This is a genomic window from Halomonas sp. I1 (assembly GCF_032334135.1).
GTDB lineage: Bacteria > Pseudomonadota > Gammaproteobacteria > Pseudomonadales > Halomonadaceae > Halomonas.
Window position 1 is genome coordinate 57,672 of the sequence record NZ_JAVXUS010000001.1, and the last position, 57,671, is coordinate 115,342.

A 57,671-nucleotide genomic window follows, 5' to 3' on the forward strand; every position below is an offset into this window, starting at 1 on the left:
CTCGATGGTGTTCTGCTGCAGGGAGGTAAAGACCTCGCTGAAGGCCATGGGCGTGGGGCGGGCCCCCAGCGCCTCCCAGGTATCCACGAACAGCGGCACGTTGGGTACCCGCAGGCGAAGGCCGTCGAGATCCTCGGGCTTCTCGATCGGACGATTGGAGGTCAGGTGCCGCGGACCGCGCTCGAACCAGGCCAGGGGCACCAGGTTGGCACGCTCGGTGATCTGGGCCTCGATCTCCTCGCCGATCTCGCCCTCGACCGCCTGCTCCAGGTGTTCGGAGTCGCGGAAGGCATAGGGCACCGCCATCATCGCCGCCTTGGGTGCCCAGTTCTGCAAGCTCTCGCCGGTGATGGTCATGTCCGCGGTGCCCAGCTGGATGCTGTTGATGACATCCATCTCGGCCCCGAGCTGCTCATTGGGGTAGAGCTGCACCTCGATGCGACCGTCGGAATTGGCTTCCACTTCTTCCTTGAATTTCACGGCGGCCTGGTGCCAGATATTTTCTTCATTGGCCAAATGGCCGAATTTCAGCGTGAAGTCAGCGGCCAGGCCGGCCTGGCTGCCGAGAATGGCGGCGCCCAGAACGGCGCTGGTCACGAGTCGTTTGATCATGGCGTTGTCTCCTGGCACTTGCGTTGTGTGTTGTTGGCTTGCTTGCGTGCACGTCCGTCAGGCACCGATCTGAATCAGTACCTTGCGGGCCCTTTCGGGATGCTGATCGATCATCTGGATGGCATCGGGCATGTCGTCGAAGGGCAGGCGATGGCTGACCAGCGCCAGCGGATCGAGCCGCCCGGATGCCATCAGGTCGATCACTTCCGGAAACTTGCGGTTGTTGAGACGCGAACCGACCAGGGTCAGCTCCTTCTTGATCACCTCCAGCTGCACCAGGTCGCTGGGGGTGGGGTTGAAGCCGAGCAGGCCGATGCGCCCCGCCGGCGAGGCCATGCGCAGCATCTGCGGCAGCAGAGCCGGCACGCAGGCAGCATCGGCGATCAACGGCATGCCCTCCCCGCCGGTCAACGCCGCGACCTCGGCCTCGACGTCCTGCTCCGCCCCGTTGAGCGTGCGGGTGGCCCCCAGCTCCCGGGCAGTGTCCAGACGGGCATCGATGACGTCGCTGACGGTGATGTCCTCGATGCCCTGGGCACGAGCCATCTGCAGGATGGTCAGGCCGATCACCCCGGCGCCGAGGATCAACAGGCGATCGCCCGGGTGGGGCTGCATGCGGTCGAGAACATTGCAGGCAATGGTGTAGGGCTCGACCAGTGCCGCGGCATCCAGGCTCAGCCCTTCGGGCAGCCGGTGCACATTGCCGGCCGGCACATTGACCCGCTCCTCGAAACCGCCGTTGCGATGCACACCGATCACCTCCAGCGCCGTGCAGACGTTGGGGCGGCCGATGCGGCAGGGATAGCAGTGGCCGCAGTTGATCACCGGGTCGATGCAGACCTGGTCCCCGACGCTCACCTCCTCGACGCCCTCGCCCACGGCCTCGACCAGGCCGGCAAACTCGTGGCCGGTAATGCGGGGAAAGCGCACGAAGGCATTGTCGCCGTGGATGATATGCATGTCGGAGCCACAGATCCCGGCGAAGGCTACCTTCACCAGCACCTCGCCGGGTGCGGCCTCGGGAGCCACGGTGTCGACCAGGCGATAGTCCTGGGGCGCGTTTACCTGAAAGGCTTTCATCGGCTTACCTCGTTACCAGTGCCACAGGGTGCCGTCCTCGAGCCGGTTGACCGGCAGGCTGGCACGGCGATAGGGATACTTGGCGGCCGCCTGCTCGTCGATGTCGACGCCGTGCCCCGGCGTCTCGCCGACCAGGAAGTGGCCATCCTCGAAGCGGTAATCGTGGGGGAAGACCTCATTGGTGACATCTTCGTGGGGCATGTACTCCTGGATGCCGAAATTGGGCACCCAGGTATCGAAGTGGATCGCCGCCCCCAGGCACACCGGCGACAGGTCGGTGGGACCATGGAAGCCGGTGCGCACGTGATAGAGCCCGGCCAGGTCGGCCAGTCGCCGCATGTGGGTGATGCCGCCGGCATGGGTGAGGGTCGCGCGGATGTAGTCGATCCACTGGTTCTCGATCAACGTCTTGGCGTCGTACAGGCTGTTGAAGACCTCGCCCACCGCCAGCGGCGTGGTGGTGTGCTGGCGGATCAGCCGGAAGCTCTCCTGGTTCTCCGCCGGCACGCAGTCCTCCAGCCAGAACAGGTGGAAAGGCTCGACCTCCTTGCCCAGCCGCGCCGCCTCGATGGGCGTCAACCGGTGGTGGACGTCGTGCAGCACATGCAGGTCGTCGCCGAAGCGCTCGCGCACGGCGGCGAACAGCTTGGGCGCATGGTTGAGGTACTTGGCGGTGTTCCAGACATGCTCGGCCGGCAGGTCGGCATCGGCGGGCTCGTAGCGCTCACCGGGCTTCTTGGCCACGCCATAGATGCTGGCGATGCCCGGCACCCCGGCCTGCACCCGCACCGCGCGGTAGCCTTCCTCGACATGCCGGGCGACCTCGTCGAGGCAGGCCTCGATGTCCTTGCCGGTGGCATGGCCATAGACCATCACCCGCTCGCGACTCTTGCCACCCAACAACTGGTACAGCGGCATGCCGGCGGCCTTGGCCTTGATGTCCCACAGTGCCATGTCCACGGCACCGATGGCGCTCATGGTCACCGGCCCCCGCCGCCAGTAGGCACCGCGATAGAGGTAGTGCCAGATATCCTCGATGCGCTGAGGGTCGCGGCCGATCAGGGCGGGAATCACGTGTTCCTCGAGATAGGCGACCACCGCCTGCTCGCGACCGTTGAGGGTGGCATCGCCGATGCCGTAGACGCCTTCGTCGGTCACGATCTTGAGGGTGACGAAGTTGCGTCCAGGCGCGGTGACAATCGTATAGGCCCGTTCGATCTTCATGCCTGGGTCTCCTCGGCGAGCGCTGGTGTCTGGGCGGACTGGAACATCTCGGGAAAGCGGCGCACCAGATCAGGAAGCGACTCCTGGATCTCGCTCTGGTGAACACGCATCGCCTCGGCCGCGGCTTCGCTATCGTGCCGCTCGATGGCGTCGACAATGGCCTCGTGCTGAGCGATCAGCTTGTCGAGGGGCGTACTCTCGGGAACGCTCAGGTAACGCACGCGATCGAGCTGCGCCTTGACCTCCTCGGTCACCTTCCAGGCGGCCTGCTGGCCGATACCCAGCGACAAGGCGCGATGGAAATCCTCGTCGAGCAGGAAGAAGCGGTCATGATCGTCCGGCTCGATGCAGCGCCGCTGGCGCTCGATCAACTCGCGCAGCTCGGCGAGCACCGGCCGGCCCAGTCCGCGAGTCGCGGCCTCGCGCGCCACGGCCACCTCCACCGCCTCACGCACGAAGCGAGCCTCGAGCACCGCCTGCTGCGAGATCTTGACCACGAAGGTACCCCGCTGCGGACGCACCTCGACCAGCCCCGCCTCGGACAGCCGGATGAAGGCCTCGCGGACCGGCTGGCGGCTCACCGAAAAGGTGTCGGCGAGCTCCTTCTCCGACAGTGCCTGCCCCGGCGCCAGCACCATGCGAATGATCGACTGGCGAAGCACCTGATAGAGCCGCTGGCGAACCGAGTCGCCATCCCGCGTTTCCTGCCATAACGCTTGCAGTGTCTTGTTCATGCATTTCCCCCGATGCGACGGCGCGATCCCGGTCGTCGCCTTTCTGATATGACTAGTATGGTAGTATGGCAATAAAACAAAAAGTGCTCTCACCTTAGACTTTGGTGGAGTGGGCTTTAAATCGCGCCGCTTCGCTTGTGCTAGCCTCCCGACTCCTGCCCCTTTCCTCTCATCATTGGCAATAGCCACTCGGTGCGCCATACTCGGAATGACTGTCAACCTTTCATACAATCAAACAATGATGCCGAGAAGTGCCATGACAGCAACCGGAACCGCTATGCGACTCAGAGACAAGACGGCCCTGGTCACCGCTGCAGCCCAGGGAATTGGCCGCGCCACCGCTCTGCGCTTCGCAGCCGAAGGGGCCCGAGTAATTGCTACCGACCTCGACACCGACAAGCTGGAGGAACTGGCCGCGACCGACAACGTCGAGACTCGGTGCCTGGACGTCAGGGACACAGCCGCCATCAAGGCGTTGTCCGCCGATCTACCGACGCTGGACGTACTGTTCAACTGTGCCGGCTATGTGCACACCGGTTCACTGCTGGAGTGTGACGAAGCCGACTGGGAAAGGTCGCTGTCATTGAACGTCACCGCCATGTACCACATGATCCGAGCCTTCCTGCCCGGGATGCTGGAAGCTGGCAACGGCAGTATCGTCAACATGGCTTCCGTCGCCTCCAGCCTGAAAGGCGTCCCCGATCGTTTCGCCTACGGCACCACCAAGGCCGCGGTCATCGGCCTGACCCGCTCGGTGGCCGTCGACTACGTTGGCCGGGGCATCCGCTGCAACGCGATCTGTCCTGGTACCGTGGATTCACCGTCACTACGCGAGCGCATCCGCGACCAGGCACGACAGCAAGGACGCGACGAAGCCGATGTCCATCGCGATTTCCTCGCTCGACAGCCACAAGGGAGATTGGGTACCCCGGAAGAAATTGCTGCCCTGGCGGCTTTTCTGGCCGCCGATGAATCCGCCTATACCACAGGCACTGCCCAGATCATCGACGGTGGCTGGCTCGCCTGACCCCATCATCTCGCTCCTCGACTACTCAAACAGGAGGAACCAACGTCCATGAAGCTGCTTCGATTCGGCCCCGCCGGTCACGAGAGGCCCGGCCTGCTGGATGCAGACGGCGTGATACGCGATCTCTCGGCGCATGTCTCCGACCTCTCCGGCCATCATTTGAGCCGTGACGCCGTGTCGGCATTGGCCAAGCTCGATCCGACGACCTTGCCCGCGGTGCATGCCGACACCCGACTCGGTCCCTGTGTGGGTCGCGTCGGCAAGTTCATCTGCATCGGTCTCAACTATTCCGACCATGCCGCCGAAACGGGTGCTGATGTGCCCTCCGAACCGGTGATCTTCAACAAGTGGACCAGTGCCATCTGCGGCCCCGACGACGACGTCATCATTCCCCGCGGCTCGCACAAGACCGACTGGGAAGTCGAGCTAGGCGTGGTGATCGGCAAGGACGGCCGTTATATCGACGAGGCCGACGCCATGTCACACGTCGCGGGCTTCTGCGTGGTCAATGATGTCTCGGAGCGAGAGTTCCAACTGGAGCGTTGCGGCAGCTGGGACAAGGGCAAGGGATGCGACACCTTCGGCCCGCTAGGTCCCTGGCTGGTAACGCCCGATGAAGTCGGCGACCCACACGATCTGGCGATGTGGCTTGAGGTCGATGGTCGGTGCTATCAGAACGGCAGTACCCGCACCATGGTCTATCGCGTGCCCTACTTGATCAGCTATCTCAGCCGTTTCATGAGTCTGCAGCCGGGTGACGTCATCTCCACCGGCACCCCGCCAGGGGTAGGGATGGGGCAGCAGCCACCGATTTACCTCAAGCCCGGCCAGCGCATGCACCTGGGGATCGAAGGGCTCGGCGAACAATGCCAGTCCGTGGTAGCCGAACCCGACAGCTGAGGAGGCCTCCATGCGAGTCGTCACGTGTACCAGCCCGGGCCAAATGGCAGTCAGCGATATCCCGCGCCCAGAATGCGGGCCAGGCGATGCGCTGGTCAGAATCCGGCGTGTCGGCGTCTGTGGGACCGATATCCATGCATTCGGCGGCCAACAGCCCTACTTCACTTACCCTCGAGTACTTGGCCATGAACTAGCCGGCGAGGTCGCCACCGTCGGCGAGGGCGGCGACCCTGCCCTTATCGGCCAGAACGCTTACGTGATTCCTTACCTTCACTGTGGCGAGTGCCATGCTTGCCGCCGTGGCCACACCAACTGCTGCCAGAGTATGGAAGTAGTCGGTGTACATCGAGACGGGGGCATGGCCGATTTCCTGGTGGTGCCCATAGAGCACCTGGTCACCTCATCACGCCTGTCATCAGAACAACTGGCTTTGATCGAATGTCTGGCCATCGGAGCCCATGCGGTGCGACGTAGCGAAATCGACCGCGACAAGCTGGCAGTGATCGCCGGGGCTGGACCAATCGGCATGGGCATCCTGCAGATTGCACGCAGCCGCGGCGCGCGGACAGTGGTAACCGATACCAACCCCGAACGCTTGGCCTTCTGTCGCAACGTGCTGGGGGCCGAGCGTACTCTCCGACCTGGCGAGGATGATGTCGAAGGCGAGCTCGAGGCCATGACCGGCGGCGCCCTCGCCGATGTGGTCTTCGATGCCACCGGTAACCCGCACGCCATGGAGGCAGGCTTTAACTTCGTTGGCCACGGCGGCCGCTACGTGCTGGTCAGCATCGTCAAGGCCGACATTCGCTTCCACGACCCCGACTTCCACAAGAAGGAACTCACCCTGCTGGGCAGCCGTAATGCCACCCGCGAGGACTTTGCAACGGTCACACGGTTGATGGAGAACGGCGAACTGCGGAGCGACGCCATGATCACCCACCGCGGACGCCTCGAAGAAGTGCCGCAGTTGATGCCGAAGTGGTGCGAACCAGCCAGTGGTGTCATCAAGGCCATGATCATTCTCGACTGACCCTTTTCCCATCCTCTGCGCCACCGAACAGGAGCCAGCCTCATGAACCGAACCATCGTCAGCGATAGTGGTCAGCGGGCCAGCCTGCGGGTGCATGCCGCCGACAACGTGCGCGTGGCACTCAAGGACCTGCCCGTCGGCAGCGAGATCGACGACGACGGGCGACGCATCCGCTTGGCAGCCCCCGTCCGGCACAAACACAAGTTCAGCCTTCGGGCACTGGCCGCAGGCGACCCCGTGGTTATGTACGGCGTCACCGTGGGCCGTGCCACCCGGGCAATCGCGGAAGGGGAATCCCTCACTACTGACAACCTCGAACACTCGACTAACACCACCCCACCCTCGGGCCACCGTGATCATTGGGATGCCCCTGATGTCGACGCCTTCCAGGGCCAGACCTTCGAGGGCTACCATCGCCCCGACGGCCGAGTCGGCACGGCCAATATCTGGCTGGTGGTGCCACTAGTGTTCTGCGAGAACCGCAACATCGAGGTGCTGCGCCAGAGCGTCGCCGATGCCCTCGGCGATGACCCTTATCGCGACTACAAACGCATGGCTCGGGAGCTTCTGCATGGCAGAATGGAGTCAAACGATGAGGCAACCGCCACCACAGCGCCTCCCTTTCCCAATGTCGATGGCGTTCGTTTCCTGACCCACAGCCTGGGCTGCGGGGGCACAGACGATGACGCCCAGGCGCTGTGCCAGCTGCTGGCCGGCTATATCTGCCACCCCAACGTGGCAGGGGCCACGGTGCTCAGCCTGGGTTGCCAGAAGGCCCAGATCGAGCTGCTGCAGACCGCCATCGCCGAGCGTGCCCCCCAGGGGCTGCGCCCGGTGCATTATCTCGAGCAGCAGGCCAGCGCCAGCGAGGAAGCCCTGATACGCGAAGCGCTGTCCACCATCTTCGACGGCCTGACCGAGGCTAACCGCATCACAAGAGCCCCCGCCCCACTCTCGGAGCTGACCATAGGTGTCGAGTGCGGAGGCTCCGACGGCTTCTCCGGCCTGTCGGCCAACCCGCTGGTCGGCGCCGTCATCGACCGCCTGGTGGCGCTGGGTGGCAGCGGCATCCTCAGTGAATTCCCCGAGCTGTGCGGCGTGGAACACGAGCTGCTGGCACGCTGCCGTGACGAACGGGTGGCCGAACGCTTCACCACCCTGATGGACGCCTACCAGCACCATGCCGCAGCGGTGGGGGCGAATTTCTCCATGAACCCTTCGCCGGGCAACATACGTGACGGCCTGATCACCGATGCCATGAAGTCCGCCGGCGCCGCCAAGAAGGGAGGCGACAGTCCCGTAGTAGATGTCCTCGACTACACCCAGCCATTGCATCGCAAGGGACTCAACCTATTGTGCACCCCAGGCAATGACGTGGAATCGACCACCGCCCTGGTGGGCACCGGCGCCAACCTGGTCATGTTCACCACCGGTCTGGGAACGCCGACCGGCAACCCCATTGCCCCGGTGCTGAAGATCTCCAGCAACAGCGAGCTGGCGAGTCGCATGCCGGACGTCATCGATTTCGATGCCGGCCCCATCATTCGTGGCGACGCCGAGATCGGCGAGCTGGCCAACGACCTGCTCAGACTGTGCATCGACACCGCCTCCGGCCGCTACCGAGCCCGGGCGGTGCGTCTCGCCCAGCATGATTTCATCCCCTGGAAGCGCGGCGTCTCGCTGTAGGGAAGCCGGCCCATGACGATCATTCGTGTACCCGAGTCAGGCGCTCCTTCAACTGCCGATAGGTGCCATAGTGGCGGTCGAGATGGCGCCGCATCGCCGCTTCAGCGGCATCAGGATCTCCAGACTCTATGGCTTCGACGATCTCGACATGTGCCTGTAATGCCGCCTGATCCTCGCCTTCACGCTGCAGAGCGAGAGCACGACGATCATCGAGCCACTCGGACAGTGCATCATGGATGGCATCGAAAATAGGATTACGCCCGATGCTGGCCAACACGCCATGGAAGTCATTGTCCGAACGCTTGAAGCCAGCCTCGTCCCCCAAGGCTTCACGATTGACCTCGAGCGCGTCACGCAACCTGGCCCGGTCGTCTTCGGTCGCATGGAGAGCGGCATGGCGAGCCAGCGAAATCTCGAACATGGCCCGCGCCTCCTGAAAATATTGTTGCCCCTCAGGCCTGGCTAGCAGTTGCCGAGTAACGCCCGATAGCCGTGCCATGACCGCCTCAGCCGTGGGTCGTATCACCCGAGCCCGGGTTCCACTATTGATAGCCACCAGGCCCAGTTGCTGAAGATAGAACAACGCCTCCCTCACCGCCGGGCGCCCGACACCGAATTGCTCCATCAGCTCGCGCTCCGAGGGCAACTGGTCATTCTCCTGGAGCCGCCCTTCCAGAATCTCCGTCTCCAATTGCTCGGCCACCTGCTCAGACAAGGTTTTGCGCTCAACCCGATATCTGCTCATCGACGTCTCTCTTCACTGAACCTGGTTCGGCACACCTCAGGAAACCCTGCACAAATGTCTGTACGGCCTTGCTCCATCCGCCGACTTGTTCAGCGCTTCCTTCAGGGATGTGCCATCTTGCCTCTATCTTACTGCATCAGGTCCGTGCTCTGCTGCTGGTGAATATTCATCCAAGGCATCAATACCGAGCACCTCTGCCAGGTGCCGGAAGTCAGCCTGGTTGGCCTCATCCAGCGGGATGCCATCACGATCACGATGTTGCCAACAACGCCACTCACGGTCGCCCGGCGCCAGCACCTCCCGTCCGTCAGCAGCCGGCCGGGCACGCAGGTCCTCCAGATATTCATGAAGACAACGCTGGAAGACGCTGCTGTCGATGAAGGCATCGGGGTTCATGACCAGGAAGAAATGGCCAACCCCCCGAGGCGTAGCCAGGTCGTTTCCCCCCATGGGCAGGAGACGGAAGCCGTTGAGCATTCCGGACAACGTTGAACTGAGAATCTCGACGACTCCCGCCAGCCCCGCACCCTTGAAGCCAAACTCGGCCCCCCCCAACGGCAACAAGGCACTGACCTCCTGTGGGCGTAAGGTCATTCGGCCCAGCTCGTCAGCCGCCACATCGGAAGGTAAATCACGACCGATGGCACCGTATTGCTGGACCCGATTCCAGGGAATCGAACTGGTGGCCATGTCCAGTAGATAGGGGGCATGCCCGTCCACGGGTGCAGCAAAGGCGATAGGGTTGGTGCCATGGAATGGCGACCGACTGCCGTGCAACAGCACAAAGGGGTCGGAGTTGCACACCACCAGACCAATCATGCCCTGCTCAGCGGCCGCCAGGGCGTAACAGCCGGCGGCACCAAAGTGCGAAGAATTGCCCACTGCAACGGCACCGATCCCGACCTCCCACGCCATTGCCACGCCATGCTCGATCGCCGTGTAGCCGGCCAAGTGGCCGAAGCCATCATCGGCATCCAGATAACCGGTAGCAGGCAGGCGACGGGAAAAGCGCATGTCCGGTCGGGCGTTGACCCTGCCCCCTGCGAGAACCTTGAGATAGTGGGGCAACAGGCGCAGTCCATGGCTGTCGGTACCCATCCGTGAGGCGGTAACCAGGGCCTGAGTCACGGCAGAGGCGGAGACATCGTCAGCCCCGCGGGTCGTAAGGGCCTGGTGGATGAAGCGTTCGAGGTCGCTGACCGCAACGCAGCAGCCCCCATGTCGTGGGTTCGTCATCGATCGGGTCTCACTTCATGTGCTGGACAGGGGGAAACAAGACTCACCACCCTTCCAATGATGGGCGACGGGACACCCGTCGGGCCGGGAAAATTATCTGAGCCGACTCACCGATATACGAGGGTGGGAAGCCACAGCGAGATCGCCGGGATGAACGTCACCAGCAGCAAGGCGATCACCAACGGCACCAGAAACGGCAAGGTGCCACGCATGCACTTCTCGAAGGAAATACCCGAGACCCGAGACAGTACATAGAGCACCATGCCCACCGGTGGGGTCAGCAGGCCGATCATCAGGTTAAGTACCATGATCACCCCGAAATGCACAGGATCCACACCGGCCGACACCGCCACCGGTAAAAGCACCGGCACCAGGATAGTGATGGCGGCAATGGTTTCCATGAAACAGCCAACCACGATCAGCACCAGATTGATGATCAACAGCATGGCGACAGGATTGTCAGCGAACGGGCCCAGCAGGGTCACCACATGCTGCGTCACCTGGTTGCTCGTCAGGATCCAGGCAAAGATCGACGCACCGGCCACGATCAACAGGATCACGGCAGTCGTCTCGATGGTTTCCATGCTGACCCGCAGCAGACGCCGCCAGGTCAGGGTGCGATAGACCACGACGCCAAGAAAGAGTGCATAGACCACCGCCGCGATCGCCGCTTCGGTAGGCGTGAAAGCCCCCGTGATGATACCTCCGACGATGATCACCGGCGTCAGCAACGAGAGAAAGGCACGGACGAAGGTAATACCTAGCACTCGCAATGCGAAGGTCGTATCACGCGGATACCCTCGCCGTCGGGACAACAGGGTAATCATCACCATCAGCACAACACCCATCAGCAGTCCCGGAATCAGGCCAGCAGCAAAAAGCTGTCCGACCGATACCGAAGCCATGACACCATAGATCACCATGGGAAGGCTGGGAGGAATGATCGGGCCAATGGTCGAAGAGGCCGCGGTAATCCCTACCGCGAACTCCTGATCATAACCGGCGTCGCGCATCGCCTTTATCTCAATGGTTCCCAACCCCCCGGCATCGGCCACCGCAGCACCTGACATGCCCGAAAAGACAATGCTGGCCCCGACGTTGACATGGCCAAGCCCTCCCCGCATCCACCCCATAAGGGCTTTTGCAAAATCAAATATCCGTGTCGTGATCCCCCCATTGTTCATCAGGTTGCCGGCCAGAATAAAAAAAGGAATCGCCAGTAAGGGAAAGCTGTCGATGCCATTGACCATGCGATGCACCACGACCACATCAGGTACACGGCCGGTAAGGAAAACATACAACAGACAAGCACCCGCCAGGCTCATGGCGATGGGGACGCCAAGTACCAGCATGGTGAACAGCACGGCGAACAGGAAAATCAGGTGCTGGCCGAACACGGCCAGGGCGATACAGCCGGAAACCGCCAAGACGGCAATCAGAGGAGGAATCAGGCGACCTCTCCGGCGAGTGACCAGAGCATCGGGCATGGGCGTGTCTCCAGACATCGTTATCAGGCCTCATCGTCGTAGAAGATCAACTCGCTGGTTCCTTCACGCCAGTGACGGATGGCCACTTGAATGGAACGAAGCAACATCATCAGGAAACCGACCATGACCAGGTAATAAATCACGCTCTTTGGCACATCCACCGACACCATCATCGAGGTAGTACGATCAGCAAGCCGATAAGTGATCCAGGAGCCGATACCAAAGAACGCTATACGCACAAGATCGACCAGGATCGACGTTAGGCGCGCCATGGCCTCCGGCATGTACCGATAAAAGAACTCCACGGCGATATGAGAGCACTTCCTGACCGCCATGGCTCCCCCGAGAAACCCCACCACGATCAATAGGTAACGAGCCATCTCTTCGGTCCAGGCAAGGGAGTTGCCCAGTACATAGCGACTGAAGAACTGCAGGAAGACATCCAGGGCTAGCACCCAGAATACCGCCAGAGTTACATAATCCTCGACGGCATAGCTCCTGAAGTCGAAGCTGTCTTCTTCGATGATATGAAAATCATCATTGTCGGGCGAATGCGATTGATCAGACATGACCGCCTCCTCGAGGCGCCACCGACACACGGCATGAACGGTGGCGCATTTGCAGAGCGTGACGTTAGGAACCGAGAGCCTGCAGGCGGTCATAAGTCTCTTGAGTCCAAGTCGCATTCTCGCCGTTATGGAAGGGCACGACAGCCTCGCGGAAGGGAGTCGCATCTACCTCATTGACGGTCACGCCCTGATCCTCGAACCAAGCCACCAGGTCTTCCTCGGATTGCAGAATATCCTGGGTGATTTTCTCTCCGGCTTCCTGATAGACGTCTCGGAAAATTTCTCGGTCCTCTTTGGACAAGCGATTCCAGAGTGGTCCACCGGCAATAGTGATCAAGGAGTCAGTGATATGTCCTGTCAGGTTGATAGTGTCCTGAACCTCATAGAAAGCCTTGGCCTTGATCGTCGGCAGCGGATTCTCCTGGGCGTCCACCACTCCCTGTTGTAGCGCGAGATAAACCTCGGAGAAGGCAATAGGCGTTGGATTGGCACCGACAGCTTCCGGGAACATCATGTAGAGGGGGGCATTGGGAGTTCGGATCTTGAGATCCTGCATATCTGCCGGTTTCTCGATCGGCTCGTTCGAGGTCACATGCCGTTTCCCATAGTAGTTCATGGCCAGCGGAACATTGCCGGTAGCATCCTGATACCCTTGGGCAATCTCCTTGAACAGCTCACTGTGGGCATAAGCCTGCCAATGATCGAAATCGCGGAACATGTACGGCGCGCCGGCGATGCCGATGGGGCCGTATGAACGAGCCGCAAACTGATTGCCGGTATAGATCAGGTCCACCGTACCCAGGCTCAGCCCTTCGTTGATATCCGCTTCCTTGCCCAGCGATGATGCCGGATGCACTTCGACCTGATAGCGCCCATCCGTACGTTTCTCGATTTCATCGGCCGCCCATAGTGCCCATTCATGATAGGGCTCGGATGTCTCGTAAACGTGGGCGAAATTGAGAGTCTCGGTCGCGTTGGCCAGTCCGGCAACACCGATACCGGCCAACAATAGAGACCTGGAAACCCAACGCTGGAACTTGTTGTGGCGATTGCTGGCGTTCTGCATGTAATTGTTCTCCTGGCTTCACATTGGGATAGAGGTCAAGTGAATGCCGATGGGTTTATTGCATACCTGTCATACCATCATAAAGAAACCTAGGCACTTCACCACAGAGACGCAACCTCAGGAAGCGACGACTTTCGTATGAGACCCTAAGGTCTTGTACAATCGGACCAGTAGCTCATCATCACCGAATCCCCCGGCCTTGGTGACAAAAGGCCACTCCCCCCGTCCCTCCGGGTGTCCCAGCACCACGCCCGGCTCCCACTCACCTGTCACGGTGATGACCCCGGCATCGAGCCTTTGCAGGACGGCCATGGCAATATCGCCGCCGGTCAGGACTCCGAGATGGCGGCTACCTTTCGAGACTTGCAGGCCAGCGACAAATGCATCGCCTAAACGATGCGCCACGCATTCCGCCGAATACGCCCCCTTGGCACCGGGAATGAGCAAACGGCTACGACTCGATGGCGGCACTCCAGCATCCTTCAAAACGTCCGTCACCGGCATGTCAGGCGCCATCTCGCGGAGACGCTCCAGCTGTCGTTGCGTCTGGCGACTACGCGACCCCACCACCAGCCATATTCCCGAGGTACGACAAGGCTCCAGCCCCATGCACACACCACCGTGGAGGCCACGCGCCAGTGCCGCCGCCAGACCCGATGCACCTACTGCCAACCAGTGGCCCGGAGCCGCCCATAACTCCCCGGACAGACGATCAAGGTCATCATCCACCTCAGCATCGACAATAGCCGGACCATCGGGTAATGGCAGGTCAGGCGACAAGCGCTTCGGCCGGTGCCCCAACTCGGCAAACAAAGTATCCAGAGCGCCAAGCGGAGGTCTCGAACGGGCATCCCGGGCAAAGTCGGTGGTTTCCAGGGGGGCACCATGCACATGGACGCGCCCATGCCGCGTGATCCGTCCCTGGGACGGTACTGCCGGCGCCACCACTATCGGCCGCTCGATCCAATGCGACATCGCCAGGCTCTCGGGGACCGCGTGACCCCGCAGCGTCGAGTCGATCTTCTTGAACCACAAGGTCGGCGAGAGCCTGGCCAGCAGCGCCACGGCCCGCTCGACGCGGGCGACCGCCTGCCATGCTGGCAGATGGCGCGATTCAGTATTCACCGCCACCACCCCGGGCGGTTTCCTACCCCAGCGCCGTAAGGCCATGGGCAAGCCCTCAAGGGTCACCACCACCCGGGGCGTGGTCCCCCGGGCGGCAAAGGGGGCCGCGGCATCCAGCGCGCCGGTCAGGTCGTCGGCTACGATGGCGACGCGACAGCCCTTCATGTCCCGCCTCCCTCGGCCAGGCGCCGACCATAGGCGATGGCCGCCCCCATGTTGGTGGCATCGGCACGCCCCTGCCAAGCGATGTCGAAGGCGGTGCCGTGATCCACCGAGGTCCGCTGGATCGGCAGGCCGAGACTGACATTGACAGTACTGTCGAAGGCGATCAGCTTGACCGGAATGTGGCCCTGATCGTGGTAGTGCGCCACTACCAGGTCGAACTCACCCTGCCGGGCGCGATAGAAGACGGTATCCGCCGGTACAGGCCCACTCACATCCAGGCCTCTGTCCCGGAGGGCGCGCACCGCCGGGGCGATGACCCGATCATCCTCGTCGCCAAAGATCCCTCCTTCGCCGCAATGCGGGTTGAGACCGGCCACGGCAATCCGTGGCACTGACATCCCAAGCGCCACCAGATGCGCATGACCTGTCTCGACCGTGGCCATGATGCGCGCCTCCGTGACACGCTCGATGGCCTCGCGAAGCGAGACATGGGTCGACACATGAATGGTCGACAGGGGCCCGGAAGCCAGCAGCATGAACGAGGACGAGGCCTCCGTCAGCGCGGCCAGCATGCCGGTATGACCATCGTAATAGTGGCCCGCCGCATGCAGGGCGGCCTTGTTGAGTGGCGCCGTGACGATGACGCGGGCCTGCCCCGCCTGCACGAGCTCGACGGCCAGCGCCACGCTGCGATAGGCCATGTCCCCGGCTGCGGCGGAGATCCTGCCATCCGTCACGGGATCGTCTGTCGCGAGCTCGATCTGGGCCACGGCGATCTCGCCCCTTGCGGGGGAAGAGGTACCTGGCCGCCAGGCAACCAGCGGCTGGTCGATGTCCAGCATCACCGCCGCTCGCCGGAAGGTCGCCAGGTCGCCCACCAGCAAAGTGGCAGTCCGCTCGGTCGGCGACATGCCCAACAGCGCCCGGCAGACGATTTCGGGACCAATGCCCGCCGGATCGCCCATGGTGATGGCCAGGGAAAAGGGAACGCGATCGCTCATGGCGTCAGCTGACCTCCATTGACCTCGATGACCTGGCCCGTCACATAGGCACTCAGGGCCTCCGTCGCCAGGAACAGGTAAGCGCCGACGCAGTCGTCGGCGGTACCCAGCCTGCCCATGGGAATGGTGGCGCGGGCCGCCTCGAGCTGGGCGTCGCTGGAATAGCGGCCATGGAAGTCGGTGGCGATGGTGCCCGGCGCCACAGCGTTGACGCGAATGCCATCCGCCGCCAGTTCCTTGGCCATATTACGCGTCAAGGTGCTAACGAAGCCCTTAGCCGAGGCGTACAGGCCGGCGCCAGCCCCTCCGCCGTTGCGTGCGGCGATCGAGCTAGTATGGATAATGTTGCCGCCCCCCTGGCGACGAAAGATCGACAATGCCGCCCGGCTCGCGGCCACCACCGACCGCGCGTTGAGGTCCATCACGCGGTCATATTGCGCATCGTCCATGTCCTCCAGCCTCACGCGGCCGAGCATGTCGCCAGCGTTGTTGATCAACACATCCAGCCCACCCAACTGCTCGGCGGCCCGCTCGACGACAGCGACGGCATCAGGGCCGAGGCTGACGTCGCCCCGCACTAGCACCGCCTGGCCCCCTGTACCGACAATGTCATCAGCCACCTCTCGGGCCGCTGCCTCGCTGGCATGGTAATGCACCGCGACTGCCACCCCATACCGTCCCAGGCATCTGGCGATTGCCGCCCCGATGCCACGGCTGGCCCCAGTGATCAATACTCGCTTGCCTACCAGTTCCTCGAACATCCTCACTGGCCTCCCGTCCGGACCATGAACACCTGACCGATCATAGCCATTGATTTGACAGCATACCTATCATACAAGGATACAATAGGCATGACCGACACAAGGTGCCAACCCTGCGTCCGCATTTTCGACGAGCGTCATGACCCGATAGCCTTACCAGGAGAGCAACCCATGAGCCATTTGCTCAGCAAGCAACTCATCGGCCAGCAGGCCGTGACCAGCGACGGCCCCGCGATCCACGCCGTCGACCCCGCCACCGGCGAGACCCTGTCCCCGGCCTACCCCGCCGGCGGTCAGGCCGAGGTCGCGCAGGCCTGCGAACTGGCCTGGACGGCCTTCGATGCCTACCGCGAGACCGGCCTCGAGGCTCGCGCCACCTTCCTCGAGACCGTGGCCGAGGAGATCGAGGCCATCGGCGATGACCTGATCGAGCGCGCCATGGCCGAGTCCGGTCTGCCTCGCGCGCGTCTCGAGGGCGAGCGCGGCCGTACCTGCGGCCAGCTGCGCCTGTTCGCCAACGTCGTGCGCGCCGGCGAGTGGCTCGACGTGCGCCTCGATCCGGCCCTGCCGGAGCGGGCGCCGATGCCGCGCGTCGACCTGCGCCAGCGCCATATCGCCCTGGGCCCGGTGGCCGTGTTCGGCGCCTCCAACTTCCCGCTGGCGTTCTCGGTGGCCGGTGGCGACACCGCCTCCGCGCTGGCCGCCGGCTGCCCGGTGGTGGTCAAGGCCCACGCCGCCCACCCCGGTACCTCCGAGCTGGTCGGCCGCGCCGTGCAGCGCGCCGTGGCCCGCTGCGAGCTGCCCGAGGGCGTGTTCTCGCTGCTCTACGGTTCCGGCCGCGAACTCGGCCAGGCGCTGGTGCGCGATGCGCGCATCAAGGCGGTGGGCTTCACCGGCTCGCGCGGCGGCGGCACCGCCCTGGTACAGGCGGCCCAGGCGCGTCCCGAGCCGATCCCGGTCTACGCCGAGATGAGTTCGATCAACCCGGTGTTCGTGCTGCCGGAAGCGCTCAAGGCCCGCGGCCAGGCGCTGGGCGAGGCCTTCGTCGGCTCGCTGAACATGGGCGCCGGCCAGTTCTGCACCAATCCCGGCCTGGTCATCGCCGTCAAAGGCGAGGCGCTCGATACCTTCGTGGCGTCCGCCGGCGAGGCGGTGAAGGCCTCCGCGGCCCAGACCATGCTGACTCCGGGCATCCATGACGCCTACGTGCAGGGGGTCGACGGTCTGATGGCCAGCAGCCAGGCCCGCGAGGTCGCCCGCGGCGCGGCCGGCGATGGCCCCAATGCCTGCCAGACCGGGCTGTTCGTGGCCTCGGCCGAGGACTTCCTACGTGAGGAGGCGCTGCAGGCCGAGGTCTTCGGCGCCACCTCGCTGGTGGTCGAATGCGCCGACCTCGACGAGGTCAAGCGCGTGGCCAAGGCCCTGGAAGGCCAGCTCACCGCGACCCTGCAGATGGACGACGGTGACCTGGCGGCCGCCCGCGCGCTGCTGCCGATCCTCGAGCGTCGCGCCGGGCGGGTGATGGCCAACGGCTGGCCGACCGGCGTCGAAGTGTGCCACGCCATGGTCCACGGCGGGCCCTATCCGGCCACCTCGGACAGCCGCACCACCTCGGTGGGCAGCGCGGCGATCCATCGTTTCCTGCGCCCGGTGTGCTACCAGAACCTGCCCCAAGGGCTGCTGCCCGAGGCGCTCCAGGACGGAAACCCGGCCGGCGTCAGCCGCTTGGTCGACGGCCGGCGCGAGGCGTAAGCATCGACGTTCCAGCTGCCTGACGACGGGGTCGATGGCCAGATACCATTGATCCTGTCCTGATGACCGGAAGCAACACCGAGCGGCACAGCATAACGCTGCTGTGGAAAGACACCTCATTTCTCGACCTTTTCCAACAGGCTTTCCCCCGGCACCTCGCCCGCTACTCACCAGAATTTATCGGCACCATGGACACTCATACCTGGCGCCTATTCCGCTATTTCGACGCGCAAATCATTGAAAATCTGACATCTAACCACCTTATCTTACCACCACTTTTCCGCACCTATTCAGCCACCAACGCTTCAATCTCATAGCCCTATATCCCTAACTCATACCTCGTCAAACAGCTAGCTTTTTTCTCCCACAAGGGTAGCGACTAGCTCCGTCAACATCATCGGCCATGGCTCTTCCTTTCGCGTCAAAACACCGTAGTAACCCAGAGGTTCGCCGATGGTCAGCGGCAGTACCGCGAAGCGGCCCTGGGAAAAGGCCGTCTTGACCACGGAACTGGGCAGTACCGACAGGGTGTCGGAGGTTGCCACCAGCTGCAGCGACGCCTGGGTGGAGGTGGTCTCGATGACGTTACGCGGTGACGCTACACCAGCCTCGGCTAGTGCTGCCTCAAACAGCCCCCGCATGGGACTGGTCATGGGATGCAGGACCCAAGGCCAGCGCACTACCTCTGCAAGCTCTAAGGGGCCTTGGCACAGCGGGTGTCCTGGACGCGCCACCACCGACACCGGCTCTTCCTTTAACGGCAAAAAATCGAACAGGTGACGCTGGGAAGGTTCGGTGTAGCGTCCGATGACTGCGTCGAGCAACTTGTACTCCAGATCAGCCAGCAATCGGTCACTGGAGTTCTCGATCAACGAAATGGCAAGCCTTGGCCGACGTGCCTTCAACGCCGCCATGGCCTTTGGCAACATCACCGGCGCGGCGCCGGGGACCGAGCCCAGTGCCAGTCTCCCGTGCCCACCCTCGCGCAGGGAAGAGAGCTCCTCCACCAGACGATCGGTGTCATTGAGCAGACGCCGCGCATAGCGCAGCACCGTCTCCCCGGCGGCAGTGGTTTCCATTCGCCCAGGCTCCCGGAGGAAGAGTGCGATACCAAGGAAGCCCTCAATATCCTTGAGCATCTTGCTGGCCGCGGGCTGGCTGATATTGAGCTGCCGTGCCGCCGCATGCATATTGCGACTTTCATCCAAGGCAACCAGCAACACCATATGCTTCAGCCTGAGCCAAGCCTTGACATGAGTCCCACTGTCATGGGGCATCCAGACCACCATTATCGTTCGTAAAAAAGACACAATAACCTGAAGTTATCAGGTGGACAAAATATTCCATTGGCCGCCTTTTTATAGCTCTGCTTAGACTGTCCTCAGTGACGAAAGAGACCACTCTATCGTCGAGAGACAACGCGAATGCACAGGAGACACTATCTCCTCTTCGCTCAACCACTCGACAACCGACAACACCCACAACAAGGCCGTCAGTATGACCACCATCACCCGCGTGGAAGCCCGCGATATTCGCTTCCCCACCTCTCGTCATCTCGATGGATCCGATGCCATGAACGAGGCACCGGACTACTCTGCCACTTACGTCATACTGCACACTGACCAAGAGCAGGAAGGCCACGGCCTGAGCTTCACCATCGGCCGCGGCAATGACCTCTGCGTGGCCGCCGTGAACGCATTGGCACCGGCACTGAAGGGCAGAAAACTAGAAGACATCACAGCCGACATGGGCAAATTCTGGCGGGAGCTGACCAGCGGGGATAGTCAACTGCGCTGGCTGGGACCGGAGAAGGGCGTGATGCACCTAGCCAGCGCCGCTCTGGTGAACGCGCTTTGGGACCTGTGGGCCAAGCGTGAGGGCAAGCCTATCTGGAAGCTGCTGGTGGATATGACACCGGAACATTTGGTGCGCTGCCTGGACTTCCGCTTCGTAACCGATGCCATCACACCGGAAGAAGCCATCGCTTTGCTGCGTCGCCAGGCGGCTACCAAGACCAGCCGCGAGGCGGAGATGAAGGCCGACGGCTACCCAGGTTATACCACCTCCGCCGGTTGGCTCGGCTACTCCGAGGAGAAGATGCGCCGCCTGTGCCGCGAGGCACTGGCCGAGGGGTGGCAGCACTTCAAGCAGAAGGTCGGCGGCGATATCGAGGAGGACCGGCGGCGTGCCGCCATCCTGCGCGAGGAAATCGGGGAAAGCCGCACCCTGATGATGGACGCCAACCAGATGTGGGACGTGGACGAGGCCATCGTCAACATGCGTAGCCTGGCCGAGTTCACCCCTCACTGGATCGAGGAACCCACCAGCCCCGACGATATTCTCGGCCACGCCGAGATTCGTCGCCGGCTCAACGGCGGCCGCCCGGGCGGCATCGGTGTGGCCACCGGCGAGCACTGTCATAACCGGGTGATGTTCAAGCAACTACTTCAGGCTGGGGCGATCGACTACTGCCAGCTGGACGCCGCCCGCTTGGGCGGGCTCAACGAGGTCATCATCGTGGTGCTATTGGCCGCCAAGTACGGCGTGCCGATCTGCCCCCATGGCGGCGGCGTGGGCTTGTGCGAATACACCCAGCACATCTCACTGTTCGACTACATCGCCGTCTCCGGCTCGCTGGAAGGACGCCTGCTCGAGTACGTCGACCACCTACACGAGCACTTCGTCGACCCGGTCCGAATTCGCCAAGGGCGCTACCTGATTCCGGAGGCCCCCGGCTACAGCATTACCATGAAACCCGAATCCCTGGACATGCACCGCTATCCCGCAGGAGCGGCCTGGCAAGAATCCTGAGCCGCCTATCCGACCGCCTCACCGAAAACGGCGCCAAGCCGAGGCGGCCACAGCACGCCACCCAAGGAGAAAACCATGACAACAACCACAATGATGCCCAGCACCTACCCACTTCACCGTCTCAAGGTCGCAATCTCCGCGCTGGCCCTGGGCGGCCTTGCCGTCACGGCCCAGGCCTCCACCGATATGCCGACGATTCCTAGCGTCGACGGCACCGTCGTCGAGGGTGACGGCAACGACTACACTCTCAAGTTCAGCATCGGTACCACCCAGTCCGGCGCCCAGTATCGTGGCCTGGAGTACTTCGAGGATATCGTCGAGGCACGCAGCAAGGGCCATATCCAGGTGGAACTGTTTCACAGTGCCCAGCTTGGCGATGACCTCCAGGCGGTCAGCGCACTTCAGTCCGGGACCCTGGAGATGACCGCACCCTCGACCTCACCGCTGGTCAACATGTTCCCGGAATTCGCAGTGTTCGACCTGCCCTTCCTGTTCCCGACGCCGGAGGTGGCTGATGAGGTGCTCGATGGCGAGATCGGCGATCACATGCTGGAGACCGCCAGCACCAATGGCCTCAAGGCCATTGGCTGGGCCGAGAATGGCTATCGTCAGTTGACCAACAGCCAGATCGCGGTGACCCCCCCCGAGGACCTGGACGGCCTCAAGGTGCGGACCATGCAGAACCCGATCCACCTGGACATCTGGAAGACCCTGGGCGCCAACCCGACCCCGATGTCCTTTGCCGAGCTATTCACCGCGCTCGAGCAGGGCGTGGTCGACGGTCAGGAAAACCCCTGGATCACCATCCAGTCTTCCAAGTTCAACGAAGTGCAGGACTATGCCACCGAGTCGAACCACGTCTACACGCCCTTCATCACCCTGGTGTCCGAGCGCTTCTGGAACGAACTCCCGGCAGGCTACCAGCAGCTGCTGGTAGACGCTGCTGAAAAGATGGGCAGCTACCAGCGCCATGTCAGCCGTACCCTCAACGACCAGATCAAGCAGGAATTGATGGACGAAGGCATGAACATCACCGAGCTGACGCCGAAACAGGTCGCCACCTTCCAGGAGACCCTGTCCCCGGTCTATGACGAGTGGAGAGATGAAGTCGGCGGTGAGCTGATCGACAAAATACGCGCCACTTCCCGGCAAGGGAGCGCGGAATAACCGCCACATGCGACGAGCGGCTGGCTGCCGTCGGAGCGTAGAGGCTGGCGTTTCCAAAGGAGTCAACGCGGCCCTCGGACACTGCCGGTAGCCAGAATCTCGAGCGCAGTCATTCATGCAGCGTTTCCCAGCACGGTACCGCCGCCCCTGGCGGCGGACTCGTCGTCGCCATGGAGGTGACCCATGATCCCTCTTTCCTCCACAACCACCCCGGCACTCCTGGGGTGGCTCATCACCACGCTGCGCATCGCCGTTGGTCTGCTGGTGCTCGGTGTAGTGTTCTGCGTCACCGCCAACGTATTTGGCCGGTTTGTGCTCAACACCTCCTACGCCTGGGCCGAGGAAATGTCCCGGGTACTGTTCATATGGTTGGTACTGCTAGGCGCCGGTCTCGGCAGCCTGGAGAAAGAGCACGTGGCAGTGACCTACTTCAAGGATCTGGCCCCGGCCAGGCTTCGCCGCATGCTCGGGCTGGCCGCCGTGGCGGTGATCTACATCGTGTGCCTCTGCATCCTGCTGGGCTTCAAGGAGCTGATCTCCGGCTATATCAGCGCCACCCCCATGCTCGGCATCTCCAAGACCTGGCTATACAGCGCCATGCCGGTGATGGCCGGCCTGACCCTGGTCGCCAATACCCTGACTCTCATCGCCCTGCTCAGGAGGTCCGCACCATGATCCTGTGGAGCATCCTCATCGGTCTGGCCATCTGCATCGTGATCGGCATGCCGATCTCCTTCGGGCTGGGCGCCATCAGCCTGTTCATCTTCTTCTACTCGGACTATGCGCTGTCACCCATCGTGGCCCAGGCGGTCAATGGACTCGACTCCTTTCCCTTGCTGGCCATACCTCTGTTCATCCTGGTCGGCGAAGTCATGAGCGAGGGCGGCATCGCCACCCGTCTGGTACGCCTGGCCAGCGCCCTGGTTGGGTTCGTCGCTGGCGGCCTCGGCCAGGTAGCGGTGATGACCTCGATGTTCTTCGGCGGCATTAGCGGCTCCGCTGTAGCGGACGCCTCGGCGGTGGGCAGCATGATGATCGAGCCGATGAAGCAGCATCGCTACAGTGCTCCCATGGCCACGGCCATCGTGGTGGCGGCCTCAGTGGTAGGCATCATCATTCCCCCTTCCATTCCGATGATCCTGTTCGGCGTGGTCACCAATACCTCGATCTCTCAGCTGTTCCTGGCCGGCATCGTGCCGGGCATCCTGATCACCCTGGGTTTGGCCGCCACCACCTACGTCCAGTCGCGCAAGAACGGCAAGGGGCAGACCTTCTCTTTCCCAGAACTCGCCAGCGCCCTGAAGGACGCCATCCTGGCACTGCTGCTGCCGGTGATCATCGTGGCCGGCATCCTCACCGGCATTTTCACCCCCACCGAGAGTGCTGCCATCGCCCTGGTCTACGCCTTCGCGGTGTCCTTCTTCGTCTATCGCAGCCTCTCGCTGAGACGCTTCTTCGAGCTATGCGTGAGTACCGGGCGCTTGACCGGCGTCGTGATGCTGCTACTGGCCTTCGCCAGCGTGCTTGCCTGGCTGTTGACCGCCAACATGATCCCCCAGCAGTTGGTGGTGAGCCTGTCGGCGATCACCGACAACAAGCTGCTCCTCCTGCTGCTCCTGTCGGCCTTCCTGCTGATCATCGGCTTCTTCATGGATTTGACCCCGGCCATGGTCATCCTGGCCCCTCTGATGACGCCGGTGGTGGTCAAGCTCGGCATCGACCCCGTGTACTTCGGGGTACTGATGTCTTTCATCCTGGGGATTGGCCTGGTCACCCCACCGGTGGGTACCGTGCTCTACGTGGGCTGTGGTGTCGGCAAGGTCGGCATGGAAAGCCTGGTTAAGAGCCTCTTGCCCTTCTACTTCACCCTAATCGCACTGCTGGTGCTGTTCCTGTTGTTCCCGGGAGTGGTCCTGTGGTTTCGATGAATACCGGCGGTCAACGGCCGCCCGCTGAGCGGAGACGCCCCTAATGAGCCCTCATGACAGCCTTCTGGACTTCCTCGGACAGACTCTGGGCGACAACGGCGTGTTAACGGCGAACAGCGACGTGGAACGCTACCTGAACGACTGGGCCGGTGCCCGCGGCGGCCAGCCGCTGGCGGTGGCTCGACCCGCAACTCCCGAACAAGTGGCCGAGGTGCTCGGCTACTGTCATCGCCACGATATCCCGGTGGTGCCCCAGGGCGGCGGCAGTGGCCTGGTAGAGGGCGCCCTGCCCGATAGCCAAACCCCTGAACTCGTAATCAGTCTCGAGCGCCTCAACCGTGTGCGTTCGATCGACCCCATCAACTTCAGCATGAGCGTCGACGCGGGCTGCGTGCTGCAATCAGTCAAGGAAGCCGCCGAGGTCGAGGACCTGAGCTTCCCGCTGTCCCTCGGCGCCCAAGGCAGCTGCCAGATCGGCGGAAATATCGCGACCAACGCCGGCGGCCTGAATGTGCTGCGCTACGGTATGATGCGACAGCTGGTACTGGGCATCGAGGTGGCACTGCCGGACGGGCGACTGCTCAGCGACATGAAATCGTTGCACAAGAACAATGCCGGCTACGACCTCAAGCAACTGTTCATCGGCGCCGAGGGGACCCTGGGCATCGTCACCGGCGCAGTGCTCAAGCTCTCCCCCCGTCCCCAGGTGACGCGAACCGCCCTGATCGGCTGCCCTGATGTCGACTCGGTGCTCGACCTTTACGCTCAGGCTCGGCGCAGCTGCTGTGACCTGCTGACGGCGTTCGAGCTGATCCCACGTGCCTGCCTGGAGCTGGCTTTCGAAGCTGATCCTTCGCTCCCCGATCCACTGGACGAGCCCCATCCGGTGTACCTGCTGATGGAAGTGGCGGCCAGCGGCCCGGCCGATCTTGACAGTATGATCGAGGCCCTGTTCGAACGCGGTCTCGAGGACGGTCTGCTCCAGAACGGAGTACTGGCTTCCAGCGACATCCAGGCCCGTCAACTGTGGCAAGTGCGTGAGGCCATGCTAGAAGGCCAGCAGCGTCGCGGCGAGCACCTGCGCACCGACATCTCGCTGCCGATCTCCCGTCTGCCTGCCTTCTATGAGCAGGCAGAGGCGGCAATCACTGAAGCCTCTCCCGAATCACAGGTGATCGCCTATGGCCACGTGGGAGACGGCAACCTGCACTTCAACGTCCTGCCGCCGGAGCACCTCGACGATGAGTCCAAGCGTAGTCTGCTGCACGATCTTGAGGAGCGATTGTTCACCATCGTCGCCGCGTTCGACGGAAGCATCAGCGCAGAGCACGGCATCGGCCGGGTCAAGCAGCCGCCTTTCCTCGAACGCCTGTCGGCTCCGGAGCACGACATCATGCGCGGCCTCAAGCGCCTGCTCGATCCCCGGGGGCTGATGAGCCCAGGGCGCATCCTGCCGCGCCCCCAGCGTTGAGCCAGGCAATTTTCCCCACATCGAGACCACAAGGACCCTTCTATGCCCCCCCACATCATCGCCCATGAGCTCCTGCCCGACGATGCCGACCATGCGCTACTGGTCGGCCGGGTCTGGCGCGATGCCCCCCACCAGGGCCCGGCCCTGGTGGTGATCCGCGACGGCCGGGTGGTCGACATCAGCGCGAGTATCGCCTGTATGGCCGACCTGCTCGAGCGCGACGATGCCATCGACGTCGTGACCACGGCCGAGGGCGAGGATCTCGGCCCGGTCGAGGCCCTGCTGGAACGCTCGCTGACGGCAACGCCCGAGGCGCCCTATCTGCTCGCGCCCTGCGACGTCCAGGCGATCAAGGCCTGCGGCGTGACCTTCGCGGTCAGCCTGATGGAGCGAGTGATCGAGGAGCAGGCCGGCGGCGATCCGGCCCGCGCCGGCGAGCTGCGCGAAGAGCTCAGGCAGGTGATCGGCGGCGACCTGTCGAAGATCGTGCCCGGCTCCGAGGCCGCCATGGCGCTCAAGGCCGAGCTCCAGGCTCGCGGCGCCTGGTCCCAGTACATGGAGGTCGGCATCGGGCCGGACGCCGAGGTGTTCACCAAGGCCCAGCCGCTGTCGTCGGTGGGCTTCGGCCACGGTGTGGGCCTGCATCCGGTCTCCGAGTGGAACAACCCGGAGCCGGAGATCGTGCTGGCGGTGGACGCCGCCGGCCGGGCCCGCGGGGCGACGCTCGGCAACGACGTCAACCTGCGCGACGTGGAAGGGCGCAGCGCCCTGCTGCTGGGCAAGGCCAAGGACAACAACGCGTCCTGCGCCATCGGCCCCTTCATCCGCCTGTTCGATGACACCTTTACGCTCGATACCGTGCGACAGGCCCGTGTCTCGCTGCACATCAAGGGCCAGGATGCTGATTTCGAGCTCCACGACAGCAGCGACATGCGCCAGATCAGCCGCGACCCGCTGGAGCTGGTCCAGCAGACCCTCGGCGCGCATCACCAGTATCCGGACGGCTTCATGCTGTTCCTGGGCACCATGTTCTCGCCGATCCAGGACCGCGACGGCGCCGGCCAGGGCTTCACCCACCATCGGGGCGACGTGGTGACCATCGCCACGCCCTCGCTCGGCGCCCTGGTCAACCGCGTCGACCGCTCGGACCGGCTGCCGCCCTGGACCTACGGCATCCGTCAGTGGCAGGCCGATATGGCCAGGCGGCGGTAAAGGGTCGACGCGCCACCGAAAAGGGGTGGCCTTTCCAGGCCGCCCCTCTCGTTCCCTGATATGTCGGCGGCGCCAAGCCTCAGCCCGGCATCGCCGGTTCCGCGACGGGCCGACGGCGACGCTTCTGCCGACGGCCGAGGCCAATCATGACCTCACCGATCGCCAGGGCCAGAAACACGCCGGCGAGGATCTTGCCCGCGTAGTCCCAGTCCATCGGCTCGCCGGGGGTCACCACGAAGAACACGATGCCGGCGACCACGTGCAGCCCGACCACGGCGGCCCACAGGCAGGCCAGGCGATTGCCCAGCGGCAGGCGGAAGGGGCGCGGGGCGTCGTTGCTCAGCCTCAGCTTGATGAAGGCCAGGCACATCAGCACATAGGGCATCATGAAGATCATCGCGAAGATCGACAGCAGGGTCCAGAACAGGCCCTCGGCGGTGTCGGCCACCAGGCCGTAGACCAGCATCACCAGGATGCTCACCGTGGAGGCGAGCAGCGCCGAGCCCACCGGGGTGTCGTGGCGCGGGTGCACGATGCCGAACACCCGGGGGAACTCGCCGGCATGGGCGGCCTCCACCGCGGCGCGGTTGGTGCCCATGCTCCAGGTCACCATGTTGGTGAAGAAGGTGAAGAGCACGAAGCCGCCCACCAGGTTGGCCAGCAGGCCGCCCCAGCCATCGTGGCCGTACATGTTGAACAGCGACTCGGCGAAGATGGTGGTCACGTCGGTCTGGTCGGTGGGCACCGCGGCCAGCACCCCGATGGTGCCCAGCACGTTGAAGGCGGCGATCAGCAGCCCCGAGGCCAGCACCGCCCGGGGGATGTCGCGGCGCGGCGCGACCATCTCGGCGGCGCTGCAGCAGGCCAGCTCGGTGCCCATGATGCCGTACACCATCACCCCCAGGGCGGCGATGGACGCCGGCGAGGACGGCACGATCCCCTCCAGGGTGAAGGGGTTGGCGAAGCCCTCGTTGAAGCCGTAGCGCAGGCCGCCCACCACCAGCACCAGCACCGAGATCAACTTCAATACCGCGCCCAGGTTGGGCAGCCACTTGCCGAAGCGCAGGCTCGCGCTGGTGCACAGCGAGGTCACCAATGCCAGGCTGCAACCGATGAAGATCTGCAGCCACAGGCTCATGTCGGGGAAGTAGAAGGCGCTGAGCATGCTGGCGAACAGGATATAGACCGAGGGCATCCACAGGGCGTTGTTGACCCAGTACATCCAGGACACCCGGGCGCCCCAGCGAAAGCCGAAGGCCAGGCGTACCCAGTGATAGACGCCGCCGTTGCTCGGATAGGCGGTCCCGAGCTCCGAGGTCATCATCGCCATGGGCAGGAACAGCAGCACCAGCACGTAGGCCCACCAGAACAGGCTTGTCGAGCCCAGCGAGGCGGCCAGGGCGATCTGGTCCATGAACAGCATCGCCGAGACGGTGTACAGGGTGACGTCGCGGCACCGCAGTACCTTGTTCTTGTTGACTTCCATGAGAAAGACTCCAGCCAGGAGGAAAGGCAGCGTGACGCGCGTATCGGCCAGCGAACGCCCGATACGCGAAGCGGGAAGGGACGAGGGGCCCGCGCGGCGGTCATGCCGCGCGGGCGGGCCTCACCAGTGCCCGGCGGCGCGCAGGTCCTCGACGGTCTCGAGGATGCTGTCGCGCAGCACATCGACGATGAAATCGACTTCCTGGTGGGTCAGGGTCACGGCGGGGGACATGACATTGAGGTGCACGATCGGCCGCACCAGCAGGCCGCGCCGCTCGGCGCGCAGGTGCACCCATTCGCCGATGTTGAGCGCCTCGGGGAACAGCTCGCGGGTGGCCTTGTCGGCGACGAATTCCACGCAGGCCATGAAGCGCTTGGCGCGCACCTCGCCGACGATCGGCAGCTCGGCCAGGGTGGCCAGGCGCTCCTCGAAGTAACGCCCCACCTCGCGGGCCCGCGGCAGCAGCGCCTCGCGCTCGATGATCTCGATGTTCTTCAGCGCCGCGGCACAGGCCACCGGGTGGCCGGAGTAGGTAAAGCCGTGGCTGAAGCAGCGCCCGCTACCGGGCTCGGCGATCACCTCCCACAGCCGCTCGGAGAAGATGCAGGCGCCCAGCGGCTGATAGCCCGAGGTCAGGCCCTTGGCGGTGGTGATGATGTCCGGCACCACGCCGAACTCGTCCTCGGAGGCGAAGAAGTGGCCGAGCCGGCCGAAGGAGGTCACCACCTCGTCGGAGATATAGAGGATGTCGTGGCGCTGGCAGACCTCCCACATGCGGCGGTGATAGCCCTCGGGGGGAATGATCACGCCGCCGGAGCCCATGATCGGCTCGGCCAGGAAGGCGCCGATGCACTCCGCGCCGACCTCGGCGATCCTGGCCTCGAACTCCGCGATCAGGGCATCGAGGAACTCGGCCTCGCTGCGACCCCGCGCCTCCCGATAAGGGTAGGGGCAGCTCAGGTGGTGAATGCCCTCGGAGAGGAAGTCGAACTCCGGCGGGCGGTCCGCCTGCTTGCCGCCCAGCGACATGGTCAGGTAGGTCGAGCCGTGATAGGCGTTGATGCGGGTGATGACCTGCTTCTTCTCGGGCTTTCCGCGACAGTTCTGGTAGAAGTGCACCAGGCGGATCGCGGTGTCGACCGCGGTGGAGCCGCCGGTGGTCAGGAAGACGCGGTTCAGGTCGCCCGGGGCCAGCTCGGCCAGCTTCTCGCTGAGCTCGATGGCGCGGTCGTTGGCCATGTCGGCGAAGGAGTTGGAGTAGGCGAGACGGCGGGTCTGGTCGGCGATGGCCTCGACCATCTCCTCGCGGCCCAGGCCGATGTTGGTGCACCACATGCCACCCACGGCATCCAGATAGCGCTGGCCCTCGGCGTCCTGGATATGGGCGCCGTCGCCGTCGACGATGGTCAGCGAGCCCTGCTCGCGATGGTCGTCGAAGACGTGGTAGCCGTGCATGTAGTGCGCCTTGTCGGCGTCGGTGAGGCGGGCATTGTCGAGATTGGAAAAACGTTTCGATTCGGTGATATTGGTCATACGCATCCTGACGGCGGCAAAGAGTGGCGGCAGTATAGGCAGCCCCCCGACGCCGCCCCCATACCCCAATTGGGTGGGGTCAGGGCGCCCCGTGCCCCTGCCCCGCCCCGGAGGCCGACCATCGCGACGCCATCGCCCCACACCCCCGACACGCCCTCGCCGGGCCTCTCGCTGGCCGCCCTCGAAGGCTGGCACCGCGCCCTGGCCGAGGCCCATGCCCGGTGCCGCCAGCCAGGCTTCACCGAGGCCCTGATCGCGGCCATCGACCGCCTGGTACCCACCGAATCGACCCTGGTGATCCTCGAGGACGCCCGCCAGGCGCCCCGGCTGCTGTACCAGCGCGGCATTCCGCCCGAGGGTCGCGACCGGATCCTCGGGCGCTACTTCTCCCGCGGCTACCTGCTCGACCCCTTCTGCCTGGCCGTCGACCAGGGCCTCGGCGAGGGCTTCCACCATCTGGCCGAGATCGCCCCGGACGACTTCTTCCGCAGCGAATACTATCGGGTCTACTACCTGGAGGCGGGCTCGGTGGAGGACTGCTACTTCCTGCTCGACCTGGCGCCCGGGCAGCGCATCTCCATCTGCCTCTACCATGGCCTGAGCGCCGCGCCCTTCACCCGGCCGGAACTGGACACCCTGCGCGCCCTGGCGCCCATGGTCCTCGCCCTGGGGCACCAGCACTGGCAGACCGCCGACACGCCACCGGCCGATGCCTCGCCGAATCCGCTCACCGACCGCCTGCGCGGCGCCTTCCAGCGCTTCGGCGCCGAGCGGCTCACCGAACGCGAGCAGCAGGTGTGCCGGCTGCTGCTGCGCGGCCACTCGGCCAAGTCCAGCGCCCGGGAACTCGATATCTCCCCGGAGACGGTACGCATGCACCGCAAGAACCTCTACGCCAAGTTCGCGGTGAGCTCTCAGGCCGAGCTCTTTTCGATCTTCATCGACTGGATCGACCGCTGAGGCTCCCCGCTTTATCATCGGCGATACATCCGCATCGCCCAGGAGGCCCCATGGCATCCCTGCAGGACCAGCTGCGCGGCCTGGTCTACTCCACCGAACACGGCGACACCTGCCCCGACTGTCGACAGCCGATCGATGACTGCCGCTGCGCCGAGGCCGCCGAGGAAGAACGCCTGGCGGGCCTGGACGGCATCGTCCGCCTGCACCGCGAGACCAAGGGGCGCAAGGGCAAGGGCGTGACCCTGGTCGAAGGCGTGCCGCTCAAGGCCGACGAGCTCAAGGCCCTCGCCAAGGAGCTCAAGAAGCGTTGCGGCACCGGCGGTGCCCTCAAGGACGGCGTGATCGAGATCCAGGGCGACCAGCGCGAAGTGCTCAAGGGCGAGCTGGAGAAACGGGGCTATAAGGTCAAGCTGGCCGGCGGCTAGGTGCGAAAAGTGTCTGCGCTCGGCTATACGGCGTTAAAAATCGGCTCAAAGTCCTCATTTACAGCTTGTAAACTCCGGCTTTTCGCTGATTTTTGCCTTGTCTAGCCTTCGCTCGTCGACTTTTCGATGCAAGCCCGTTCGTCCAGCGCGGCCAACCCGTTCTCGGCACTCGCGACATAAGCCAGCGCTTCCCGAGAGTCGAAAACGTGTCGGGCTCGTCGATTTTCCGGATCAGGCCGGGTCGGCGGGACGCAGCGCCATGTCTTCCAGTCCTTCGACCAAGGCGGCCAGGCCCGCCTCGGCGCCGGCCGCGACCTTGAGCGCGTAGAGGTCGTCGGCGCGGGTGCGGCCGAGGTTGAGGCAGGCCAGCGGCTTGCCGGCCCGGGCGGCCTCGCGGGCGAAGCGAAAGCCCGAATAGACCATCAGCGACGAGCCCACCACCAGCAGCCCGTCGGCCTCCGCCACCAGGGCGAAGGCGTCATCCACCCGGGCGCGCGGCACGCTGTCCCCGAAGAACACCACGTCGGGCTTCCAGATGCCATCGCCACAGCGCATGCAATCCGGCACCCGGAAGTCGGCGAAGTCCGCCTCCAGGTCGGCGTCGCCGTCCGGACCGGCCCGGGCGCCGCGATCGAGCCAGTCGGGATTGCGCTCGGCCAGTTCGGCGTGCAGGTCATGGCGCATGCGCGTCGCCCCGCAGCCCATGCAGCGCACCCGGTCGGCCCGGCCATGCAGCTCGATCACCTCCCGCGAGCCGGCCCGACGGTGCAGGCCGTCGACGTTCTGGGTGATCACTCCCGCCACGTGACCCATCGCTTCGAGCTTGGCCAGGGCCCGGTGAGCGCCGTTGGGGCGCGCCTCCTGCAGGACGCGAAAGCCGATCAGCGCCCGTGCCCAGTAGCGCTGGCGGGCGGCGTGACTGCCCATGAAGACCTGATGCTGCATGGGCGGCGAGCGCTTCCAGTCGCCGCTGTCGTCACGGTAGTCGGGGATCCCGCTGGCCGTGCTGACCCCGGCCCCGGTGAGCACAGCAAGACGCGGCGTACGGGCCACGAAGTCCACCAATGCCTCAATGTCGCTCATCTCACTTTTCATTCCTCGCCACTCACCACTCACCACTCACCACTCAACGAACCGAGCATGGCCCCCGGGGCACGAGGTTGTCTAGAATAGGCAGGATCTCCCACGGGCAAGGACTCCCGATGGCCTGGCTGGAATACCTGCTTCCGCTGATCTTTCTGTTCCCCCTGGCGGCAACCGCGGTGATCGTGGTGGCCCTGCGCAATCTGCACGACGCCCGGGTCAGCTCACCCTTCGACGCCCATCGCCTGCGCGAACCGGGTCAGTCACTGCGTGATCGCCTGGACCGCGCCTTCGCCAGCCTGTTCCTCAACGGCGCCCTGGGGCCCATCATCACCCTGGCCCCGCTGGTCTACGGCATGGGGCGCATGCTGTTCGCCAGTCAGCAGAACTGGCTGGAATGGGGGCTGTACGGCGCACTCTCCACCCTGCTGGTGCTGGTGTTCTGCTTCCGGCTGATTCGCGACTTTCAGCGCATCCGGCGCCTCAAGCTGGGGCTGGCCTGCGAGCTGGCCGTGGGCCAGGAGCTCTCGCGCCTGATCCGCCCCGAAGCACATCCCTACTATGTCTTTCATGACGTGGTCTTTCATGACGTGCCAGGGGGCGGCGACACGCTGGACCATGTGGCGGTGACCCCCCACGGTGTCTTCGCCATCGAGACACGCGCCCGCACGCCGGCCGTGCTGCCCTCGGGCGAGGAGCGCAATGTCGTCGTCGTGGAGAGCGAGCGGCTGCGTTTCCCCGGCTGGAAGGAGCGCCGTCCCCTGCGCGAGACCCGGCGCGCCGTGCGCTGGCTGGCAACCTGGCTGGAACGCGAGACCGGCCGCAAGGTGCCGGTACAAGGCGTGCTGGTGCTACCGGGCTGGCACATCCAGGACAGCGCCGCGGTCAGCGACCTGCTGGTGGTCAGTGGCGACACCCTGGCGGATCAGTTGCCGCTGCAGCATCCCGGCGAGTTCGATCCCGCCACCCACGACGCCGTGATCCGTGCCCTGCGCCAGCGCGTCGCTGCAGCGGCGCTCAATCGAACACCGCGATCCTGACGCGAGAGGCGCAATCGCCCCGACCCAGACGCACCAGGCTGCTCGAGGCGGGAAAGTCCGCCAATGACCGGGCATCGATGCCGATCCGCACCTCGGTCAGCAGCCGATTGCCGCGCCCGGCGCACTCCAGCCGCAGCGCCCGCCCGGTATCCTCCCCGAAAGCCGCCTCGAAGGCCTCGATCAAGGCGTTGCGCGCCACCTCACCGCCACGATGGATCACCAGGAAGTCGGCGAAGGCACTGGCATTGACCGCCTCCACGAGTGCAACCGACGTGTCGAACAGGTCTTCTGCGGTCACATTCAGACAGGCCGCATGCTTGGCGTACTGATAACGCCCCAGACAACTGGCCCGCCCCGGCATGACGCTATCCAGCTCTCCCGCCAGGTCATCGGGCAGCTCGAGGGCAGGGTGGCGACAGAAACCGCCTTCCGGGCGCTCATGCTCGATGAAGCAGCCCTGGCGCCACCAATGACGGCGCTCGACGCCGCGCTCGCTCAGCCGGTGCGGCAACGAGGGCCAGAGCCCGTGCAGCACGAAGCCTTGCTCGGTGCCACGCCGCAGCTCCGGCTCGCGACATTCCCTGGGCGGCCGGGAGCGACTGGCGCAGAAGCCGGGGTGCCAGGTCAGCGCCAGGGTGTAGTGATCGAAACCGCTCGCCGCGATCGACGGCACCTCGGCCCTGGCCGGCGAGGCACCGAACAGCGCCACGCCCAGCAGCAGTATCGACAGCAGCGCCTGCCAACGCCGGGCCGGCGGCGTTGCGGCTCGTGCCGCCAGACATCTGGACATCGCAACCTCCCGACTTCTTCAACCTGTGCCGTGCCCGCCGCGCCCTCAATCTCCCTTGAGGCGCCCGCCCATCTCCTGCGCCAGATCGACGGCGAAGTGATCGGTCATGCCACCGATGAAGTCGAGCATGCGCCGATAGCTGTCATAGAGCGACCATGACGGCAGGGGGGTATTCTCGCCGATCAACGCCAACACCCGTTGGTGCTTGAAGTTGGAATGGCCTGTGTGGTGCAGCTCGTGAGCGGCACCGATAAAGGCCTCGAGCAGGATACCCAGGGTCGTGTAGGCGCCGATCTCCAGCTTGGCCTTGCGCTCGTTGCGAAAGATGCGCTTGCGCGCCAGGTCCTTGGCCGACTTGACCCCCCAGTCCAGGTCCGGGTGGCAGAGTTCCAGCAGGTCATGGCGCAAGGTACCGCTCAACAATTCACCCTCGTGCTGGACGAAGACCTTGGCCACTTCGTTGACCGCCTGCTCCATGGCGGCACCACGCAGGGCCGCGATGCGCCGACGCTGGGAAACCCCTTCGCTCTGCATCGTGGCATAGTCCGGGGGTTCGCCACCGGCGATCTGGGTCAACACCTCGGCCACTTCCTCGAAACGCAGGATGCCCATTTCCAGGCCGTCCTCGAGATCGAGCAAGGCATAACAGATATCATCGGCGGCCTCCACCAGCCAGGCCAGCGGATGCCGGCACCAACGGTTCTCGCCATGAGGCAGCAGCCCCAGACGCTCGGCTACCTGATTCAACAGCGGCAATTCACTCTGATAACAGCCGAACTTGCCGGCGGTCCCGCCATGGGCCACCGTCCAGGGATACTTGAGCAGCGTGCCCAGGGTCGCGCCGGTCAGCCGCATGCCGCCGCGAAACTGGTTGTACTCGATCTGAGTGACGATGCGAAAGCCCTGGGCGTTGCCCTCGTAGGTCAGCAGGTCTTCGCGCTCCATGTCCGAGAGGCCATCGAGCAGGCCGCTGCCATCGGCCTCGGCACGCTTGAACCAGTCGCGAATGGCATATTCGCCGGCATGGCCGAAGGGCGGATTGCCGATATCGTGCCCCAGGCAGGCGGCCTGAACGATCACGCCCAGATCCGCCGGCGTGATATCCGACGGCAGGCGATGACGCAGCTCCTCGCCGACGCTCATGCCAAGCGAACGGCCCACGCAGCCGACTTCAAGGGAATGCGTCAGGCGGGTGTGGATGTGGTCATTGTCAGTCAGGGGGTGCACCTGGGTCTTGCGGCCCAGGCGGCGGAAGGAACCGGCGAAGACAATGCGATCGTGGTCCTTGTGAAACGGGCTGCGTCCGATCTCGCCCCGTGCCGCACCGCGTTCATCGTGCAGCCGGGCGGGGTCGAGCAGGCGTTCCCAGGTCATCTGCGTCATGGGCGACCTCCTTGAGGCTCCCATTCTGGCACCGGGACCCCGGCTCGCCCAGCCACACGAGGCGGTTTTTCGCTTATTCCAGCCGTTTCTTGATCATCAGCGCATAAACCAGCCCGGCGAGCAGCAGGGCGATGGCGAACAGGTAGATGCCGATCGAGATGCCGCTGCTCCACAGGATGCTCCAGTCGCCACCGGAGATCGACATGGCGCGCCGCAGGTTGAATTCCATCTGCCCACCCAGCAGCAGGCCGAGCACTACCGGCACCGTCGGGATCTCGAGCTTGCGCAGTACATAGCCGAGCACCCCGAAGGCCAGCATCATGTAGAGATCGAAGGGGCTGTTGTTGAGCGAGTAGATGCCGACAAAGGCCACCAGGGTCACCATCGGCATCAAGAACCAGGACGGCGCCTGCAGCACCTTGGCGAAGAAGCCCACCAGCGGGATGTTCAGCACCAGCAGCATGACGTTGCCGATGAACAGCGCCGCCACCAGCCCCCAGACCATGTCCGGCTGCTGCTCGAAAAGCAGCGGGCCCGGCGTGATGTTCATCGACAGCAACAGCGCCAGCAGGATCGCCGTGGTGCCGCTGCCGGGGATGCCCAGCGAGAGCATGGGGATCAAGGCGCCCCCGGCGGCGGCGTTGTTGCCCGCCTCCGGCGCCGCCACGCCACGCGGATCGCCCTCGCCGAACTTGCCCCTGGCGCCCCACCAGCGCTTCTCCAGCACATAGGAGAGAAAGCTGCCGAGCGAGGCCCCGGCGCCGGGCAGCACGCCGGAGATGAAGCCGATCACCGAGCCCCGCCCGATGGTCGAGGCGCAGTCGAGCGACCGTCGCATGCCCGGAATGGCCGAGCCGATCCGCATCGCGGCGGTCGCCTTGTCGCGGTCGCGCTCGAGAAACAGCAGGCACTCGGAAACCGCGAACAGCCCCACCAGGGCGACGATGTAGTCGATGCCGTCGTAAAGCTCGTACCAACCGAAGGTGTAGCGGGCCACGCTGGAAACCGGATCGATGCCCACGGTGCCCAGCAGCAGACCCAGACAGGCGGCGATGAAGCTCTTGGTGAAGCTGCCGCTGGTCACCCCACCGATGGTGGCAAACGCCAGCACGAACAGGGCGAAGTATTCGGCGGGCCCGAAGCGGATCGCCACCTTTACCAGCAGGGGCGCGAACAGCGTCAAGCCGATGGTGGCCACGGTCGCGCCGACGAAAGACGCCACGGCGGAGAGTCCCAGCGCCTCGCCACCCCGGCCGGCGCACGCCATCGGATAGCCGTCCAGCGTCGTCATCATCGCCGGCTCGTCGCCGGGAATATTGAGCACGATAGAGCTGATCCGCCCGCCGTACATGCAGCCATAGTAGACGCTGACCAGCAGGATCAGCGCCGCGGTGGGGGCCAGGCCGAAGTTGAAGGCCAGGGGAATCAGCAGCGCCACGCCGTTGACCGGCCCGAGCCCCGGCAGGGCCCCGATCAGGGTGCCGATGGTGCAGCCGATCAGCGCCAGCAGCAGGTGCTCGGGCTGCAGCGCCACCGCGAAGCCATGGGCGAGAAAATCGAGAATTTCCATAGAGAAAGGCTACACACTCAGTCCGGGCATGTCGGGCAAGGGGATGCCCAGGGCGAACTCGAACAGCACGTAGAGCGCCAGCCCCAGCAGCACGCCATACGGCAGGGCCTGTCGCCACGTCGCCCCGAACAGGCGCATCAGCACGACGGTGGCTACCAGGGTCGAGGGTATGAACCCCCAGGGCTCGAGGAAGGCGGCATAGGCCCCCAGCAACAGCAGCACGCCGAGCTGGCGACAGAGTGCCGCCGCGCCCGGCCAGCGGTGATTGAGGCCGGGGCGAGCGATCAGGTAGAGCGCCAGCAGCCCCAACGGCACGCAGACCAGTTGAGGGAAGACCCCCGGCCCCACCGGCTGCATGAAGCCGGTAACGAAGGTCCGGGCATGCCACCAGGCCCCCAGCGCCAGCAAGGCGAGGACCACCCCGGCGACACGGTCGCCGAGGGTGGCACGGTCGGGCGATACCTCTTCGCTCACTGAATGACTCCGATCTCCCGGGAAATGGCCTCGACGTCATCGATCGACTCGCGCACGAAGTCATTGAACGCCTCGCCACCCCGCCACAGCGGCACCAGGCCATTCTGCGCGGCAACCTCCTTCCACTCGTCGCTCTCGTAGAGGGTCTCGAGGGTATCGACCATGGCGGCATAGTCGTCGTCCGACACCTCGCCGCCGGTATAGAAGCCGCGCCAGTTGTAGCCGGTCACGTCATAGCCCTGGGACACGGCCGTCGGTAGCTCCTCGAAGGGTTCGGGCAAGGGTTCCTCGGCCAGCACCGCCAGGGCACGGACGTCGCCGGACTCGATGAACCCCGCGATCTCGCCCAGGTCGGTGGACACCACATCCACGTGGCCACCCATCATCTGGGTCACGGCGGGGCCACCGCCATCGAACTGCACCCAGCGCAGGGCGCCGATCCGGTCACCGGGCAACCCCGCCGCCTTGGCCAGCCGCAGGGCGCGAATGTGGTCCCAGCCGCCGGCACCGCTGGAGCCGGCCATGGCCACCGAGGTCGGATCCTCGACGATGGCCTCGAGCAGTTGGTCGAGGGTCTCGTAGGGGCTGTCGTCATCGACCAGGATGACGCCCACGTCGGTGCCCAGCATGGCCAGCCAGCGCATGGTGTCGGCACCGCCCGGATAGCGTCCCTGGGCGATCTGGGTCATGCCCACGGTGCTGGTGGCCACCATCAGGTTGCTGTCGTCGGCTCGCTTGCTGGCCACGTTGGAAAACGCCACGGCCCCGACGCCGCCAGGCATGTTGGTCACCTGGACATTGCCGTCAACCAGGTCGAGTTCCCTCATCAGCTTGCCCACCGAGCGGCAGGTGAAATCCCATCCGCCCCCCGGATCGGCAGGCGCGATGCATTCGTCGATGGGCAGCGCCTGGCTCGGCAGGCTGACCGCCAGACCAAGACCCAGGACAGCCGAGGCACCCAGGCGCGGGATGATCTTCGTGGTAGTGATCGGCATATCGTTGCTCCTTCTTTGTTGTACCTTGTTGTATCGGTCGTGACGCCCCCAGGGCGGGCCCGTCCGGCCCCATTCCGAGAGGGTGGAGGGGCTCTCTCAGGTGACGCCTTTTTCCCGCAACTCCCTGCATTCTGCGTCGCTCATCCCCAGCTCGGCGAGGATCGCCTCGGTGTGCTCGCCGAGGCCCGGCACCGGATGATGCAGCGCCGCCGGCGCCTCGCTCATCTTCACCGGGAAGCCGGTGGTGGGGACCTTGCCATGTTCGCCCTGGTCGAGCTCCAGGGTCATCTGCTGGGCCTGGACCTGGGGATCGTCGAAGGTCTCGCGCAGGTCGTGGACGCGCCCGCAGGGCACGCCGGCCTCGTTGAGGTGCTCGATCCATTCCGCCACGCTGCGCGTCTCGATCACTCGGGTCAGGATCTCGCGCAATGCCTCGCGATTGGCCATGCGCCGCCGATTGTCGGCGAAGCGTTCGTCGTCCAGCAACGCGCGCATGTCCAGGGCACCGAGGAAACGCTCGACCATGATGTCGTTGCTCGGCGCAATGGCCACTTCACCGTCACTGGCCTGGAACAGACCGTAAGGATAGAGCATGGGATGATCGTTGCCGGTGCGCCTGGGCACCTCGCCGGTGGCAAAGTACTCCGCCGCCAGGTAGCCCATCATGCTGATCAGGCCATTGGTCAGCGCCGTCTCGACGATATCGCCCTGTCCGGTGCGCTCACGCCGCACCAGGGCCGCACTGATGCCGAAGGCCAGATTCTGGCTGGCCACCATGTCGCTGATCGGCGGTGCGGCACGCATGGGCTCGCCGTCGGCGGGGCCGTTGACGCCCATGAAGCCACTCATCGCCTGGGCGATGAAGTCGTAGGCCGGGCGCTCGCGATAGGGACCGGTGGAGCCAAAGCCGTTGATGCGCCCGACCACCAGGTGCGGGAAGCGCTCGCGCAGGGTGGCATCGTCGAGCCCCATCTTGCCCATGACGCCGGGCCGGAAGTTCTCCACCAGCACGTCGGCGTCCTCCAGCAGGCGCGCCAGTATCGCCTTGCCCTCCTCCTGACGCAGGTCCAGGGTCAAGGAACGCTTATTGCGATTGAACTGGGCGAAATACCAACTGAAGCCGTTCACCATGTTGCCCTGGGAGCGCACGATGTCGCCGCGCCCGGGCGGCTCGATCTTGATCACCTCAGCACCATGATCGCCGAGGATCTGGGTACAGAAGGGACCCGAGATCACCCGGGTCAGGTCGATAACGCGAATGCCCCGCAGGGCGCCTTCGGCGTGGGGCGGCGTATCCGGCATCTTCATCCTCTCGCGGTGGGAACGGCGGAACAGTCACTGAGTGCCAGACGCGGTCCGGCCCTGGACACCTGGGCCGGCAAGGGCCGCCCCATCAGCCGCGCGGCGACCCTGGCAGCCTCGATCATGCCCTCGAGGTCCAGGCCGGTGTCGATGCCCATCTCGTCGAGCAGATAGACCAGATCCTCGCTGGCGATATTACCCGAGGCGCCGGGCGCGAAGGGGCAGCCGCCCAGCCCGCCGATGGCGCTCTCGTAACGATCCACGCCCAAGGCGAGCCCCTGCATCACATTGGCCAGCCCAATGCCTCGGGTATTGTGGAAATGCAAGGTCGGCACGACCTCCGGCGCGACCTCGCGAAGGTGACGAACGCGCTCGGTGACCAGCGGCGGCGTGGCCATGCCAGTGGTGTCGCCGAGCGAGACATGACGGATGCCGAGCGAGGCGAAGCGTCGAGCGATGCGCCCAACATCGCGCACCGCTACCTCCCCTTCGAAGGGACAGCCGAAGCTGGTGGCGATTGCCCCGCGCAGCTCGATACCGCTGCCCTCCAGTGCCCTGACCACCGCTTCGAAGCCTTCCAGTGACGCCGCCACCGAGCGATTGACGTTCTTGGCGTTATGCGTCTCCGAGGCCGAAACGAACAGCACCACGGCATCGGCACCGGCTTCCAGCGCCCGCTCGGCACCTCGCGGGTTGGGCACCAGTGCCGAGAGATGCGCATCCCGACGGTCACGCAGTGCAGCCGTCAGCGCGTCGGCATCGGCCAGCGCCGGCACCGCCCTGGGGCTGACGAAGGACGTCAGCTCGAAGGCCTTTACACCGGCATCCAGCAGGGCATGGATCAGTTCGAGCTTCTCGGCGGTGCTCAAGATCACCGACTCGTTCTGTAGCCCATCGCGGGGCCCGACTTCGGTGACCTGCACCCGTCGGGGCAGACGCTCGGCGGTGGCGGACATGAACGGCTCCTGTCGACGAATGCCCTCGAGGGGCGCACGCCCCACTATAGGCACCGGGTTGGCCGGCTCACATTCGCCTTTTGTTGATGAACCGGTAGTCAGCTCGGTTTCGGGCTTCCCTGAAGGGTATTTACAACTTACAGGATCGCGTCACCTTCGCCGTTCGAGCATTTCGCTCGCTAAGCATCTGCCATAGAATTCCCTGCCAAAGGCGTTATCGACAGAATAAATCATCAATGTCGTGCGTCTATCGACGTCTCCTTATCTAAGCGAACGCTGTTCTACGCCATGAGCGGCTCGCCTATCATCACAAGGCACGGTTTCATGCATTCGACCTCCTCGACACCGGATAGCGCGTCCCGACGCGACACCGGCTTCTTCGGGCACCCTGGGGCCCTGGGATCGCTCTTCTTCACCGAGATGTGGGAGCGCTTCTCCTACTACGGCATCCGCCCATTGCTGGTACTCTTCATGGCGGCCAGCCTCTACGATGGGGGGCTTGGCTTCAGCCGCGCGGATGCCGCCGCCATCGTCGGTATCTACGCCGGGGCGATCTATCTGTCGGCGCTGCCCGGCGGCTGGCTCGCCGACAACTGGCTCGGCCAGCGACGCGCTGTCTGGTACGGTTCCATCCTGATCGCGCTGGGGCATCTGGCCATCGCCCTCTCCGCCCTGTGGGGCGCCACGATGTTTTTCATCGGCCTGCTGCTGATCGTGCTCGGCTCGGGGCTATTCAAGACCTGCATCACGGTGATGGTGGGCAGCCTCTACGATGAGGGCGATGCCCGGCGGGACGGCGGTTTCGCGATCTTCTACATGGGCATCAACATCGGCGGGCTTCTCGCGCCGCTGTTCACCGGCCTGCTGATGCGCGAACACGGCTGGCACTGGGGCTTCGGCCTCGGCGGGCTGGGCATGCTGGCCGCCCTGCTGATCTTCCGGCTATGGGCGATCCCCGCCATGCGCCGCTCCGACGACCTGCGCGGACGTACCTCCAGCTGGGATGCGCCGGCCGTTCGCCGACGCGGCGTGGGCCTGACCGTATCCGCCTTGTCCGCCCTGACGGCCCTGTTCGTGGCACTGGTCGCCACCGGCGTGATCGCCCTGGACCCCGTCGCCATCGCCGAGGGCATGACCAGCGTGATCATCGTCTGCGCCCTGGCCTTCTTCATCTACCTGCTGTGTTTCGCCGGGCTCGACAATCGCGAACGTGCCCGCGTGGTCGTGGCCTTCCTGCTGATCGTGGCCTCGGCCTTCTTCTGGGCCTCCTTCGAGCAGCAGCCGACGTCCTACAACCTGTTCGCTCACGACTACACCGACCGCGCACTGTTCGGCTGGGAGATTCCCACCGTCTGGTTCCAGTCGCTCAACTCGATCTTCATCGTCCTGCTCGGCCCCTTGTTCGGTTGGCTGTGGCCGGCACTGGGGCGTCGTGGCCTGGAGCCCAGCAGTGCCACCAAGTTCACCCTCGGCCTGCTGTTCGCCGCTGCCGGTTTCGGCCTGATGATGCTGGCTGCCCAGCAGGTGATCAGTGGCGACACCCGGGTCTCGCCGCTGTGGATCACCAGCAGCTTCCTGCTGCTGACGCTCGGCGAGATGTGCCTGAGCCCGGTGGGCCTCTCGACCATGAGCGAGCTGGCCCCGATGCGCCTGCGCGGCCAGCTGATGGGCCTGTGGTTCACTTCACTGGCGCTCGGCAACCTGGTGGCCGGCCTGATCGGCGGGCATGTCAACGGCGAGGAGCTCCAGCAGTTGCCCGACCTGTTCGGCCGCTCGGCCATTGCCCTGGTACTGTGCGCTATCGTTCTGGCGCTGCTGACACCGCTCATCAAGCGTATGCTCAAGGGCACAGCGAACGCCGACCCGGCGCCGTCCACTCACACAACCGGAGCTTGATCCATGTCCAGTGAAGCCCCCACCACCCCGGCAGAACGCCTGGCGGCCCTGCGCGACGCCATGCGCGAGCACGGTATCGACGCCTGGTGGCTGCCGTCCTCCGATCCGCACAATTCCGAGTACCTGCCGGAACACTGGGCCGGCCGGGCCTGGCTGTCGGGTTTCGATGGCTCGGTGGGCACCCTGGTGGTCACCCGGCACGCCGCCGGTATCTGGGTCGACAGCCGCTACTGGGTGCAGGCCGAGGCGCAACTGGCCGGTACTGGCATTGAGCTGATGAAACTGCACCCCGGCCAGGGCGATGCCCCCATGCAGTGGCTGGCCGAGCAGCTCGACTCCGGTGCCACCCTGGGCTTCGACGCCGATGTCGTCGCCCTGGCCAGCGCTCGGCGCCTGGAAGAGGCGCTGTCACCGTCCGGCATTCGCCTGCGCGGCGACCTGGACCTGCTCGACACCATCTGGCCCGAGCGCCCGTCGCTGCCCGAGGCACCGATCTACGCCCACGACAGGGCCTACCTGGACGAGAGCCGCGGCGAGCGGCTGGCCCGGATACGCGAGACCATGGCCGAGCACGAGGCCGACTGGCACCCGGTCTCGACCCTCGACGACATCGCCTGGCTGACCCAGCTGCGTGGCGACGATGTGGACTTCAATCCGGTCTTCCTCGCCCACCTGCTGATCGGCCGCCAGACCGCCACGTTGTTCGTCGCCCCCGGCAAGCTCGACGATGCGCTCGAAGCGGCGCTGGCCGACGACGGCATCGCGGTGGCGGACTACGCCGACTGGCACCACCGCCTCGGCGAGCTGTCTGCCGAATCCAGGGTACTACTCGACCCGGCCAAGCTGACCCTGGGCACCCGCGAGGCACTCCCGGACGGCACCACCCTGGTCGAGGCCTACCAGCCCAGCACCCTGGCCAAGGGCCGCAAGAGCGACGCCGACCTGGCCCACGTCCGCCACGCCATGGAAGAGGACGGCGCAGCCCTGTGCGAATTCTTCGCCTGGCTCGAGGCGGCACTCGAACGCGGCGAGACGGTCACCGAGCTGACCGTCGACGAGGAACTCACCGCCGCCCGCGCCCGCCGCCCCGGCTTCGTCAGCCGCAGCTTCTCCACCATCGCCGCCTTCAACGCCAACGGCGCCCTGCCGCACTACCACGCCACGCCGGAGGCTCACGCCACCATCGAAGGCGACGGCCTGCTGCTGATCGACTCCGGCGGCCAGTACCCGGGCGGCACCACCGACATCACCCGAGTGGTACCGGTGGGCAGCATTACCGATGCCCACCGCGAGGACTACACCCTGGTACTCAAGGGCACCATTGCGCTGTCTCGGGCACACTTCCCGCGCGGCATTCCCTCGGCGCAGCTCGATGCCATCGCCCGCGCCCCGTTGTGGACCAGCGGACGCGACTACGGTCACGGCACCGGTCATGGTGTGGGCTACTTCCTCAATGTCCACGAAGGTCCGCAGGTGATCGCCTGGCACGCCCCGGTGGCGCCGCATACCGCCATGCAGCCCGGCATGATCACGTCCATCGAGCCCGGCGTTTACCGCCCGGGCCAGTGGGGCATTCGCATCGAGAACCTGGTGGCCAACCGTCCCGCCGCCGAGAGCGAGTTCGGTGACTTCCTGCGCTTCGAGACCCTGACGCTGTGCCCCATCGACACCCGCTGCATCGAGCCCTCCCTGCTCGACGACAGCGAAATCGACTGGCTCGACGCCTACCACGCCGAGGTCCGCGAACGGCTCGCACCCAAGCTCGAGGGCGACGCTCTGGCCTGGCTCGAGAAGCGTACCCAGCCGCTTGAACGCGGCTAGGAGAACTTCTGCTCTACCATTGAGCTGTACCCGAAACGACGAGGGGCGCCGGCATGGCCAGCGCCCCTCGCGCGTCTCGGGCGGAACCTCACCCCCTTTCCTGGCTGAGCCCCGACCTATCCGCGGGCGCCTTCCTGGCCAGGACATTGAAGAGCAGGTTGAGCAGGATCGCACTGATGCCCCCCAGGGTGATGGCACTGTTCAACACGCTACGGAGCCCATCCGGCAAGGCGTCGAAGAAAGTCGGGTTGCAGACCACGATCATCGCCATGCCGATGCTGACGCCGACGATGATCAGGTTGCCGTTGTCGTCCAGGTCCACCCGACCGATGATCTTCAGCCCTGTGCAGGTGATGCTGCCGAACAGGACCACCCCGCATCCGCCCAGCACCGGCAGCGGGATGCTAGTCGCGATGGCCGACAGCTTGGGAAAAAAACCCAGCAGGATCATCATCCCCCCACAGACGGCGACAACCCAGCGACTCTTGACGCCCGAGACACGGAGCACGCCGGTGTTCTGGGAGAACGTAGTGTAGGGAAAGGAGTTCATGATCCCGCCCAGCACGGTCCCCAGACCCTCCGCACGCAGCCCGGCGGTCAGCTTGCGCTGGTCGACGCGCTTGTCGCAGACCTCGCCGATGGCGATATAGTCCCCGGTAGATTCCACCATCGTCACGACCATGGCCAGGATCATGGCCACGGAGGCCGACAGCGAGAAGGTCGGCGGCCCCATGGCAAAGGGATAGACGACCGCCAGCCACTCAGCCTGACCGACATTGGAAAAGTCCACAAGCCCGAACAGGGCAGCCACCAGGGTGCCGACCACCAACCCCAGCAGGATCGCCGTGCGCGCCCAGATCCCTCGCCCGAACTTGATCACTGTAATGACGAACAGCATGGTCGCCAGGCCGAGCACCATGTCCGGGGTCGCCACCTCCTGGGGCCCAAAGCCTCCGCCACCGCCCATCCACATAATGGCCACGGGAAACAGCGACAGGCCGATCACAGCGATCACCGTTCCGGTTACCACGGGTGGGAAGAAATGCAGCATGCGGCTCCAGTAAGGCGCTACCAGAAAGGCGAAGAGACCGGCCACGATCGTGGCCCCGAACATGGCATTGAAGCCCCCGGAGGACCCGATCATGATCAGCGGTGGAATCGCCGCAATGGTGGTGCCTTGTACCACCGGCAGCTTGACGCCGATCCCCGTACCGAGAATGCCCAGACACTGAATCAGCGTGCACAAGCCGCTGGTCACCAGGCAAGCGCTCAGTATCAGGGTCACCTCGCTGGGTGACCACTCCAGCGCACTGGCGACCACCAGCGGCGTCACCGCGAGGCTGGCATAGGCCGCCAGCAAGTGCTGCAGCGACAACATAAGCGTCTGCTGAGCCGGCAGGACCTCGTCCACCGATGCGCCATCATCTTTGTCGTTGTTCATGGCATCATCCCCTCGTCGTTGCGTGTTCGGTTTCAGCGGAAGCTCTTGTCCCGGAGCGCGCACGCCTTCTCCGTCAGGCGGATGACCACTTCTTCTTCCTCGATGCCGACCGGCTTCTTGTTATCCAGCAACAGCTGCCCATCGACGATGCTATAGAGGACGTCATCGGCGCGGCAGGAATAGACCAGCGCGGCCTCCGGCGAATACGCCGGCGCCGAGTGGATGGTGCCGATATCCACCACAATGATGTCCGCCAGCATGCCCTCGGCCAGGCACCCGGTATCCAAACGGTGCATGGCGATGGCCGCGTCCCGGGTCGCCATGCGGAGCACGCGATCAAGCGGGAGGATCTCGGGATCGATATTGGCGTTCTTGTGCGTGATCGCGGCAAATTTCATCTCCTGGAACATGTCCAAGGTGTTGTGGCTCGCCGGCCCATCGGTGGCCAACCCGACATGCACCCCGGCCGACAATAGCTCCCGCATGGGCATATTGCCGGAGCAGAGCTTGGCATTGCTGATCGGACAGTGCGCCACCTTGACGTCGAGATTGGCCATCAGGGCGATGTCCTCAGCATTGAGCGCTGTACAGTGGGCCGCCGTGACATCGGGCCCCAGGACGCCCAGAGACGCCAGCCACTGGGTGGGCGTGCAGCCGTAATGCTCGCCGACGTACTTCAGCTCCTGCATGCCCTCGGCGAGATGGGTATGGATACTGATGCCATGCGCGTCGGCCACTTCGCGACACAGCCGCCATAGCTCCGGGCCGCAAGAATAGGTGGCATGCGGCGACAGTCCCACCTGGAGACGTCCCTGATACCGGCCGTGATACTTTTCCACCTTGTCGCCGAAGTCCTCCAACGCCCGCCAGGAGTAGTCATTAACATCCGCATAGAGGCCACGATCGGCGAAGCCGAACCCCAGAGTGGCACGCAGCGGCACCGTTTCCAGCGCATCGATCTCGGGGGTTACGGAGTAGGCATCGAAGTGCTCGTTGAAGCTGGTAATCCCAGCCTTGAGCATCTCGATGAGGCCTACCTGGCTGGCCAGTAACAGCGTCTCGTGATCGAAATTCTGCTTCATCTTCCACATGTGGCCGAGCCACTCGAAGAGCTTGGCATCCTCGTTCAAGCCCCTCAGCAGGACGTTCGAGCCGATATGGGTATGGCAATTCGAGAACCCCGGCATGACCACGTTGCCCATGGCATTGATAACGCGACCGGCCTCCCAGTCGCCAAGGGTGTCGTCTGTCCCGACGGCAAGGATCCGGTTCCCCTTCACGAGCACGATGCCATCGTGCAGAGCCTTCCCGCCGTCCATCGTCTTGACGTAGCCATTCACGATGGCGATATCCGCTTTCATGGTTGTTTTCCTTCATTCACGATGAAATGGCACCGGCCACTGAGTCCGCGAGCACCGGCCCACTAGCCTTCGGCCAGTGTGAAAAAGCAAAGCAACCACCTCGCCGATCGTAAAGAAAAATTTACAGAACGCCGTGTGCAATAAAACAACACACACAGGACCCTCTCATGTCGATTCTCTCCAAGGAGGTCATGGCCTTCTTCGTAATTGCCAAGACCGAGTCCGTTCGGCTGGCCGCCGAAAACCTGCATATATCCCCATCGGCTCTCAGCCGTCAGATACGGATCCTGGAAGAACAGCTGGGACAGCGACTCTTCCTGCGACAGTCGCGCGGCGTCACTCTGACCGTGCATGGTCGATATTTCCTCCAGAAGATTACCGATATCATTCAGCAGGAGTCGGAGATCGTGAAGCACATCGGCAATCTCGGCGAGGGAAAGCCCAGGCGCATCTCCATGGGCATCATGGAGTGCTTGAGCACCGAGGGCTTCGGCAGGATGCTGTACGACCTTGGACAGGAAACACGCGACTTTCTGGATATTCGGGTCGGAACCACCGACGAACTGGTGGAGAAACTGCTCAAGCAAGAAGTCGACTTCATCGTCGCCTTCAACACGCCCCGGGACTCACGGATCCGCTTCGTCCATGAGTTTCCCTGCGCTATCGGTCTGGTGTGCCACCCCGGTCATCCACTGGCTCGGTCGCACAGCACGACGCTGGAGCGTGCCCTGGAGGAGGACATCGTCCTGGCCGACAGCAGCCTATCAATCTACAGCCGTGTCGAGTACGAAATCATGCGACGCCGAAAGTCGGCCAGTATCACGCTGCGCACGAACTCCATTTCACTGCTCAAGCGAGTGGTCGCCGGGGGAGAAAGCATTACCCTGCTGTCCCGGCTGGATATCCTCGACGAGCAGGCGAGAGGGGAGTTGGTCTTCGTGCCTTTCAGCAACAGTCGAATGAGCGAGTCGCTCGAGATCGCCGTGCACCAGGATGCCGCACTTGAAGCCGTGTCGCGAGATACCATCGCGCGCATTGACGAGCGTCTGACCCGCCTGACCGGCTCGACACAATGAGTGGAGCCACAACTCCCCATCACCGGGCCACCATGCAGCACCCAGCAGTCTTTGCGTCCCGGTCATGCGGCCATCTCCGGCAGCAGCGTCTTGAGCTTGCCAGCCCTGGAGCAGAGCGGGTGTTGCGTCCCCAGCCCAGCAACTCGGTAGCTCAATCCTCCGCCATCTCCGGCATCAACGTCTTGAGCTTGCGGGTCAGGGTGTTGCGCCCCCAGCCCAGCAGCTCGGCGGCTTCACCCTTGCGTCCGCCGGTGTGCTTGAGTGCGGTCTCGATGAGGATCTTCTCGAAATCCGGGACGGCCTCTTCCAGCAGGTGGGTATGGCCGGCAGCCAGGGCGCGATCCGCCCAGTCGCGAAAGGCCAGGCGCCAGTCGCCGGAGGCACCGCCATCCTCGCCGTCGCGCAATTCGGGGGGCAGATCCTCCACCAGCACTTCGCGCCCGGAGGCCATCACCGTCAACCAGCGGCAGGTGTTCTCGAGCTGACGCACGTTGCCCGGCCAGGCCAGGCGGGTCAGGTGCTCCTCGGCCTCCTCGGTCAGTACCTTGACGTCGGTGGACAGCTCCTTGGCGGCTTCGGCGAGGAAGTGACGCGCCAGGCGGGGGATGTCCTCACGCCGATCGGCGAGTTTCGGCAGGTGGACACGAATCACGTTGAGGCGATGAAAGAGATCCTCGCGAAAGCGTCCGTCATTCACCAGTTCCTCGAGATGCTGGTGAGTGGCGGCGATGATGCGGACATCGACCTTGACCGAGGTATGGCCACCGACCCGATAGAACTCGCCATCGGCCAGCACCCGCAGCAGCCGGGTCTGGGTCTCGGCGGGCATGTCGCCGATCTCGTCGAGGAACAGGGTGCCGCCATCGGCCTGTTCGAAACGCCCCTGGCGCTGGGCCGTGGCACCGGTGAAGGCCCCCTTTTCATGGCCGAACAGCTCGGATTCGATCAGGTCGCGGGGAATCGCCGCCATGTTCAGGGCAATGAAGGGTCGGCCACCCCGAGGACTGTGCTGGTGCAGCGCCTGGGCCACGCGCTCCTTGCCGGTCCCCGACTCGCCGTTGATCAGCACCGTGATGTGCGACTGAGCGAGCCGGCCGATGGCACGAAACACCTCCTGCATGGCCGGCGCCTCGCCGATGATCTCGGTCTCGAGCCCCTCCGGGGGCGTGACCGGCCGCTGGCGCTCACGGGCATGGGCCACGGCACGACGCACCAGGGCCAGCGCCTCGTCGACGTCGAAGGGCTTGGGCAGGTATTCGAAGGCACCGCCCTGATAGGAGGCCACGGCGCTGTCGAGGTCCGAGTGTGCCGTCATCACGATGACCGGCAGGTCGGGATGCGCCTCCCGCACCCGGGCCATCAGATCCAGGCCGTCGATCCCCGGCATGCGGATATCGGTGACCAGCACATCGGGCGGCTCCTCGAGCAGCCGTGGCAGCACGCGATCGGCGCGCTCGACGCATTCGACCTCCAGATCGGGCTGGGCCAGGGCTCGCTCCAGCACCCAGCGGATGGCGCGGTCGTCGTCGACGATCATGACGCGAGCGGCTTCACTCATGGGGTCTCTCCAGCGGTATCAGCAGGCGGAATTCGGTGTGGCCGGGTGCGGAATCGCATTCGATCAGCCCCTGGTGCTGATGGAGGATCGACTGGGCGATGGATAGCCCCAGTCCACTGCCCTCGGCACGTCCCGAGACCATCGGGTAGAACAGGGTTTCGCGCAGTCGCTCGGGAATGCCAGGGCCGTTATCGATGATCGACACCTCACAGACCAGCCGATGCCGTTCGGCGCCCAGGGTGAACTGGCGTCGTGCGCGCGTTCGCAGCATCAGGCTGGGTGCCGGCACATCGGCCTCGGTCATGGCTTCAACGGCATTGCGCGCCACATTGAGCATGGCCTGGATCATCTGCGACTCGTCGCCGACCAGGTCCGGCAGGCTCGGGTCGTAATCACGAGTGATCGTCACGCTCGGATGCTCGACGGCCAGCAACGAGCGCACCCTTTCCAGCACCTTGTGGATATTCAGCGGCTCATGGCGCTCGACCTGATTGGGACCGAGCATCGCATCCACCATGTCGCGCAGCCGGTCGACCTCTTCGATGATGATCCGGGTGAATTCGGTGAGCTGAGGGCTGTCGAGGTCACGCTCCAGCAGCTGGGCGGCCCCACGGATGCCGCCGAGGGGATTCTTGACTTCGTGGGCCAGCCCCCGCGCCAGTACCTTGATGGTTTCCTGGCGCGTCTGCAGCGCTTCCTCCCGGGAAATGCGCAGCAGGCGATCTCGGGGCTCCACCTCCAGCAAGAGCTCGTCCCGGGTCAAGGGCGTGACGGTGTAATCCACGGTCAACACATCCCCGGTGACCAGCGTCAGGCGCGCCTCACGCTGGGTGAAGGGATGAAACTCGTCCCGCGCCTTGGCCAGCAGCTCGCCGATATCCTCCTCGCCGACGACCAGCTCCGGCAGGGAGTGGCCCATCACGCGCGAGCGACTGATCGCCAGCAACGCCTCGGCCGCCGGATTCATCCACTGCAGACGCAGCCGGCCATCCAACAGGAGGACGGCGGTGGTGAGGTGTTCCATCAGGCGTTGATACATGGACGATCCCGCGATGCACGTAGAAGTTTCCAACTGGAGAAGTCCGGTGCAAGAAGCGCGCCACTTCGCTACGACCGGCATACGGGCGCTGGCGAGCCACGGGCACCAGGACTGTGCACCATCCTAGTGCACTATTATGGTGCATGCACGATCCTGGACGGTCGGTACGCTCTTCACACCCAGGTCGGATCGAGGGAACTGGCTTATCGAGGATTTTTCGGCAGGTTCACACTGGCCCGGTGCACATGAAGTGTCACCGCGGACGTGCGCCGCAGCACCTGGCCACGACCGTCGAGCAGCTCTGCCCGCAGCCGGTGCTCGCCACGCGCCAGATTGGTGAGCTCGATGACCGGCTCGCGCGAGGCGGGTCGTGCGACCTTCCCATCGAGCAGCAGACGCAACCGGTGCCCTTCCCGCAATGCCGGCCGGAGTTCGAAGCGCACCTGTACATCACCGGCGGCCCCGGTGGGCAGGGTCGTTTCGTTTCCGGGCGAGGCAATCGCGAACGCCTCATACGCCGGGGAGGGGATGCCATCGACGTTGCGGCCCGGGGCGGCACGCGTCAATGCAGGCGATGGCGGCAGCGCCGGCACCACGCTGATCGGCTGGAGCTCGACCAGCTCGCCACCCCGCGAGGGATCATCGGTGAAGAACACATGGCCCCGTGCATCGATGGTGCGGTAGAGCATCTGACCGCCCATTGCGTGACTCATCATCACAAGGCACAGCAACAGAGAGATCATCGGTCTGTCCATGGCCCCTCCCCAGGTATCGGGCACCCCGTCCTCGACATGAAGACTAGGCGCTGCCCGGCCGGGTAGCGAGCCCCACGCCCCGCGATGCATCACGCGAACCGATTGCCGTGCCTCAGCTGGCACAAGAAGGCTGGCAAAAAAAGAGGCGCGCCCGACCGGGCGCGCCTCTTGCTGTCGCTGTAGCGCGGCGCCGAAGCGCCGACGATCAGCAGCTGTAGTACATGTCGAACTCGATCGGGTGAGTCGTCATGCGCAGACGCTCGATATCCTCGGACTTGAGTTCGATGTAGGCATCGATCGTCTCGTCGGTGAAGACACCACCCTCGGTGAGGAAGCTGCGATCCGCGTCCAGGGCTTCCAGCGCCTGATCGAGGCTTTCGGCCACGGTCGGGACGGACTTGCCCTCTTCCGGCGGCAGGTCATAGAGGTTCTTGTCCATGGCATCGCCCGGATGGGTCTTGTTCTTGATGCCATCGATACCGGCCATCAGCATCGCCGCGAAGCACAGGTAGGGGTTGGCGGTCGGGTCCGGGAAGCGGGCCTCGACACGCTTGCCCTTCGGGCTGGCGGTGTAGGGGATACGGATTGACGCAGAACGGTTGCGCGCGCTGTAGGCCAGCATCACCGGCGCTTCGAAGCCCGGCACCAGACGCTTGTAGGAGTTGGTGGACGCGTTGGTGAAGGCGTTCAGGGCACGAGCGTGCTTGATGATGCCGCCGATGTAGTACAGGGCCATTTCGGAAAGACCGGCGTACTCGTCACCGGCGAACTGGTTCTGGCCGTCCTTCCAGAAGGACTGGTGGACGTGCATGCCGGACCCGTTGTCACCGACCACCGGCTTGGGCATGAAGGTCGCAGTCTTGCCGAAGGCGTGGGCCACGTTGTGCACCACGTACTTCATTTCCTGCAGCTCGTCGGCCTTCTTCACCAGGGTGTTGAACTTGACGCCGATCTCATTCTGGCCGGCGTTGGACACCTCGTGGTGATGCACCTCGACGCTCTGGCCGATGGCTTCCAGGGTGTTGCACATCGCGCCACGGATGTCGTGGAAGCTATCCACCGGCGGTACCGGGAAGTAACCGCCCTTGACCCGCGGACGGTGGCCCATGTTGCCGCCCTCGACCTGACGGTCGGTGGCCCAGGCCCCCTCTTCGGAGCTGATCTTGTACATGGCGCCTTCGGCATCGGCCTTCCAGTGCACCTCGTCGAAGACGAAGAACTCGGGCTCCGGCCCGAAGAAGGCGGTATCGCCCAGACCGGACGACTGCAGATACGCCTCGGCACGCTTGGCGATGGAGCGCGGGTCACGCTCATAGCCCTGCATGGTGGCCGGCTCGATGATGTCGCAGCGCAGCACCAGGGTGGCGTCTTCGGTGAAGGGGTCGAGGAAGCCGGTGCCGTCCTCCGGACGCAGGATCATGTCCGACTCGTTGATCCCCTTCCAGCCATTGATGGAGGAGCCATCGAACATCTGGCCGTTCTCGAAGAACTCTTCGTCCACATCGCGAGCCGGGATGGTGACGTGCTGTTCCTTGCCTTTGGTGTCGGTGAAGCGCAGGTCGACCCACTTCACATCATGTTCTTCAATCAGGGCGAGTGTCTTGTCAGACATGAGGTCCTCCACTATGAGCTTGGCTCGTTGACTCTGAAGCGAATTCAAAGCGTCTTGACCGCTGGTCGAGTAGCGAACGTTGTAGCACGCCGTAAGCCGGCTGCCCACAACCGCCGTGGCGACCATGGCGTTTGCAATAGCGAAGCAGAAAACGTGCCAAAATGGCGAATCCTCGCCTTGCGACTTTATAGGCCCATGATATTGAAATAGAATTTTTCAAGGCTCGCGTTTATCGGCCCTCACTCACTCGCTGGTCGCCCCATATCGATACGACACAGGCGCCCCTCGATGAACCAAGATGGAGCGCAACGCAAACAAGAGCACCAAAATAGTGCAAAAAACATCCCGCCTCGCCATGAGCGCCCTCGACCGCACCGGCTGGAACCCTGCAGCCGACGACGAGCGCCATGTCGAGACGGGAGGTACGCGGTGCCCCCGGGAAGGTGCTCCGCGTTACGAACCAGCGCCCTCGGCGTCGCCCAACCACTCTTCGATGAGGGCCGGATGGTCGTCGACCCAGCGGCGCACACCCTCTTCCGGGCTGCCGACATCCTCGATGGTCAGCATCAGATCCGAGAGCTGCGCATGACTCATGTGCCAGCCATTGAGGATATCCGTCACCTCGGGGTGTTCATCGGCGAACCCGGCCTTGGACATCCACTTGATGTCGTCACCGCCGCCATAGGCTTCTGCGGGATCCTCGATGGCCTTGAGGTCATACTCGGCATAGGCCCAATGCGGCTGCCAGAGGGTGACCGCGATGGGCGCCTTCTTGCGATAGGCCTCCTCGAGCGAGGCCAGCATGGCAGGTGACGAGCTGTTCAACTGGCGAAACGGCAGGTCATAGCGCTCGATGGCAGTTTCCGTTTCTCCTGCGATGGCGGAGCCCGACTCGATGCCCATGATCGTCGGCTCCCCCTGATACGCGAATCGCGAGGCATTGGCCTTCAGGTCCGCCATGGTATCGATGTCGGAGAGATAGGCCGGCACCACCAGCTCGTCCTGGGCGCCGTTGTACCAGGCGTCATGGACGTCGATACGATCCTGGTAGGGCGCCAGGTACTGGGCATCGCCATTGGGCAGCCAGACTTCCAGCGATATGTCGATATCGCGCTGGGCCAGCGCGCTGAAGATGATGCTCTTGCCCGTCGTGGTCAGGGCAACGCGATATCCGCGCTCCTCCAGCAACTGTTGCCACAGGTGCGATACGGCGATGTTCTCCGACCAGTTGTTGGTACCGATGGTCAGTTTCTCGTCGGCCGATACCGTGGTGGCGAGCCCCAGGGTGCCGAGGGCAACGAAGAGTGTCGTGATCGATTTCATGGGTCTCCTTGGTTTGTCGGGAAATAAGGATCAAGCGCCCAGCAAGGCGTCGTCATAGCCGTAAGTCGACAGACGATCGATGCCCCGCTCGGTAATCAATACCTGCTCTTCGAGCTTGACCCCTTCACTGCCATCGCGGTGCCCGATATAGGCCTCCACGCACAGGGTCATGCCGGGCTCGATATGGCCGTCGTAGCCGACATCGTCCCAGTCCATGTCATGGGCGATGAGCGGCCACTCACCGGTCATCCCGCAGCCATGCACGATGTCCAGGTAACGGTTCTCGCGATACCCCTGGGGAATCGGCCAGGCGCGGCGCGAATACTCGCGAAAGCTCATGCCGGGCTCGAGCAGGGCGATGTTGCTTTCCAGCTGATCGGCCGCCATTCGATAGAGCCGCTGCTGTTCCTGGGTGGGTCCACCGCGACCGGGCACATGGAAGGTCCGCGAGAAATCGGTGTAATAGCCGAAGCAGCCGACGATGTCGGTGTCGAAGGCCACCAGCTCGCCCGGCGCAATGACCTTGTCGGAACATTCCTGAAACCACGGGTTGGTGCGTGCCCCCGAGGCCAGCAGCCGGGTTTCGGCGTATTCGCCCCCCGTGGCCAGCACGTGCTGGTTGAAAATGGACCACAGCTCATTCTCGGACATGCCCGGCCTCAAGGCGGCTTCCATGCGCGCCATGGCGGATTCGGTCAGCGTCACCGAGCGATGGATCAGGCTCAGCTCATCGAGACTCTTGATGGACTTGGCACCCTCCACGGCAACGGCGGCATCGACCAGCTCGAATCCCGCCTCGCCGAGGGCGGACACCGCAGCGGTGGGTGCCGACTCGATACCCAGCCGCTTGCCTCGGGTGACCGAGCGCGCGAACAGGGACTGCATGTCGTCGACGAAGGCGGCCGTGTGTTGCGGGCAGCGCGGCCCGCTATATTGCGGCATGACCGCCCGCGCCGGACGGACCTCGTCCAGCAACTGAAGCCCGTTGGCCAGGTGCAGGCAGGCACTGAACTCGAAGAGCACGACCGGGCCATCCAGGGCCACATAGAGGTAACGTGCAGGATTGCGCTGCGAGTAGACCTGCATGTTGCGCGAACCGCAGGCATATCGAATGTTGATCGGGTCGAACAGGATGACCGCATCCATCTCATGGTGGCGCATCTGCTGACGCAGGCGGCCGAGACGATAGCGCTCGACCCGCGACAACAGCTCGGCATCGATGGGTTGGCGGCGAAAGTCACCGTCAGCGTATGACCGACCGTCTCGAGGAGTGTCGGCGAGGGCCACGATCTGGCTCATGGGAAAAACTCTCGTTGGTTCGCGGGCAAATTGCGAGGGGGCCGATCTGGTCCTTCCTAACCCATGAGATTGTCGTGACGCCCCTGATTGTGCGCATCGATATGAGCCTGGGTCACGCGACCATAGATCTTTTCGGTGTGCTCCAGACTGCCCATCATGTTCGGCGTCTTGGCATAGCCCAGCAGGGCGCACAAACGCTGCCCCTGGGCGGCGGCCACGCGGTGCATCGAATAGCGACCCTTGAAGAGCTGCAGGTCGCCGGTATCGAGCGTCAGCGACTCGACTTCGGTGTGGTCGCCCTCGAGGATGCGCTGCACACCGGCAAAGTTCTCCTCGCCGGGTCGACGGATGCTGGGCGCATACTGAAACTCCCCACCGCTCTGGGGGCGCCGCGTCATCAGGCTGACGATGAATTCATTGGTATCGAAGTGCCAGGGCAGCTCGGTATCGTCGGGCATGACGTTGATCACCAGCCCGGCGATGGGATCGGCGAATTCGTGGATCACCGGCTCCTCGAGGCAATCGGCGATGAATCGCTGAAACGCCGGGTCGCGATAGAGCGACTTGACGATGGCGTCCTCGGGAATGAGGTCCTTGGCCACGAAGCCATTGGTGTAGTGCTGAAAGCAGCGCACCGGATGATCCTCGGGCAGGCTGGGGTCGTCCTGGGTGACATAGGGATTGACGTTGTTGTCGGAATAGTAGGCCAGAGGCGCCAGGGCTTCGCTTTCCCGGCGCAGCGCCTCGACGACATCGTCGCGAATGAAGCGGGTCAGCAACGCGCAGCCATCCTGGCGCAGCTGGGCACGCACTTGCTCCACGGCATGGCGATAGGCGTCGCTCTCCTGCCGATTGATAGGGTACTGTTCCAGGTCGACCAGCCGCGCCAGAGAGGCATCGGCGGGTGCCCGGGTCGTCGGTGAGCGTTCTTCGCGCAGGGCGGATGATGACATTGACGCGTCTCCTCTTGGGTGGGGGGAGGTGAATACTGCGCCACAGGCTAGGCAGCCCCTCTCGCCAACTCCAATCAGAATTCCGTCGCCGATGTCATGACTTTTTTATCAATCGATTCAGTCAGTTGAAAAGGCTTCTCAAGACACCTGCCGATATAGCGTACGCATCAGCGACGCCAGCGGAACGGCCACCTCCGCGACGCGCGGCTCATCGGCAAAGGCCAGGTACCAGGGCACACGAGACAACTCACCGGCCAACGGCCGTGTGACCACGCGCCCCTCGTTCACGGCATCCCGCACCGCCCAGCGAGACAGGATGCTCACCCCCTTGCCGGCCGCCACCAGGTCAAGAATCAGGCTCACGGATTCCACCTGCACCATGTGCGAGGGATAGACACCGGCGGGCTGGAAGAAATGTTCGAACTCATGCCCCGCCTCCGGCGCCACGCTGTAGGTGAAGTGCCGGTTCTGGTCGAACACCTCGGGCGGCACCGACTCGCTGTCGGCATAGGGGTGAGATGGCGGCAACACCGCCATCAGCGGTTCCTCGAACAACTCGCGGTAATCGAGCCCCCGCTGAACGGGCACCTCGATCATCGGAATCATGTCGACTCGCCTGGCCAGCAAGGCACCCGTCATCTCGGGCATCGGCAGGCTCACCAGGTCGATGTCACCGTACTCAGGCTCGTAGAGATGGGGCACCACACGGGAAAACGTATCGTAGGGACCGATGCCCAGGCGTATGGGCGGC

51 protein-coding genes (2 of these 51 cut by a window edge) are annotated in these 57,671 nt (G+C 64.3%); 18 read left to right on the forward strand and 33 right to left on the reverse strand.

Features of this window, described 5'->3' with window-relative positions; genetic code table 11:
- The 4 genes in view from RSO41_RS00250 to RSO41_RS00265 are tightly spaced (at most 57 nt apart) and all read right to left on the reverse strand, a layout consistent with a single transcriptional unit that may run on beyond the window.
- Positions 1-612, reverse strand: partial view of a TRAP transporter substrate-binding protein gene (locus RSO41_RS00250; RefSeq protein ID WP_315616612.1) — the 5' portion only. Its footprint begins 357 nt before the window's first position; the window shows 612 of its 969 coding nt (coding positions 1-612); its start codon is at positions 610-612; the stop codon falls past the left edge of the window.
- Positions 613-669: 57 nt separating this feature from the next.
- Positions 670-1,692, reverse strand: a complete 1,023-nt coding sequence (locus RSO41_RS00255) for a Zn-dependent oxidoreductase (protein WP_315616614.1) — start codon at positions 1,690-1,692, stop codon at positions 670-672.
- 12 nt (positions 1,693-1,704) lie between these two features.
- Positions 1,705-2,916, reverse strand: a complete 1,212-nt coding sequence (gene manD, locus RSO41_RS00260; RefSeq protein WP_315616616.1) for a D-mannonate dehydratase ManD — start codon at positions 2,914-2,916, stop codon at positions 1,705-1,707.
- A complete protein-coding gene (locus tag RSO41_RS00265) occupies positions 2,913-3,650 on the reverse strand; it encodes a GntR family transcriptional regulator (protein WP_315616618.1) in 738 nt (245 codons plus the stop codon). The genes manD and RSO41_RS00265 overlap by 4 nt, the downstream gene beginning before the upstream one ends.
- Positions 3,651-3,927: 277 nt before the next feature.
- Between RSO41_RS00265 and RSO41_RS00270 the strand changes: the two genes are divergently transcribed.
- The 4 genes from RSO41_RS00270 to RSO41_RS00285 are packed head-to-tail and all read left to right on the forward strand — an operon-like array spanning position 3,928 to position 8,293.
- A complete protein-coding gene (locus RSO41_RS00270) occupies positions 3,928-4,677 on the forward strand; it encodes an SDR family oxidoreductase (RefSeq protein ID WP_315616620.1) in 750 nt (249 codons plus the stop codon).
- A gap of 48 nt (positions 4,678-4,725) precedes the next feature.
- Entirely contained in the window at positions 4,726-5,577 is an 852-nt protein-coding gene (locus RSO41_RS00275; protein ID WP_315616622.1) for a fumarylacetoacetate hydrolase family protein, read from the forward strand.
- A gap of 43 nt (positions 5,578-5,620) precedes the next feature.
- Entirely contained in the window at positions 5,621-6,607 is a 987-nt protein-coding gene (locus RSO41_RS00280; protein ID WP_315617578.1) for a zinc-binding alcohol dehydrogenase family protein, read from the forward strand.
- Positions 6,608-6,649: 42 nt separating this feature from the next.
- Positions 6,650-8,293, forward strand: a complete 1,644-nt coding sequence (locus RSO41_RS00285; protein WP_315616624.1) for an altronate dehydratase family protein — start codon at positions 6,650-6,652, stop codon at positions 8,291-8,293.
- A 19-nt stretch (positions 8,294-8,312) separates the two neighbouring features.
- Here the strand turns inward: RSO41_RS00285 and nanR are convergent, their stop codons facing one another.
- From nanR to RSO41_RS00325, 8 genes are all read right to left on the reverse strand, one after another.
- A complete protein-coding gene (gene nanR, locus RSO41_RS00290; RefSeq protein WP_315616626.1) occupies positions 8,313-9,038 on the reverse strand; it encodes a transcriptional regulator NanR in 726 nt (241 codons plus the stop codon).
- A 123-nt stretch (positions 9,039-9,161) separates the two neighbouring features.
- Positions 9,162-10,274, reverse strand: coding sequence for an Ldh family oxidoreductase (locus RSO41_RS00295; protein ID WP_315616628.1), 1,113 nt, complete (start codon positions 10,272-10,274; stop codon positions 9,162-9,164).
- Positions 10,275-10,381: 107 nt separating this feature from the next.
- Entirely contained in the window at positions 10,382-11,761 is a 1,380-nt protein-coding gene (locus RSO41_RS00300; RefSeq protein ID WP_315616630.1) for a TRAP transporter large permease, read from the reverse strand.
- Positions 11,762-11,784: 23 nt separating this feature from the next.
- Positions 11,785-12,330 carry a TRAP transporter small permease gene (locus RSO41_RS00305; RefSeq protein ID WP_315616632.1) on the reverse strand — a complete coding sequence of 182 codons (546 nt, stop codon included), beginning with the start codon at positions 12,328-12,330 and terminating at the stop codon, positions 11,785-11,787.
- A gap of 64 nt (positions 12,331-12,394) precedes the next feature.
- The gene (locus RSO41_RS00310) at positions 12,395-13,396 is read right to left on the reverse strand and encodes a sialic acid TRAP transporter substrate-binding protein SiaP (protein ID WP_315616634.1); all 1,002 of its coding nucleotides are present in this window, start codon (positions 13,394-13,396) and stop codon (positions 12,395-12,397) included.
- Between the two features lie 117 nt (positions 13,397-13,513).
- A complete protein-coding gene (locus RSO41_RS00315; RefSeq protein WP_315616636.1) occupies positions 13,514-14,686 on the reverse strand; it encodes a four-carbon acid sugar kinase family protein in 1,173 nt (390 codons plus the stop codon).
- Positions 14,683-15,687 (reverse strand): 4-hydroxythreonine-4-phosphate dehydrogenase PdxA, encoded by a 1,005-nt coding sequence (gene pdxA / locus RSO41_RS00320; RefSeq protein ID WP_315616638.1) that lies wholly within the window; start codon positions 15,685-15,687, stop codon positions 14,683-14,685. The genes RSO41_RS00315 and pdxA overlap by 4 nt, the downstream gene beginning before the upstream one ends.
- Entirely contained in the window at positions 15,684-16,448 is a 765-nt protein-coding gene (locus RSO41_RS00325) for an SDR family NAD(P)-dependent oxidoreductase (protein WP_315616640.1), read from the reverse strand. The genes pdxA and RSO41_RS00325 overlap by 4 nt, the downstream gene beginning before the upstream one ends.
- A 171-nt stretch (positions 16,449-16,619) precedes the next feature.
- Between RSO41_RS00325 and RSO41_RS00330 the strand changes: the two genes are divergently transcribed.
- Together RSO41_RS00330 and RSO41_RS00335 are read left to right on the forward strand one after the other, a co-directional pair.
- Positions 16,620-18,200, forward strand: a complete 1,581-nt coding sequence (locus tag RSO41_RS00330; RefSeq protein WP_315616642.1) for an aldehyde dehydrogenase (NADP(+)) — start codon at positions 16,620-16,622, stop codon at positions 18,198-18,200.
- A gap of 62 nt (positions 18,201-18,262) precedes the next feature.
- The gene (locus RSO41_RS00335; protein ID WP_315616644.1) at positions 18,263-18,517 is read left to right on the forward strand and encodes a hypothetical protein; all 255 of its coding nucleotides are present in this window, start codon (positions 18,263-18,265) and stop codon (positions 18,515-18,517) included.
- A 33-nt stretch (positions 18,518-18,550) separates the two neighbouring features.
- Here RSO41_RS00335 and RSO41_RS00340 read toward each other — a convergent pair whose 3' ends face one another.
- Complete coding sequence (locus tag RSO41_RS00340) at positions 18,551-19,477, reverse strand: LysR family transcriptional regulator (RefSeq protein WP_315616646.1); 927 nt, start codon at positions 19,475-19,477, stop codon at positions 18,551-18,553.
- A 220-nt stretch (positions 19,478-19,697) separates the two neighbouring features.
- On the opposite strand from RSO41_RS00340, the gene RSO41_RS00345 reads away from it, so the two are divergent.
- The 6 genes from RSO41_RS00345 to RSO41_RS00370 all read left to right on the forward strand — a co-directional run bounded on the left by RSO41_RS00345 (position 19,698) and on the right by RSO41_RS00370 (position 26,789).
- The gene (locus tag RSO41_RS00345; RefSeq protein ID WP_315616648.1) at positions 19,698-21,011 is read left to right on the forward strand and encodes an L-fuconate dehydratase; all 1,314 of its coding nucleotides are present in this window, start codon (positions 19,698-19,700) and stop codon (positions 21,009-21,011) included.
- A gap of 75 nt (positions 21,012-21,086) precedes the next feature.
- Positions 21,087-22,178 carry a TRAP transporter substrate-binding protein gene (locus RSO41_RS00350; protein ID WP_315616650.1) on the forward strand — a complete coding sequence of 364 codons (1,092 nt, stop codon included), beginning with the start codon at positions 21,087-21,089 and terminating at the stop codon, positions 22,176-22,178.
- Between the two features lie 183 nt (positions 22,179-22,361).
- Positions 22,362-22,853 carry a TRAP transporter small permease gene (locus tag RSO41_RS00355; protein ID WP_315616652.1) on the forward strand — a complete coding sequence of 164 codons (492 nt, stop codon included), beginning with the start codon at positions 22,362-22,364 and terminating at the stop codon, positions 22,851-22,853.
- On the forward strand, positions 22,850-24,106 hold the full coding sequence (locus tag RSO41_RS00360; protein ID WP_315616654.1) for a TRAP transporter large permease: 1,257 nt from the start codon (positions 22,850-22,852) through the stop codon (positions 24,104-24,106). The genes RSO41_RS00355 and RSO41_RS00360 overlap by 4 nt, the downstream gene beginning before the upstream one ends.
- A 43-nt stretch (positions 24,107-24,149) precedes the next feature.
- Positions 24,150-25,577, forward strand: a complete 1,428-nt coding sequence (locus tag RSO41_RS00365; protein ID WP_315616656.1) for an FAD-binding oxidoreductase — start codon at positions 24,150-24,152, stop codon at positions 25,575-25,577.
- Positions 25,578-25,619: 42 nt separating this feature from the next.
- A complete protein-coding gene (locus RSO41_RS00370; RefSeq protein WP_315616658.1) occupies positions 25,620-26,789 on the forward strand; it encodes a fumarylacetoacetate hydrolase family protein in 1,170 nt (389 codons plus the stop codon).
- A 79-nt stretch (positions 26,790-26,868) separates the two neighbouring features.
- On the opposite strand, the gene RSO41_RS00375 is transcribed toward RSO41_RS00370, so the two are convergent.
- Positions 26,869-28,275 carry an APC family permease gene (locus RSO41_RS00375; RefSeq protein ID WP_315616660.1) on the reverse strand — a complete coding sequence of 469 codons (1,407 nt, stop codon included), beginning with the start codon at positions 28,273-28,275 and terminating at the stop codon, positions 26,869-26,871.
- Between the two features lie 120 nt (positions 28,276-28,395).
- Positions 28,396-29,808 (reverse strand): aminotransferase, encoded by a 1,413-nt coding sequence (locus RSO41_RS00380; protein WP_315616662.1) that lies wholly within the window; start codon positions 29,806-29,808, stop codon positions 28,396-28,398.
- 69 nt (positions 29,809-29,877) lie between these two features.
- Here RSO41_RS00380 and RSO41_RS00385 point away from each other — a divergent pair, with 69 nt between their 5' ends.
- Together RSO41_RS00385 and RSO41_RS00390 are read left to right on the forward strand one after the other, a co-directional pair.
- Positions 29,878-30,768 (forward strand): helix-turn-helix transcriptional regulator, encoded by an 891-nt coding sequence (locus RSO41_RS00385; RefSeq protein ID WP_315616664.1) that lies wholly within the window; start codon positions 29,878-29,880, stop codon positions 30,766-30,768.
- Positions 30,769-30,818: 50 nt separating this feature from the next.
- Positions 30,819-31,193 (forward strand): translation initiation factor Sui1, encoded by a 375-nt coding sequence (locus RSO41_RS00390; RefSeq protein ID WP_315616666.1) that lies wholly within the window; start codon positions 30,819-30,821, stop codon positions 31,191-31,193.
- 231 nt (positions 31,194-31,424) lie between these two features.
- Here the strand turns inward: RSO41_RS00390 and RSO41_RS00395 are convergent, their stop codons facing one another.
- The gene (locus RSO41_RS00395) at positions 31,425-32,276 is read right to left on the reverse strand and encodes an NAD-dependent protein deacetylase (protein ID WP_315616668.1); all 852 of its coding nucleotides are present in this window, start codon (positions 32,274-32,276) and stop codon (positions 31,425-31,427) included.
- 119 nt (positions 32,277-32,395) lie between these two features.
- On the opposite strand from RSO41_RS00395, the gene RSO41_RS00400 reads away from it, so the two are divergent.
- Positions 32,396-33,316: a nuclease-related domain-containing protein gene (locus RSO41_RS00400; protein ID WP_315616670.1), complete on the forward strand. Its 921-nt coding sequence runs from the start codon at positions 32,396-32,398 to the stop codon at positions 33,314-33,316.
- Here the strand turns inward: RSO41_RS00400 and RSO41_RS00405 are convergent.
- From RSO41_RS00405 to RSO41_RS00435, 7 genes are all read right to left on the reverse strand, one after another.
- Positions 33,294-34,106 carry a ribonuclease T2 family protein gene (locus RSO41_RS00405; protein WP_315616672.1) on the reverse strand — a complete coding sequence of 271 codons (813 nt, stop codon included), beginning with the start codon at positions 34,104-34,106 and terminating at the stop codon, positions 33,294-33,296. The genes RSO41_RS00400 and RSO41_RS00405 overlap by 23 nt on opposite strands.
- 45 nt (positions 34,107-34,151) lie before the next feature.
- Positions 34,152-35,489 (reverse strand): deoxyguanosinetriphosphate triphosphohydrolase, encoded by a 1,338-nt coding sequence (locus RSO41_RS00410; protein WP_275288179.1) that lies wholly within the window; start codon positions 35,487-35,489, stop codon positions 34,152-34,154.
- A 73-nt stretch (positions 35,490-35,562) separates the two neighbouring features.
- Positions 35,563-37,059: a tripartite tricarboxylate transporter permease gene (locus RSO41_RS00415; RefSeq protein WP_315616676.1), complete on the reverse strand. Its 1,497-nt coding sequence runs from the start codon at positions 37,057-37,059 to the stop codon at positions 35,563-35,565.
- 9 nt (positions 37,060-37,068) lie between these two features.
- Positions 37,069-37,533, reverse strand: coding sequence for a tripartite tricarboxylate transporter TctB family protein (locus tag RSO41_RS00420; protein ID WP_315616678.1), 465 nt, complete (start codon positions 37,531-37,533; stop codon positions 37,069-37,071).
- On the reverse strand, positions 37,530-38,528 hold the full coding sequence (locus tag RSO41_RS00425; protein ID WP_315616680.1) for a Bug family tripartite tricarboxylate transporter substrate binding protein: 999 nt from the start codon (positions 38,526-38,528) through the stop codon (positions 37,530-37,532). The genes RSO41_RS00420 and RSO41_RS00425 overlap by 4 nt, the downstream gene beginning before the upstream one ends.
- A 96-nt stretch (positions 38,529-38,624) precedes the next feature.
- Positions 38,625-39,830 (reverse strand): CoA transferase, encoded by a 1,206-nt coding sequence (locus tag RSO41_RS00430; RefSeq protein WP_315616681.1) that lies wholly within the window; start codon positions 39,828-39,830, stop codon positions 38,625-38,627.
- A 2-nt stretch (positions 39,831-39,832) separates the two neighbouring features.
- A complete protein-coding gene (locus RSO41_RS00435) occupies positions 39,833-40,786 on the reverse strand; it encodes a hydroxymethylglutaryl-CoA lyase (protein WP_315616683.1) in 954 nt (317 codons plus the stop codon).
- A gap of 324 nt (positions 40,787-41,110) precedes the next feature.
- Between RSO41_RS00435 and RSO41_RS00440 the strand changes: the two genes are divergently transcribed.
- Positions 41,111-42,682 carry a peptide MFS transporter gene (locus RSO41_RS00440; RefSeq protein WP_315616685.1) on the forward strand — a complete coding sequence of 524 codons (1,572 nt, stop codon included), beginning with the start codon at positions 41,111-41,113 and terminating at the stop codon, positions 42,680-42,682.
- Positions 42,683-42,685: 3 nt separating this feature from the next.
- The gene (locus tag RSO41_RS00445; RefSeq protein WP_315616687.1) at positions 42,686-44,503 is read left to right on the forward strand and encodes an aminopeptidase P family protein; all 1,818 of its coding nucleotides are present in this window, start codon (positions 42,686-42,688) and stop codon (positions 44,501-44,503) included.
- 88 nt (positions 44,504-44,591) lie between these two features.
- Here the strand turns inward: RSO41_RS00445 and RSO41_RS00450 are convergent, their stop codons facing one another.
- Entirely contained in the window at positions 44,592-45,944 is a 1,353-nt protein-coding gene (locus RSO41_RS00450) for a nucleobase:cation symporter-2 family protein (RefSeq protein WP_315616689.1), read from the reverse strand.
- A 32-nt stretch (positions 45,945-45,976) separates the two neighbouring features.
- Positions 45,977-47,305 carry an amidohydrolase gene (locus RSO41_RS00455; RefSeq protein WP_315616691.1) on the reverse strand — a complete coding sequence of 443 codons (1,329 nt, stop codon included), beginning with the start codon at positions 47,303-47,305 and terminating at the stop codon, positions 45,977-45,979.
- A gap of 167 nt (positions 47,306-47,472) precedes the next feature.
- Between RSO41_RS00455 and RSO41_RS00460 the strand changes: the two genes are divergently transcribed.
- Positions 47,473-48,381 carry a LysR family transcriptional regulator gene (locus RSO41_RS00460; RefSeq protein ID WP_315616693.1) on the forward strand — a complete coding sequence of 303 codons (909 nt, stop codon included), beginning with the start codon at positions 47,473-47,475 and terminating at the stop codon, positions 48,379-48,381.
- 151 nt (positions 48,382-48,532) lie between these two features.
- On the opposite strand, the gene ntrC is transcribed toward RSO41_RS00460, so the two are convergent.
- The 8 genes from ntrC to RSO41_RS00500 all read right to left on the reverse strand — a co-directional run.
- Complete coding sequence (gene ntrC, locus RSO41_RS00465) at positions 48,533-49,939, reverse strand: nitrogen regulation protein NR(I) (RefSeq protein ID WP_315616695.1); 1,407 nt, start codon at positions 49,937-49,939, stop codon at positions 48,533-48,535.
- Positions 49,932-50,978, reverse strand: coding sequence for a nitrogen regulation protein NR(II) (gene glnL / locus RSO41_RS00470; RefSeq protein WP_315616697.1), 1,047 nt, complete (start codon positions 50,976-50,978; stop codon positions 49,932-49,934). Before glnL ends, ntrC begins: the two co-directional genes overlap by 8 nt.
- 203 nt (positions 50,979-51,181) lie before the next feature.
- Positions 51,182-51,733: a DUF4124 domain-containing protein gene (locus RSO41_RS00475; RefSeq protein WP_315616699.1), complete on the reverse strand. Its 552-nt coding sequence runs from the start codon at positions 51,731-51,733 to the stop codon at positions 51,182-51,184.
- A gap of 205 nt (positions 51,734-51,938) precedes the next feature.
- Positions 51,939-53,345 (reverse strand): glutamate--ammonia ligase, encoded by a 1,407-nt coding sequence (gene glnA / locus RSO41_RS00480; protein WP_315616701.1) that lies wholly within the window; start codon positions 53,343-53,345, stop codon positions 51,939-51,941.
- A gap of 453 nt (positions 53,346-53,798) precedes the next feature.
- Positions 53,799-54,668 carry a glycine betaine ABC transporter substrate-binding protein gene (locus tag RSO41_RS00485; RefSeq protein WP_315616703.1) on the reverse strand — a complete coding sequence of 290 codons (870 nt, stop codon included), beginning with the start codon at positions 54,666-54,668 and terminating at the stop codon, positions 53,799-53,801.
- A 30-nt stretch (positions 54,669-54,698) separates the two neighbouring features.
- Complete coding sequence (locus RSO41_RS00490; protein WP_315616705.1) at positions 54,699-55,967, reverse strand: Xaa-Pro peptidase family protein; 1,269 nt, start codon at positions 55,965-55,967, stop codon at positions 54,699-54,701.
- A 56-nt stretch (positions 55,968-56,023) separates the two neighbouring features.
- Positions 56,024-56,920, reverse strand: a complete 897-nt coding sequence (locus RSO41_RS00495; RefSeq protein ID WP_315616707.1) for a hypothetical protein — start codon at positions 56,918-56,920, stop codon at positions 56,024-56,026.
- Between the two features lie 138 nt (positions 56,921-57,058).
- Positions 57,059-57,671: the 3' portion of a LysR family transcriptional regulator gene (locus RSO41_RS00500; RefSeq protein ID WP_315616709.1), read on the reverse strand. It continues 272 nt past the right edge of the window; the window shows 613 of its 885 coding nt (coding positions 273-885); the start codon falls outside the window, past its right edge; its stop codon occupies positions 57,059-57,061.

Bases quoted from the DNA above. Each gene is read 5' to 3' on its own strand.
- RSO41_RS00460 (WP_315616693.1), top strand. From the start codon at position 47,473: ATGTCGATTCTCTCCAAGGAGGTCATGGCCTTCTTCGTAATTGCCAAG.
- RSO41_RS00380 (WP_315616662.1), bottom strand. From the start codon at position 29,808: ATGACCAATATCACCGAATCGAAACGTTTTTCCAATCTCGACAATGCC.
- RSO41_RS00375 (WP_315616660.1), bottom strand. From the start codon at position 28,275: ATGGAAGTCAACAAGAACAAGGTACTGCGGTGCCGCGACGTCACCCTG.
- RSO41_RS00485 (WP_315616703.1), bottom strand. From the start codon at position 54,668: ATGAAATCGATCACGACACTCTTCGTTGCCCTCGGCACCCTGGGGCTC.
- RSO41_RS00400 (WP_315616670.1), top strand. From the start codon at position 32,396: ATGGCCTGGCTGGAATACCTGCTTCCGCTGATCTTTCTGTTCCCCCTG.
- RSO41_RS00265 (WP_315616618.1), bottom strand. From the start codon at position 3,650: ATGAACAAGACACTGCAAGCGTTATGGCAGGAAACGCGGGATGGCGAC.
- RSO41_RS00365 (WP_315616656.1), top strand. From the start codon at position 24,150: ATGAGCCCTCATGACAGCCTTCTGGACTTCCTCGGACAGACTCTGGGC.
- ntrC (WP_315616695.1), bottom strand. From the start codon at position 49,939: ATGAGTGAAGCCGCTCGCGTCATGATCGTCGACGACGACCGCGCCATC.
- RSO41_RS00395 (WP_315616668.1), bottom strand. From the start codon at position 32,276: ATGAGCGACATTGAGGCATTGGTGGACTTCGTGGCCCGTACGCCGCGT.
- RSO41_RS00295 (WP_315616628.1), bottom strand. From the start codon at position 10,274: ATGACGAACCCACGACATGGGGGCTGCTGCGTTGCGGTCAGCGACCTC.
- RSO41_RS00475 (WP_315616699.1), bottom strand. From the start codon at position 51,733: ATGGACAGACCGATGATCTCTCTGTTGCTGTGCCTTGTGATGATGAGT.
- RSO41_RS00335 (WP_315616644.1), top strand. From the start codon at position 18,263: ATGACCGGAAGCAACACCGAGCGGCACAGCATAACGCTGCTGTGGAAA.
- RSO41_RS00455 (WP_315616691.1), bottom strand. From the start codon at position 47,305: ATGAAAGCGGATATCGCCATCGTGAATGGCTACGTCAAGACGATGGAC.
- RSO41_RS00445 (WP_315616687.1), top strand. From the start codon at position 42,686: ATGTCCAGTGAAGCCCCCACCACCCCGGCAGAACGCCTGGCGGCCCTG.
- RSO41_RS00490 (WP_315616705.1), bottom strand. From the start codon at position 55,967: ATGAGCCAGATCGTGGCCCTCGCCGACACTCCTCGAGACGGTCGGTCA.
- RSO41_RS00415 (WP_315616676.1), bottom strand. From the start codon at position 37,059: ATGGAAATTCTCGATTTTCTCGCCCATGGCTTCGCGGTGGCGCTGCAG.
- RSO41_RS00390 (WP_315616666.1), top strand. From the start codon at position 30,819: ATGGCATCCCTGCAGGACCAGCTGCGCGGCCTGGTCTACTCCACCGAA.
- RSO41_RS00350 (WP_315616650.1), top strand. From the start codon at position 21,087: ATGACAACAACCACAATGATGCCCAGCACCTACCCACTTCACCGTCTC.
- RSO41_RS00315 (WP_315616636.1), bottom strand. From the start codon at position 14,686: ATGAAGGGCTGTCGCGTCGCCATCGTAGCCGACGACCTGACCGGCGCG.
- RSO41_RS00370 (WP_315616658.1), top strand. From the start codon at position 25,620: ATGCCCCCCCACATCATCGCCCATGAGCTCCTGCCCGACGATGCCGAC.
- RSO41_RS00495 (WP_315616707.1), bottom strand. From the start codon at position 56,920: ATGTCATCATCCGCCCTGCGCGAAGAACGCTCACCGACGACCCGGGCA.
- RSO41_RS00430 (WP_315616681.1), bottom strand. From the start codon at position 39,830: ATGCCGGATACGCCGCCCCACGCCGAAGGCGCCCTGCGGGGCATTCGC.
- nanR (WP_315616626.1), bottom strand. From the start codon at position 9,038: ATGAGCAGATATCGGGTTGAGCGCAAAACCTTGTCTGAGCAGGTGGCC.
- RSO41_RS00440 (WP_315616685.1), top strand. From the start codon at position 41,111: ATGCATTCGACCTCCTCGACACCGGATAGCGCGTCCCGACGCGACACC.
- RSO41_RS00340 (WP_315616646.1), bottom strand. From the start codon at position 19,477: ATGCCCCATGACAGTGGGACTCATGTCAAGGCTTGGCTCAGGCTGAAG.
- RSO41_RS00435 (WP_315616683.1), bottom strand. From the start codon at position 40,786: ATGTCCGCCACCGCCGAGCGTCTGCCCCGACGGGTGCAGGTCACCGAA.
- pdxA (WP_315616638.1), bottom strand. From the start codon at position 15,687: ATGAGCGATCGCGTTCCCTTTTCCCTGGCCATCACCATGGGCGATCCG.
- RSO41_RS00300 (WP_315616630.1), bottom strand. From the start codon at position 11,761: ATGCCCGATGCTCTGGTCACTCGCCGGAGAGGTCGCCTGATTCCTCCT.
- glnL (WP_315616697.1), bottom strand. From the start codon at position 50,978: ATGTATCAACGCCTGATGGAACACCTCACCACCGCCGTCCTCCTGTTG.
- RSO41_RS00425 (WP_315616680.1), bottom strand. From the start codon at position 38,528: ATGCCGATCACTACCACGAAGATCATCCCGCGCCTGGGTGCCTCGGCT.
- RSO41_RS00285 (WP_315616624.1), top strand. From the start codon at position 6,650: ATGAACCGAACCATCGTCAGCGATAGTGGTCAGCGGGCCAGCCTGCGG.
- glnA (WP_315616701.1), bottom strand. From the start codon at position 53,345: ATGTCTGACAAGACACTCGCCCTGATTGAAGAACATGATGTGAAGTGG.
- RSO41_RS00310 (WP_315616634.1), bottom strand. From the start codon at position 13,396: ATGCAGAACGCCAGCAATCGCCACAACAAGTTCCAGCGTTGGGTTTCC.
- RSO41_RS00255 (WP_315616614.1), bottom strand. From the start codon at position 1,692: ATGAAAGCCTTTCAGGTAAACGCGCCCCAGGACTATCGCCTGGTCGAC.
- RSO41_RS00305 (WP_315616632.1), bottom strand. From the start codon at position 12,330: ATGTCTGATCAATCGCATTCGCCCGACAATGATGATTTTCATATCATC.
- RSO41_RS00330 (WP_315616642.1), top strand. From the start codon at position 16,620: ATGAGCCATTTGCTCAGCAAGCAACTCATCGGCCAGCAGGCCGTGACC.
- RSO41_RS00450 (WP_315616689.1), bottom strand. From the start codon at position 45,944: ATGAACAACGACAAAGATGATGGCGCATCGGTGGACGAGGTCCTGCCG.
- RSO41_RS00280 (WP_315617578.1), top strand. From the start codon at position 5,621: ATGGCAGTCAGCGATATCCCGCGCCCAGAATGCGGGCCAGGCGATGCG.
- RSO41_RS00325 (WP_315616640.1), bottom strand. From the start codon at position 16,448: ATGTTCGAGGAACTGGTAGGCAAGCGAGTATTGATCACTGGGGCCAGC.
- RSO41_RS00345 (WP_315616648.1), top strand. From the start codon at position 19,698: ATGACCACCATCACCCGCGTGGAAGCCCGCGATATTCGCTTCCCCACC.
- RSO41_RS00360 (WP_315616654.1), top strand. From the start codon at position 22,850: ATGATCCTGTGGAGCATCCTCATCGGTCTGGCCATCTGCATCGTGATC.
- RSO41_RS00405 (WP_315616672.1), bottom strand. From the start codon at position 34,106: ATGTCCAGATGTCTGGCGGCACGAGCCGCAACGCCGCCGGCCCGGCGT.
- RSO41_RS00270 (WP_315616620.1), top strand. From the start codon at position 3,928: ATGCGACTCAGAGACAAGACGGCCCTGGTCACCGCTGCAGCCCAGGGA.
- RSO41_RS00275 (WP_315616622.1), top strand. From the start codon at position 4,726: ATGAAGCTGCTTCGATTCGGCCCCGCCGGTCACGAGAGGCCCGGCCTG.
- RSO41_RS00355 (WP_315616652.1), top strand. From the start codon at position 22,362: ATGATCCCTCTTTCCTCCACAACCACCCCGGCACTCCTGGGGTGGCTC.
- manD (WP_315616616.1), bottom strand. From the start codon at position 2,916: ATGAAGATCGAACGGGCCTATACGATTGTCACCGCGCCTGGACGCAAC.
- RSO41_RS00410 (WP_275288179.1), bottom strand. From the start codon at position 35,489: ATGACGCAGATGACCTGGGAACGCCTGCTCGACCCCGCCCGGCTGCAC.